The sequence below is a fragment of the Promicromonospora sp. NPDC023987 genome (assembly GCF_040639055.1).
Taxonomy (GTDB): domain Bacteria; phylum Actinomycetota; class Actinomycetes; order Actinomycetales; family Cellulomonadaceae; genus Promicromonospora.
Window position 1 is genome coordinate 1 of record NZ_JBEZZF010000028.1, and the last position, 57,671, is coordinate 57,671.

The following is a 57,671-nucleotide window of genomic DNA, read 5'->3' on the forward strand; positions in this document are numbered from 1 at the left end:
CGGTTGCGCCGTGACCGGGTCGGGTTCGTGTTCCAGCAGTTCAACCTCCTGCCGATGTTCACCGCCGAGCAGAACATCACCCTGCCCGTCGAGCTGGCCGGCGGCACGGTGGACAAGGCCTGGTTCACCACCCTGGTCGACACCCTGGGCCTGGCCGGCCGGCTGACGCACCGCCCCGGGGAGCTGTCCGGTGGGCAGCAGCAACGCGTCGCGATCGCCCGCGCCCTGATCGCGCAGCCCGACGTCGTATTCGCCGACGAGCCGACGGGCAACCTCGACTCCCGCTCCGGCGCCGAGGTCCTGTCCTTCCTGCGCCGCTCGGTGCGCGAGCTGGGTCGCACGATCATCATGGTCACGCATGATCCGTCCGCCGCCGCCTACGCCGACCGTGCGGTCCTGATCGCCGACGGTCGCATCGCGGGCGACATCACCGACCCGACGCCGGAGTCCGCGATGGCCGGCCTCGACGCCCTGCGCACCCTCGAACCTTCCGTCGCCACTGCGCCCGGGACGGGTGCGTGATGGCCAGGTCCTTCCCCACCGCACGCCTCACCCTGGCGCAGATGCGCCGCAGCGTCGGGCGGCTCACCGCCGCTGGCGTCGCCATCCTGATCAGCACCGCGTTCGTCACCGTCACGCTGCTCGCCGGAACCGTCATCCAGGGCACCACCCACGACATGGTCGCGGCCCAGTACGCACAGGCCGATGCCGTCGTTTCCATCCCGCAGGGCTACGACGAGGGCACCTTCACGGACGCCGATGTCAAGGCCGTCGCCGACGTCGATGGTGTCGAGGCGGTACAGCCGCTCACCGGCTGGTACGGCGACCTGCGCAACGGCGGCAAGGGCGGCTACCAGCTGTTCGCTCCGGTCCCCGAGGACCCGCGGCTCTCGCCGCTCGAGCTGACCGACGGCGCCTGGCCCGCGGCCGACGACGAGGTCGCCCTGACGACGAAGGTCGCCGAGCGGCTCGAGGTCGGACTCGGTGACGAGCTGTCGGTCAAGCGCGTCATCTACCCCGAGGGCTGGTCCCAGAGCCAGGCGGAGGACCCGGCGACAGAGCTCGGCGAGCCGGAGGAGATCACCGAGAGCCTGACCGTGACCGGCCTGGCCGCCGACCCCTACGGCGCCTACACGACCTTCGGCGGTGCGGCCGCTGTCTCCGCTGCCACGCTCCAGACCTGGACCTCGGCCGAGAACTCCGAGAACTCGGTCACCGAGCTGCTCGTCGTGCTCGACGAGCCGCTGAACGGCGGAGCTGTCCCGGCCACCCTCGACCAGGCGCTCAAGGCCGCCACCAGCGGGGTCGAGGGCGTGTCCGTCCAGACCACCGAGGAGGTCGCGACCGCGAAGACCGCAGAGAAGACCGGGGGCCAGGATCTCGTCTTCCTCGTGTTCGTCATGACGTTCGCCGCCATCGCGCTGCTCATCGCGGCCATGGTCATCACCAACACGTTCCAGGTGCTCATCGCCCAGCGGACCCGCGCCCTCGCGCTGCTGCGCTGCATCGGCGCGGGGACCGCGCAGCTCTACCGCAGCGTCCTGCTCGAGGCCGCGATCCTCGGCGCCGTCGCCTCCGCGGTCGGCATCCTCACGGGTGCGCTGCTCGCCCAGGCCGCGCTGCTCGTGGCACCGAGCTTCGACCTCGGCGTGCCGCTCCCCGCGATGATCGCGCTGACCTGGCAGTCGATCGTGCTGCCGCTCGTCGTCGGCACGATCGTGACCGTCCTGGCCGCGCTCGCCCCGGCCCGCTCGGCGACCCGCGTCGCACCCCTGGCCGCACTGCGGCCGTCCGACACCCCGACGCTCCGCGCCCGGTCGGGGCGGACCCGCCTGGTCGTCTCGCTCCTCGCCCTCGTCGGCGGGTTCGCACTGCTCGGCCTCGGCGTCTTCCTCGGGATGGAGGGAGCACCACAGTTCGGCCTCATCGCGGCCGTGGGCGGCGGTGCCGTCGCGTTCTTCGGCGTCGTGCTGAGCGCGGTGCTCTGGCTGCCCCGCGTCGCGGCCGGCCTGGGCGCCCTGGTGGCCCGCACCGGTCCCGCCTCCCGCCTGGCCGTCGCCAACACGCTGCGCAACCCCCGCCGCACCGCGGCGACCTCCACCGCGCTGCTCATCGGCGTCACCCTCGTCACCATGATGTCCACCGGCGCGGCCAGCGCCCGCATGTCCGCCGAGAACCTCCTCGACGAGACCTACCCCTACGACGTGAGCGTGTCGTCGTCCTCGCCCGAGTACGTCGAGGACCTCCGCGACGCCGTCGCCGGGACCGACGGTGTCGGGGCCACCGTCCTGGTGACGAACGGCTCGGTCACGCTCGGCGGCGAACCGGACACGAGCGTCGTGGGCGCAGATCCCCAGGACCTCGCCGCCGTGGTGAACGTGTCCGAGGAGGCGAAGCGCCTCACCGAGGGCTCGATCCTCCTGACCCAGGAGACGGCCGACACCATGTCCGTCGGTGCGGGCGACCAGGTCACCCTCTCGGGCGGGAACGGCTCGGCCGACCTGGACGTCGTCATCACGAGTGCGGACCCGCTCAACCGGGTCGTCACCACCACCGACCTCGACCGCGTGGCCGACGAGGAGACATGGACCGATATCTGGGCCAAGATCTCGGGCGGCGACGTCACGACGGTGCTGGGCGACGTCCAGGACGCCGCCGCGCAGGTCGACGGCGAGGCCTTCGTCATGGGTCCGGCCGCGGAGGCCGCGCAGTTCGGCCAGGTGGTGGACGTCATCCTCGGCATCGTGGTGGGCCTGCTCGCCGTCGCCGTCGTGATAGCCCTGATCGGCGTGACCAACACGCTGTCCCTGTCGGTGATCGAGCGCACCCGGGAGTCCGCGACCCTGCGGGCCATCGGCCTGAGCAAGGAACAGCTGCGCGGCATGCTCGCCGTCGAGGGCGCCCTCATCGCCGGCGTCGGCGCGATCCTCGGCATCGTGCTCGGGCTCATCTTCGGCTGGGCCGGCGCAGCGACCGCGCTGTCCCTCATGGGCGACGTCCGCTACGCCGTCCCGTGGACCGACATCGCAGCGGTCGTGGTCATCGCGCTCGTCGCCGGGCTCCTGGCCTCGGTGCTCCCCGCACGGGCCGCCGCCCGCACCTCACCCGTGGCGGCGCTCGGGGTGGAATGACGACCACCCGCCGCTGACCCGGCGCCCGTGCACCGCTGGCCGGTGCACGGGCGCCGTCGTGCGGGCGCCGTCGTGCGGGCGCCGTCGTGCGGGCGCCGGCCCGCGCCGGTCGGCCTAGGTGGCCTAGGTGGCCTAGGTGGCCGGGTCGTTGCTCCGGTCGCCGCGTGCCCGTGGCAGCGCCGTCCGCGACGACATCGCCACGAGCGCCATCGACAGCGCGGCCGCCACCGCCCCGAAGCCGAACATCTCACCGTAGGACCAGGTGCTGTGCAGCCACGCCAGCACCATCGGCGCGAAGAAGCCCAGATAGGTCAGGGAGTAGAAGACGGCGGTCAGACCGGCGAGCTGTCCGGGGCCCGCGATGCGCGCGACCTCGCTGAGCCCGGCCACGAGGCCGAGCCCGTACCCGATCCCCAGCACCACGCCGGCGACCACACCGAGCGGCAGCGACGGCGTGACCGAGGCCCAGGCCGCCAGACCCATCCCGAACGCGACGATGCTCAGCGCCACGACCGACGCGCGGGCCGATGCCGGGGTGTCGATGCGCCGGGCCAGAACCTGGATGCCGATGCCGCACCCGAGCGAGAGCACGGTCAGGATGCCGGCGAAGGCGATCGGGAGGTCACCCGCGTGGTCGGAGAGCAGCGCGGGCAGCACCGCGTAGGCGCTGCCGCCACAGCCGAACACCCAGGGCGCGAGCGGCAGGACCACCCGCAGGAACCGCGGGTGCCGGACGGCGGTGATCCGCAGGTCGTCGCGCAGCCGCGCACGGTCGCCCCGGCGCAGCACCGGGTTTGTCTCCGGCACGCGCAGCAGCCACGCGCCCGCGGCCAGGGCTCCGGCGGCGTGCACGACGTACGACAGGTGCGTGGGCCACGGGCCGAACTGCGCGAGCATCGCCGCGAAACCCGCGCCGACCAGGAACCCGACGGTCAGCGACAGCGAGCCGCGCCGCGGGCCGGCGCCCCGCTCGCCCGCCCGGGCGCTGAGCTCAGTGACCCAGGTGCTGCCGACGGCCATCGCCAGCCCGAGCGCGACCCCGCACAGCACGCGGCCGACGGCGAGCAGCAGCGGGCTCATCGGGTCGACGGCGAGCACCAGCGAACCGAGCGCCCCGATCGGCGCCGCGGGCAGCAGCAGCGGACGGCGGCCGTACCGGTCGGAGAGCGGACCGCCCAGCAGCAGCGCCGGGACGATGCCGAAGACGTAGGCGGCCAGGAGGGCATCGACCGTCACGTCGCTCATGTTGCCCTGCTCGCGGTACATCACGAGCAGAGGTGTGAACTCGTTGCCGCCCCAGGCCACGGCCAGCAGGACAGCGGCGACCGGCCACCAGGCACGCCGTGAGGTCCGGTCGGGGGCAGGGGCGCCCCCCGGCGGCTGGTGTGGCATGACCACATCCTGCGCGGCGGTTGCCCCGGTGAACAAGCCGAGGGACTGTGAGGGTGCGCACACGCACCTCCACAGTCCCTCGCACGACGACCCTGCTGACGAGCCGGGTCTACTTGCTGTCGGCCGAACCGGTCGAGGCTGCGTTCTCGGCTACGGTGCCCGTCTCGGCTTCGGCCGTCGTCCCGGCCGGCTCGCGGTCCTTGGCGTCGGCGGGGTTGGCGTCGGTCGAGTCGGCGTCGGTCGGCTTGGCGTCAGCGGACTCGTCGTCAGCGGACTCGGCGTCGCCAGGCTCGCCGTCGGTCGCCTCGCTCTCCTCGTCCACCGGCTCGCGCCCCGGCTGGTAGACCGACGGCTCGGGCTCCGGGTGCCGCCGACCCTGCACCACGACGATCACGATGCCGAGCACGATCGCGGCCCCCGACGTCCAGATGTTCGCGGGGACACCCAGCGGCGCATCGCTCGTCGGGTCGATGCGGATGGCCTCGAGCCAGCTGCGGCCGAGCCCGTACCAGATCAGGTAGAGACCGAACATGCGGCCCCAGCGCAGCCCGGGTCCTGGCGTACCGCCGTCGGCCAGCAGCGCGGCGTTACGGCGGACCACACGCCGCTCGATGGCGAGCAGCAGGGCGATCCCGATCAGGTTCCAGATCATCTCGTACAGGAACAGCGGGTGGAACAGCGTCCCGGGGTCCGCCCAGTCGGGGAACATCGGCGCGTCCTCGCGGATCTCCAGGCCCCACGGCAGCGTCGTCGGCAGGCCGAACAGCTCCTGGTTCACGTAGTTGCCCAGCCGCCCGATCGCCTGGGCGGCGAGCAGGCCGGGTGCGAGCGCGTCGGCGAACGACCCGAATCGCAGGCCGGTCTGCCGGCAGCCGATCCAGACACCGACCGCCCCACCGAGCAGCGAGCCGAACAGAGCGTTGCCGCCCTCCCAGATGCGTACCCAGGCCCACGGGTCGACGCCCGGGCCGGTGAAGTCACCGAGGTGGGTGAGCACGTGGTAGATCCGGGCGCCGACGATACCGATCGGCACCGCCCACATCGCGATGTCGAGGGCGAGCCCGGGCTCGGCTCCGCGCGCGCGGAGCCGCCGATCCGTGATGTAGGCGGCGGCGGCGATGCCTGCCAGCAGACACAGGGCGTAGGTGTGGATGGTGAGCGGGCCCAGGCTGAACTGGGACCACACCGGGTCAGGGCTGGGGATACTGGCCGGAAGCACGACCCGAAGGTACCGCGACTTACCCACATCGTGGGCATCCGGACCACCGTGGTCGGCAAAAAGTCAGGTGATCGGCAGCCCGGGCTACCGATCACCTGACGTTCTACCGACCACACACACCAGGTCCGCTCAGCGGCGGCGCTTCTCCCGGACTCGGACCGAGATCTCGATGGGGGTGCCTTCGAAGCCGAACGTCTCGCGCAGGCGGCGCTCGATGAACCGGCGGTAGCCGGCCTCAATGAAGCCCGTCGCGAAGATGACGAACCGCGGCGGCCGCGTCGAGGCCTGCGTCGCGAACAGGATCCGCGACTGCTTGCCGCCACGCAGCGGGTGCGGGTGCGCGGCCACGAGCTCACCGAGGAACGCGTTGAGCTTGCCCGTCGGGACCCGCCGGTCCCAGGAGGCGAGCGACCGCTCGATCGCGGGGACCAGGCGCTCGCTGTGCCAGCCGGTGCGCGCCGAGAGGTTGACCCGCGGCGCCCACGCGATCTGCACGAGCTCCTTCTCGATCTCGCGCTCGAGGAAGGGGCGCCGGTCCTCGTCCATGAGGTCCCACTTGTTGTACGCGATGACGAGCGCCCGGCCGGCGTCCACGACCTGCTGGATCACCCGGATGTCCTGCTCGGTCAGCGGGTTCGACGCGTCCACGAGGACCACGCCGATCTCCGCCTTGTCGATTGCGGCCGCGGTGCGCAACGACGCGTAGAAGTCAGCGCCCTTGGTCTGGTGCACCCGGCGGCGGATGCCGGCGGTGTCCACGAACCAGTACGGGATGCCGCGCAGCTCGATGAGCTCGTCGACCGGGTCGCGCGTGGTGCCGGCGACCTCGTCGACGACGACGCGCTCCGCCCCGGCGATCTTGTTCAGCAGCGAGGACTTGCCGACGTTCGGCCGCCCGACGAGTGCCACCCGGCGCGGGCCGGCGGGCCGCAGCACGCCGTGCTCCGACGTGGTGGGCAGGGCCTTCACCGCGGCGTCGAGCAGGTCGCCCGTGCCACGACCGTGCAGGGCGGAGACCGGGTGCGGCTCCCCCAGACCGAGCGCCCACAGGTAGGTGGCGTCCGCCTCGCCCGAGGCGCCGTCCACCTTGTTGGCGCACAGCACGACCGGCTTGCCGGAGCGGCGCAGCAGCTCGACGACCCGCTCGTCGGTGGCGGTGGCGCCCACGGCGGCGTCGACCACGAACACGACCGCGTCGGCGAGGGAGATCGCGACCTCTGCCTGCTCGGCCACCTTCGACTCGATGCCGGCGACGTCGACCTCCCAGCCGCCCGTGTCGACGAGCGTGAACCGGCGGCCGGCCCACTCGGCCGGGTAGGACACCCGGTCCCGCGTCACGCCCGGCTTGTCGGCCACGACGGCCTCACGGCGGCCGAGGATCCGGTTGACCAGGGTCGACTTGCCGACGTTCGGCCGCCCGACGACAGCCAGCACGGGCAGCGCCGCCTCGGCCTCCGCCTGCTCGTCGCTCCACTCGGAGTCGAGCAGCACCTGGTCCGACTCGTCGAGCTCGAACTCCTCGAGGCCGACGCGCAGCGCGCGCTCGCGCGCGATCTCGTCCTCGGTCTGGGCGAGGTCGGGTGCTACCGGGGCGGCAGCGTCCAGGGCAGCATCATCTCGGGCCGCGGCGTCCAGCGCAGCAGCCTCCGATGCAGAGGAGTCGTGGGTCATGCCCCCATTGTCGCAGGCCTGGCGCGCTGAGGTCGCCTCGTGGCCGTATGACCTGTGTCGCTCCGGCCGGCCTCGGACCGTCAGGCCCTGCTGGTCGCCGCCTCTGCCTGCGTGACGACGGCGAGGACGGCGTCGATCGTCTGCTCGAAGTCGAGGTCGCTGGAGTCGACGGTCGCCACGCCGTCGGCAGCGACGTGGAACTGCGTGACCTTCGCGTCGTCCTGGTCGCGGCGCAGCACCTGGTCGCGCGTGGCGTCGACCGCGGTGGCGTCGGCGGCACCGTGCACCTCCAGCGACCGACGGCGCAGGCGCGCCTCCTCGGACGCGGTGAGCAGCACCCGGGCGTCGGCGTCGGGCGCGACGACCGTGGTGATGTCGCGGCCCTCCGCCACGATCCCGCGGCCGCCCGAGTGCACGGCCCGGACCGGGCTGGACTCCTGCTCGATGATCTCGCGCTGGAGCCGCTTGAGCTCGGAGCGGACCTCGAGGTTGGATGCCACCTTCGACACGGCGACCGTGACCTCGGTCGAGCGGATCGCCGCGGCGATGTCCCTGCCGTCCAGCTCCACGCCCGGTGCGGCCGGGTCCAGGCCCATGACCAGCGGCATCGCGCGGACCGCCGTCGCGACCGACGCGGCGTCGTCCAGGTCCGCCGTCTGCATGCTCCACACGGTGGCCGCCCGGTACATGGCACCCGTGTCGAGGTAGGCCAGGCCGAGCCGCGCCGCGACCGCCTTCGACACGCTCGACTTGCCGGACCCGGACGGCCCGTCAATCGCGACAACAACAGGGCTGGTCACAGTCCCGCTCACTTTCCGTTGAGTGCTGGGTATTTGCGGTCAGAGTGCGTCTCAGGGCGCAAATACCCAGCACTCAGCGGTCGAGGTTACAGGTCTACCGCACCCATGAGGGTGCCCAGTTCCGTGCGACCCAGGACTCTGGTGCGGCCCGACTTCAGGTCGCCCAGCGGGACCGGGCCGATCCGGGTCCGCACGAGGCGCGTGACCGGGTGCCCGACCGCTTCGAACATCCGGCGCACGATCCTGTTGCGGCCCTCGTGCAGCACGATCTCCAGCATCGCGAAACCGTCGATCTGCTGGACCACGTGCACCGCGTCCATCTTCGCGATGCCGTCGTCGAGCTCGACGCCCTTCAGCAGCTGCTTGCCGACGCGCGGGAAGATCTCACCCTCGACGGTCACCAGGTACGTCTTGGCGATCTCGTACTTGGGGTGGGACAGGCGGTTGGCGAGCTCACCGTCGTTCGTCAGGAGCAGCAGGCCCTCGCTGTCGGCGTCGAGCCGCCCCACGTGGAAGAGACGCTCCTCACGGTTCTTGATGAGGTCAGCGACGGTCGGGCGCCCCTTGGGGTCGTCCATGGTCGAGACCACGCCCAGCGGCTTGTTCAGCGCGATGGTCACCTTGGCCTGGTCCAGCTGGATCCGCAGCCCGTCCACGTGCACGACGGCGGTGGCCGGGTCGATCCGCACCCCGAGCTCCGTGACGACCTGGCCGTCGACCTCGACGTGCCCCTTCGCGATGAGCTCCTCGCTCGCCCGGCGAGAGCCCAGGCCGGCCTGGGCGAGCACCTTCTGCAGCCGCACGCCGCCCTCGACGTGGACGTCGCGGCCCTGCTCCGCGGGCTGCGCGGGCTTGCGGCGCGGCGCGTTGGCCTGGGCGCGGCTCTTGGCCGAGCTACCGCCCCGGAAGTTCTTGCCGCCCTTGCCGGAATGGTCGGGTCGGCGCGGCTGCTGGCCACCACTGGATTCGCGGCGGCTCCCGCCGCGGCGTTCGTTGCTCATGATTCATCTCTCGGTGAGTCGGGAAGGGCGCTGCGGACCTGCCTGCGGGTCCGTGCTCGGACCCGGTGCTCGGGCCCGGAACCGGACTAGGAGTCCAGCCCGTCGAGGCCGTCGATCATGTCGAGGTCCGGCAGGTGCGGCGCCAGCGGAGGCAGCTCGTCGAGCGACGAGAAGTCCATCCGCTCCAAGAAGTATCCCGTGGTTCCGAACAGAACCGCACCCGAGCTCGGGTCCTGGCCGATCTCGGCGATCAGCCCGCGGGTCAGCAACGTCCGCACGACGCCGTCGACGTTCACCCCGCGCACCGCGCTGACCTGGCCACGCGTCACCGGCTGACGGTAGGCGACCACGGCGAGCGTCTCCAGTGCGGCCTGGCTCAGCTTCGACGACTGCCCGTCCAGCACGAAGCGTCCAACGGGGTCCGCGTGCGCCGCCGACGAGTAGATGCGCCACCCGTCCACGGTCCGGCGCAGCTCGAAGCCGCGCGGCCGGGACCCGAGGTGGCCCGCGTACTCGTCGGCCAGCTCGTGCAGGATGTCGTCCGTCTCGTCCTGGGTGAGGTTCAGGGACGCGGCGATGCGGTCCGCGCCGACCGGGGCGTCGGCCACCATCAGGACCGCCTCGACCGCCGCGTGCGCGCCGCCGGGCAGCGTGTGCACGTCGACGAGAGCCGGCTCGTCCTGCCTCGGGGCCTCGGCCGGGATGGCCACCTGCACGGCCTCGGGGGCCTGTTCTTCGACGGTCATGCTGTCGCCTCCGTTCCGGGCTCCGTGGTCTCTGCCGGTTCCTGCTCGACCGGCTCCTGCTCTGCCGGCACCTGCTCGACCGGCTCCTGCTCGGCTGGCACCTGCAGGACCGGGTCGCCCTCGTCGAACTCGCTCGGCCCGGCCTGGGGGTCGAGGTACTTCACGCCGTCGTCCGGCCCTGCGGTCCACCGCACGGTCAGCTCGCCCAGCGGGCTGACCTGCTCAAAGCTGACGAGAGAGTCGCGGAACAGCTCCAGGAGCGCCAGGAACCGGGCGACCGTCACGAGGCGTTCGGACCCCGCCGTCAGCGACCGGAACGTCACCGACTGCTCAACCCGCAGGCGCCGCACGATGACGCCCGCCTCCTCACGCACGCTCACCGCGGAGCCGTGCAGGTGGGCCAGGCCCACCACGGGCGGCGGCTTGGGGGCCAGCACCCGGGCGGCCAGCTCGGCGAGCTGCTCCCCCGTCGTGTCCCAGACCAGCTCGGGCAGGATCGCGGCGAGGTGCGGTTCGAGCGGCGTCAGGCGCGGCACCCGGCGGCCGGCAGACGCCATCTGGTCGGCGATGACCTTCGAGACCTCCTTGTACGCCCGGTACTGCAGGAGCCGGGCGAACAGCAGGTCGCGCGCCTCCAGCAGCTCCAGGTCCTCGGCGTCCTCGTCGATGACGCCGGGCAGCAGCCGTGCGGCCTTGAGGTCGAGCAAGGTCGCGGCGATCACGAGGAACTCGCTGGCGACGCCGAGGTCCCAGGACGCGTGCTCCTCGCCGCGCGCGGCCGCCTCCCGGGAGGCCCGCTCCGCCTCGCGGATGTGCGCGACGAACTCGTCGGTCACTACCGCGAGCGCCACCTCGGTGACGTCCATCTTGTGCTTCGCGATCAGCGACAGGAGCAGGTCGAACGGGCCCTCGAAGTTGTGCAGGTGGACCTGGAAGGTCCGGGACGCGCGGCGCTCGCCGACGGGAGGCGCGTCGGGACCGGGTACGTCCGGCGCCGCCTCCAGGACGTCAGGCTCTACGGGCACCTCCGCGTCAGGCTCTATCGTCTGCTGCCCGACGCTGCGGTTCTGCTCCGTCCGGGAGCCTCGTTCCTCGACTCCCACACTCCGCGCCACCTCCGCGTCAGGCAGCGTCGCCACGGGCCACGAGCTCCCGGGCGAGCTGACGGTACGCAGCGGCACCCGGGTGTCCCGGCGCGTACGCGGTGATGGGCTCCGCGGCGACCGTGGCGTCGGGGAACTTCACCGTGCGCCCGATGATCGAGTGCAGCAGCGTGTCGCCGAAGGCCTCGTGCACCCGGGCCACGACCTCCCGGGAGTGGAGGGTGCGCGAGTCGTACATGGTCGGGAGGATACCGTCGATCTCCAGGGCCGGGTTGAGGCGGTCCCGGACCTTCTCGATGGTCTCCACCAGCAGCGCGACACCGCGCAGGGCGAAGAACTCGCACTCCAGCGGGATCAGCACACCGTGCGCGGCGGTCAGGGCGTTCACCGTGAGCAGCCCGAGGCTCGGCTGGCAGTCGATGAGGATCACGTCGTAGTCGTCGATCACCGGGCGCAGCGCACGGGCGAGCACGGACTCGCGGGCCACCTCGCCCACGAGCTGCACCTCTGCCGCCGACAGGTCGATGTTCGCGGGCAGCACGTCGAGGTTCTCGATGCCGGACGAGATGAGCACGTCGTGGATGTCGACGTTCCGCTCCATGAGCAGGTTGTAGATGGTGAGGTCGAGCTCGTGCGGGTTGACCCCGATGCCGACAGACGCCGCGCCCTGCGGGTCGAAGTCCACGAGGAGCACCTTGCGGCCGTACTCCGCCAGACAGGCGCCGAGGTTGATCGTGGTGGTGGTCTTGCCGACCCCGCCCTTCTGGTTGCACATCGCGATGATGCGCGCCGGGCCGTGGCTCGTCAGCGGCGCCGGCTCGGGCAGGTCCGGCATGGCGCGCCCGACGACGTCGCGCACGGTCTCCGAGTCCGTGGGTGCGCCGACAACCGTCTTGCCGAGAAGCATGTCGGTCATCGTGTTCGCTCCCTCCTGGCTGGGTGCCTCGCTCACGACCGCCACGCTATACCAGGGTGTGGGCACCACCGGGGTCGCGGCCTCGGCGTGGCGTCCTTCGGCAGTCCGGCTCCCGGACCGTCCCCGCGCGGTCCGCGGACCGTCCCCGGGCCGTCCGCGGCCCGTGGCGCCGGCTACCGCGCCCGCGGGTGGGCCGCGGCGTAGACCTCGCGCAGCGCGTCCGGCGTCACCATCGTGTAGATCTGCGTGGTCGTGACCGACGCGTGCCCCAGCAGCTCCTGGACCACGCGCACGTCCGCCCCGCCGGACAGCAGGTGGGTGGCGAACGAGTGCCGCAGGGTGTGCGGCGAGACGTGCTCCGTGAGGCCCGCACGCGCCGCGGCGGCCTGCAGGGCGGCCCAGGCGGTCTGCCGGGACATGCGGGCACCGCGCGTGTTGAGGAACAAGGCGGGCGTGCCGCGGCCCACGGCGGCCAGCGCAGGCCGCGCCCGGACCACGTAGGCCTCGAGCGCGTCGCGCGCGAACGAGCCGACGGGCACCGCCCGCTCCCGCGAGCCCTTGCCGAAGAGCCGCACGGCGGTGCTGTCGCTCACCCCGTCGACGTCCAGCCCCACGATCTCGGAGATCCGCGCACCGGTGGCGTACAGCAGCTCGAGCAGCGCGCGGTCGCGCAGCGGCAGCGGCCCCTCGCCCGCGCCGGCGGCGTCCAGCAGGGCGCCGACGTCGTCGACGGACAGCGCGTGCGGCAGGCGCCGCAGCTGGGTGGGTGCCCGCACCTCGGCGGACGGGTCGTCCACCGCGAGCCCCTCGGCCTGCGCGAACCGGTGCCAGCCCCGCACGGCGGCCAGGGCACGTGCGGTGGACGACGGCGACAGCGGGCGGCCGCCGTCCGACCCCTGCCGCACTGCCTCGACGAACCCCGTGACGTCGGACTCCGTGACCCCGGACAGGCCGGGCCGGCCGGCCACCGCGAGGTACCCGACGTACCGCGCGAGGTCGCGGCGGTAGGCGGCGACGGTGTTGGCCGAGAGGCCGCGTTCCACGCTCAGGTGCGCGAGGTAGTCCCGCAGGGCGCTCTCGAGCCGGGCGTCCGGGGGCGCGGCGTCCAGGGGCACGGCGTCCGGAGAGGCGGCGCCCTGGGATGCGGCGCCCTGGGATGCGGCGAGCTGGGTCTGACGGTGCGACTGCAGGTGGGCCGGGGCGGTGGACACCGCCCCATCATGCCGAGCGTGACCCGCCCGGACGGGCGGGCCACGCCGGACGACCGCTACGCGCGGTAGTTCACCCCGGTCACGACGGAACCGCAGGCTCAGGACGGATTGATACCGAACAGCTCCGCGCGCGAGCGGATCACCTGCGCGCGGGCGAGACGCGGCTTGTCGCTGCCGTCGCGGATGACGGAGCCCGCCGCCTCGAACTCGGCGAAGAAGTCGACGGCCCAGGCCACGTCGGACGAGGTCGGCGCGAAGGACTCGTTGATGACCGCCGACTGCTCGAAGTCCAGGCAGAGCTTGCCGGTCATGCCAAGGTTGACGGCGTCGGCGGACTGCTCGCGCAGCAGGGCGTGCGACGAGCCCACGGTGGGGCCGTCGACCGGGCCCGGCAGGCCGCCGATGCGGCTGGCGACGACGAGCCGCGTGCGCGGGTACGCCATCGCCATGGGCTCGTTCGCCGCGCCGGTGTCGCGGCGGTAGTCGCCCGAGCCGAACGCGAGGCGGAACGCGCCGCGCGCACGGGCGATGTTGACGGCCTCCTCGATGCCGAGGGCCGACTCCACGAGCGGGATCACGGGCACGTCGCCGCCGAGCCGCTGCGCGGTGTCGATGACGTCGTCGGCGCTCTCCGTCTTGGCCAGCATGACCCCGTTGAGGCCCTTGAGCCCCCGCAGGTGGGCGACGTCGTCGGCCCACGAGGACGCCTGGCGGTCGTTGATCCGGACCCAGGCGCTGCCGCCGTTCTTGATCCACCGGATGACGTTCTCGCGCGCCTCGTCCTTCAACGAGTCGTCGATGGCGTCCTCGCAGTCGAGGATCACCTGGTCCGCGCGGGAGAGCTGCGCCTTGTCGAAGAGCTCGCTCCGCATCGCGGACAGCAGGAGCCAGGCACGTGCGTAGTCGGGGGCCACGCGGGACTTCTCGCGGGCCGCCCGACGCGGAGCCAGGTCACCCTCCGGGACGACGGCGGACGCCGTAGGCAGGCCCGCCGCGTAGCGTCCGGACTGCTCGGCGGGTTCGGTGGTTCGGTCGGCTGGGGTCTCGGTCACGCCCTCAGCCTAGGCCTGTCCTCCGGACCGGCCGAATCATGACCGGGCAGATACCAGCCTCAGAACTACCCGGTTCAGAACAGGATCAGAACGGGAGGAAGACGTCCACGGCCACGGCGACGAAGAGCAGCGACAGGTACGTGATCGACGCGTGGAAAACCTTCATGGCGCCCAGCTTGCCCTTGGCGCTGCCCTGCGCCCGGCGCAGCATGGCGATCGTGGACCAGAGGAACCACGCGCCCAGCGCGGCGGCCGCCGCCGTGTACACCCACGACATGCCGGCGAGGGGCGTGAGGAGCAGCGAGCAGGCGATCATCGCGAGCGTGTAGCCCACCATCTCGGCGGCGACGCGCTTGTCGTCGCTGACCACCGGCAGCATCGGGACCTTCGCGTTGGCGTAGTCCTTCTTGAACTTGATCGAGAGCGGCCAGTAGTGCGGCGGCGTCCAGAAGAAGATGATGCCGAACAGGGCGAGCGCCGCCCAGCTCAGCTCGCCCGTCACGGCGGCCCAGCCGATGAAGACCGGGAAGCAGCCCGCGATGCCGCCCCAGACGATGTTCTGCGGGGTGCGGCGCTTGAGGATCATCGTGTAGCCGACGACGTAGATGGCGATGGCGGCGAGCGCGAGCCACATCGCCGCCCAGTTCACGACCGCCGCGAACCACACGAGCGACAGCAGGCCGAGGATCGAGGCGAACACCAGGCCGGCGGCCGGGGTGATCTCCCCCGTCGCCATCGGACGCTTCTTGGTCCGGTTCATGACCTGGTCGATGTCGCGGTCCCACCACATGTTGAACGCGTTGGCGCTGCCCGCGGCGCCCGCCCCGCCGATCAGGGTGGCGAGGATCAGCCAGAAGTTCGGGAGACCGTCGGCCGCCAGGATCATCGTGGGCACCGTCGTGATGAGCAGCAGCTCGATGACGCGGGGCTTGGTCAGTGCGACGTAGGCGCCGGCCCGGCGGAGGAACCAGCCACCGGGGCGCTGTCCGTCGTCGGCGCCGGCGTCCTGGGGGTTGTGGTTCTGGGGACGCGCGGTCTGGCCGGTCGTCGTGTGGCTCGTTCTCACGCGCGTCGCAGTTCCGTTCGGGAGAGTCCTGAGGTCAGAATCACGCCTGGTAGGTCCTCATACCGGTCAGGCGCGTGCTCATCGTACGTCTCGGCGCGACGCCGCCGCACACCGCATTCCCACGACGACGTGTGAGATTTGTCCTGGCTCGTCGGTCGGACAGAGCGTGGACAGCCCTGCGCGAGGTCTGGTGTGCGCGTATAGGGTTGATTTCGCAATCGAACGAAGGGCGGCCGGCATCCCGCCGCCGCCGCACGCACGCTGCGCGGCTCTCCGGCCCGTCCGGGGGTCGACGGCGGAGAGAAAGAGGACTCGTGAACGCTTTCGACCCCGTGCTGAAGCCCCTGGAGTGGTCGGAGCTCGACGAGCGAGCGGTCAAGGCCATCAAGGCACTGGCTGCGGACGCCGTCGAGAAGGTGGGCAACGGACACCCCGGAACCGCGATCTCGCTCGCGCCGGCCGCGTACCTTCTCTTCCAGAAGGCCATGCGCCACGACCCGTCGGACCCCGAGTGGCTGGGCCGCGACCGGTTCGTGCTGAGCGCCGGCCACTCCTCGCTGACCATCTACCTGCAGCTCTTCCTCGCCGGCTACGGCCTCGAGATGGACGACCTCGCGGGTCTGCGGACCTGGGGCTCCAAGACCCCTGGCCACCCGGAGTACCGCCACACCACCGGCGTCGAGATCACGACCGGCCCGCTGGGCCAGGGTCTCGCCTCCGCCGTCGGCATGGCGATGGCCTCGCGCCGCGAGCGCGGCCTGCTCGACCCGGCCGCCGCCCCGGGCGAGTCGCCGTTCGACCACCACGTGTACGTCATCGCGTCCGACGGCGACCTGCAGGAGGGCGTGACCTCCGAGGCCTCCTCGCTCGCGGGCCACCAGCAGCTCGGCAACCTGATCCTGATCTGGGACGACAACAAGATCTCGATCGAGGACGACACCAACATCGCGTTCACGGAGGACGTGCTGAAGCGCTACGAGGCCTACGGCTGGCACACCCAGCGCGTGGACTGGACCTCGGGCGACGCCGGCTACGCCGAGGACACCGACACGCTGGCCGCGGCGCTCGACGCCGCCAAGGCGGAGACCGGCAAGCCGTCGATCATCGCGCTGCGCACGATCATCGGCTGGCCGGCTCCCACGAAGCAGAACACGGGCGGCATCCACGGCTCGGCCATGGGCACCGAAGAGGTCAAGGGCCTCAAGTCCGCGCTCGGCCTCGACCCCGAGGCGACGTTCGCCATCGCCCCCGAGGTGCTGTCCTACACGCGGTCCGTCGCGAAGCGCCAGGGCGACAAGCGCCAGGCCTGGGAGTCCGCCTTCGCCGCGTGGAAGGACGCCAACCCGCAGCAGGCGGCGCTCCTGGAGCGGCTGCGCGCCCACGAGCTGCCCGAGGGCTGGACCGGCTCCCTGCCGGAGTTCGAGGCGAGCGAGAAGGGCGTGGCGACCCGTGCGGCGTCGGGCAAGGTGCTGAGCGCCCTCGCGGACGTGCTGCCCGAGCTGTGGGGCGGCTCGGCCGACCTGGCCGGCTCCAACAACACGACGATGGACGGCGTGCCGTCCTTCGTGCCGACCGAGCACGCGACCAAGAAGTTCCCGGGCGACCCGTACGGCCGCACGCTGCACTTCGGCATCCGCGAGCACGGCATGGGCTCGATCCTCAACGGGATCGTGCTGCACGGTCTGACCCGTCCCTACGGCGGGACCTTCCTGCAGTTCGCCGACTACATGCGCGCCTCGGTCCGCCTGGCGTCGCTGATGGGCATCCCCACGACGTTCGTCTGGACGCACGACTCGATCGGGCTCGGCGAGGACGGCCCGACCCACCAGCCGGTGGAGCACCTCGCGTCGCTGCGGGCCATCCCGAACCTCGACGTCGTCCGCCCGGCGGACGCGAACGAGACCGCCTGGGCCTGGCGCGGCATCCTCGAGAACCGTGACAACCCGGCCGGCCTCGTGCTGACCCGCCAGAACGTGCCCACCTACCCGCGCGGCACCGACGGCTTCGCCGCCGCCGAGGGCACGCTCAAGGGCGGCTACACCCTGCTGGACACCGAGGGCACGCCCGACGTCGTCCTCGTGGGCACCGGCTCCGAGGTGCAGCTCGCCGTCGAGGCGCGCAAGCTCCTCGCCGCCGACGGCGTGCGGGCCCGCGTGGTCTCCATGCCCTCGCTCGAGTGGTTCAACAAGCAGGACGGCGCCTACCGCGAGTCGGTCATCCCGTCCGGTGTGAAGGCACGCGTCTCGGTCGAGGCGGGCGTGGCGCAGGGCTGGCGCGAGGTGGTCGGCGACGCCGGCCGCATCGTCTCGCTCGAGCACTACGGCGCGTCGGCCGACTACAAGACGCTCTACGCCGAGTACGGCATCACGGCCGAGGCGGTCGCCCAGGCCGCCAAGGAGTCGATCGAGGCGGCGTCCTGAAGCCGCTGAAGAAGCACACGGACACGAGAGGAAGGGCATGATGACCGACAGCACGAACGTCACCACAGGCGAGAACGTCAGTCCCACCCAGCGGCTGTCCGAGGCGGGTGTCGCCATCTGGCTGGACGACCTGTCCCGCGAGCGCCTGCGCACCGGCAACCTCGCCGAGCTCATCAGCACCCGGAACATCGTCGGGGTCACGACCAACCCGACGATCTTCGCCGCCGCGCTCGCCCAGGGCGACGCGTACGACGGCACGCTGGCCGAGCTGGCCGGGCCGCCGAACGGCGGGGACGTCGAGGCCGCGGTGGAGCGCATCACCACGGACGACGTCCGCGACGCCGCAGACCTGCTGCGGCCCGTCTACGACTCCACCGCCGCGGTGGACGGCCGCGTGTCCATCGAGGTGGACCCGCGTCTGGCCCGCGACACGGCCGCCACGAAGGCCACCGCGGTCCGCCTCTGGGAGACGGTCGACCGGCCGAACGTGATGATCAAGATCCCCGCCACCGTCGAGGGTCTGACCGCGATCACGTCCACCCTCGCCAAGGGCATCAGCGTGAACGTGACGCTGATCTTCTCGCTCTCACGCTACCGGGAGGTGATGGACGCCTTCCTGACCGGCCTGGAGCAGGCCAAGGAGGCCGGCCACGACCTGTCCGTGATCGGCTCGGTGGCGTCCTTCTTCGTGTCCCGCGTGGACGCGGAGGTCGACAAGCGCCTCAAGGCGATCGGCACGGACGAGGCGCTCGCGCTGCGTGGCCAGGCCGCCATCGCGAACGCTCGGCTGGCCTACGCGGCCTACGAGGAGGCCTTCGCGTCCGAACGGTGGGCTGCGCTCCAGGCCGCCGGTGCCCAGCCGCAGCGCCCGCTGTGGGCCTCCACCGGCGTGAAGGACCCGAGCTACCGCGACACGATGTACGTGGACGAGCTCGTGGTGGCCGGCGTGGTCAACACGATGCCCGAGAAGACGCTCGAGGCGTTCGCCGACCACGGCATCGTGCTCGCCGACACCGTGACCGGTTCGGGTGAGCAGGCCGCGGCGGTCATCGCGGCCGTCGAGGCGCAGGGCATCTCCATGGACGAGGTGACGGCACAGCTGGAGGACGAGGGCGTGACGAAGTTCGAGGTCAGCTGGGACGAGCTCCTGACGACCACCAAGACCGGGCTCGACGAGGCCGGCGCCCGGTGAGGCCGGCCAAGATCGCGCAGGGGGTCAATCCCCTGCGCGACCCTCTCGACCTGCGCCTGCCGCGCATCGCGGGGCCCAGCGGCCTGGTGATCTTCGGCGTGACGGGTGACCTGTCGCGCAAGAAGCTCATGCCGGCGGTCTACGACCTCGCCAACCGTGGTCTGCTCCCGCCCGGCTTCGCCCTGACGGGCTTCGCCCGGCGCGAGTGGGCGGACCAGGACTTCGCGCAGGTGGTGCACGACGCCGTGAAGGAGTACGCCCGCACTCCCTTCCGGGAGGCGACGTGGCGCCAGCTCGCCGAGGGCATCCGGTTCGTGCAGGGCTCGTTCGACGACGACGCCGCGTTCGATCGTCTCCGCCAGACCGTCGAGACGCTCGACAAGGAGCGCGGCACGGGCGGCAACCACGCGTTCTACCTGTCGGTCCCGCCGTCAGCGTTCCCCGTGGTGTGCCGGCAGCTCGCCGAGCACGGTCTGTCGCGTCCTGACAACGACGCGGACGGCGACGGCGTGGACGCGTGGCGCCGGGTGGTCATCGAGAAGCCGTTCGGCCACGACCTCGCCAGCGCCAAGGAGCTCGACGCCGTGGTGTCGGAGGTCTTCGAGCCGGAGTCGGTCTTCCGGATCGACCACTACCTCGGCAAGGAGACCGTCCAGAACCTGCTGGCGCTGCGCTTCGCGAACACGATGTTCGAGCCCATCTGGAACTCGAACTACGTGGACCACGTGCAGATCACGATGGCCGAGGACATCGGCATCGGCGGCCGTGCCGGGTACTACGACGGGATCGGCGCCGCGCGCGACGTCATCCAGAACCACCTGATCCAGCTCCTGGCGCTGGTCGCCATGGAGGAGCCGGTCAACTTCGACGCCGCCGAGCTGCGGGCGGAGAAGATCAAGGTGCTCTCGTCGGTCCGCCTGCCGGACGACCTCGACAAGCACGCGGCCCGCGGGCAGTACGAGGCCGGCTGGCAGGGTGGCGCCGAGGTGCCCGGCTTCCTCGACGAGGACGGCATCGCGAAGGACTCGGCGACGGAGACGTTCGCTGCGGTCCGGGTCGACGTCGACAACCGCCGCTGGGCGGGCGTGCCGTTCTACCTGCGCCACGGCAAGCGCCTGGGCCGCAGGGTGACGGAGGTGGCCGTGGTGTTCAAGAAGGCACCGCACCTGCCGTTCGAGTCGTCCCTGACGTCAGAGCTCGGCAGCAACGCCCTGGTCATCCGGGTGCAGCCCGACGAGGGCGTCACCATGCGGTTCGGCGCCAAGGTGCCTGGCACAGCCATGCAGGTGCGCGACGTGACCATGGACTTCGGGTACGGGCACTCGTTCACCGAGTCGTCCCCTGAGGCCTACGAGCGGCTCATCCTCGATGTGCTGCTCGGCGACCCGCCACTGTTCCCGACGCGTGAGGAGGTCGAGCTCTCCTGGAAGATCCTCGACCCGATCACGTCCTTCTGGGCGCGCAAGGGCAAGCCCGAGCCGTACGCCTCGGGCACCTGGGGTCCGCCGTCGGCCGACGCCATGATGGAGCGCGACGGCAGGACCTGGAGGCGACCCTAGTGACGCGGTTGCCGACACTGACGCCACATCGAGAAGGTGAGCACGGTCAATGATCATTGACATGCCCGATACCACGACGAACCACGTCAACAAGCGCCTCGTCCGTCTGCGCGACGAGGGTGGTGCGGTGGCCCTCGGCCGCGTGCTCACGCTCGTGGTGCTGGCCGACGAGCGTGACGTCGAGGAGTCGGTCGAGGCCGCCAACGACGCGAGCCGTGAGCACCCGTGCCGGGTCATCGTCGTCGCGCCCGCCGCGCGCGGTGCCGAGGGCCGCCTGGACGCCCAGATCCGGGTGGGCGGTGACGCCGGTGCCTCCGAGGTGGTGGTGCTGCGCGCCTTCGGTCCGCTCCTCGAGCGGACCGACACCCTGGTGATGCCGCTCCTGCTGCCCGACGCACCGATCGTGGCCTGGTGGCCGCGTGAGGCGCCGGCCGTGCCGTCGCAGGACCCGGTGGGCGCCATGGCGGCCCGCCGGATCATCGACAGCACGGTCGCGAAGAACCCGGTCGACATGCTCGGGAACCTCGCCGGGACGTACGCCCCTGGCGATACCGACCTCGCCTGGGCGCGTGTGACCCTGTGGCGGGCGCTGATCGCGGCCGCCATCGAGCAGCCGCCGTTCGAGCCGGTGCTCTCCGTGACGGTCGAGGGGCAGAAGCGGCACACGTCGCTCGACCTGCTCGCGGCCTGGCTCGGCGCGCGGCTCAAGTGCCCGGCGGAGGTGATCCGTACCAACAGCGACGACGCGATCACCCGCGTGACCCTTGACCGCAAGAGCGGCCCGATCGTGCTCGACCGGCCCGACGGCCGCACCGTCACGATCACCCAGCCGGGCAAGCCGGCTCGCCGGATCGCCCTGCCGATCCGGGCGCTCAACGAGGCCCTGATCGAGGAGCTGCGCCGGCTCGACCCGGACGAGATCTTCGAGGAGGCCCTCATCCACGGGCTGGGGCGGGTCACCGCGCGGACGGTCGCCTGATGTCGCAGTCAGCGGCAGGCACGACGCCGGGGGTGCGGCTCGTCGTCGTCCACCCCGACAAGGAGGTGCTCGCGCAGGCGGCAGCCGCACGGCTGCTCACGCGCGTGCTGGACGTGCAGTCCGTCCGCTCCCCCGTCCACGTGGTGCTCACGGGTGGCTCGGTCGGCATCGCGACGCTCGCGGCAGTGGCCGCCAGCCCGCTGGTGCCTGCCGTCGACTGGTCGGGCGTTCACGTGTGGTGGGGCGACGAGCGGTTCCTCCCGGACGGCGACCCGGACCGGAACGAGACCCAGGCGCGGGAGGCTCTGCTCGACGGCCTGGTCGCCGAGCACGGGCTGTCCGAGGCCAACGTCCACCCGATGCCGGGGCCGACGTCGGTGGCGACCGCTGAGGAGGGTGCCAAGGAGTACGCGACACTCCTCCGCGAGCACGCGGGCGAGCGGGACGGGGAGCCGGAGGGCGTCGCGGTTCCCGCGTTCGACGTCCTGCTGCTCGGTATGGGACCTGACGGGCACGTCGCCTCCCTGTTCCCCGGCCACGAAGGCCTGGCCGCGCAGGGCACGACGACGGGGGTCCACGGTTCGCCCAAGCCGCCGCCGGAGCGTGTCTCGCTCACCTTCGACGCGATCCGGTCCGCCCGCGAGGTGTGGATCGTCGCGGCGGGCGCCGAGAAGGCTGACCAGGTGGCGGCCGCGCTGGCCGACGGCCCGGTGGCGGAGGTGCCCGCGGCGGGCGCCGTCGGGCAGGCACGCACGCTGTGGCTGCTGGACGCGGAAGCGGCCGGCGCCACTCGCCTCTGACAGAAACGTTGAGTGCGGGATATCTGGGGGCCAACGAGTGTTGGTCCCACAGATATCCCGCACTCAACGAAAAGAAGTTAGCGTGCTACGCGTCCGCCGCGGCGGGTGCGCAGTGCCTCCAGCGCCTCCTCCAGGAGGGCAGCGCCGTCTTCGTCGGACCGGCGCTCCTTCACGTAGGCGAGGTGCGTCTTGTACGGCTCGTTGCGCACGGGAGACGGCGGATTGACCGGGTCCATCCCCGCAGGGAAGCCGCAACGCGGGCAGTCCCACTGCGTGGGAGCCTCCACGTCCTCCCCCACCGAGAAGGTCGGCGCCGTCTCGTGCCCGTTGGCACACCAGTAAGAAACTCGGATGCGCGGGGCTGTGTCGCCGCGCTCCGTCTCCCCGAGAGGGCCGGCGCCTACCCGGCTCCCCCGAATCGCATGACCACCTGATGCCACGTCTGTCGTCCCCTCTGTGTGTGGCCGTCAGCTGCTAGGCGCTTGGCGACCGGGTCAGCTGACCTTCTGGATGAGCCCGAGCAGGACGATCACCACTGCCCACACGAGGGCGAAGGCGATGGTGATGCGATTGAGGTTCCGCTCGGCCACGCCGGAGGAACCGGCGCCCATCGAGATACCGCCACCGAACATGTCGGACAGTCCGCCACCCTTGCCCTTGTGGAGCAGGATGAGCATGGTGAGAAAGCCGCTGGTCAGGACCAGCAGGACTTCCAGGATGATGCGGAGCGCGTCCACGGGTTCACGTCCTCGGTTGTAGGTGTGCCGGGAGTGTCCCGGCGGCGGATCGGTCAAGAGTAAGCGAGACGTACCTCACAGTGCGAACCTCCTGTTCACGGCCTCGCGGGGCCCTGAACAGGAGTCACACCAGGAACATCACGCCCGTGCGAGAGTACCCCAGAGAGGTTGCGGGACGGTCTCGGAACCGTACGTGTCAGCTGTGCGGCCCGGTTGCGGGTCGAGCCTGCCGAGACCAGCGGGGGTCTCGACAAGCTCGACCAGCGGAGGAAGCCTCAGGCCAGCGGAGGCATCTCAGGCGGTGACGTGGGACTGGTAGCGCGCGATCCTCGCGAACTCCTCCGGGTCCAGGCTCGCACCGCCCACGAGGGCGCCGTCGACGTCGGGCTGCGCCATGATCTGCGCGACGTTGCCGGACTTCACCGAGCCGCCGTACAGGACGCGCACGGCGTCGGCGACGGTCTGGTCGTACAGCTTGCCGAGGACCCCACGGATCGCACCACAGACCTCCTGCGCGTCCTCGGGGGTGGCGACCTCGCCGGTACCGATGGCCCACACGGGCTCGTAGGCGATGACGATGTTCGCCACCTGCTCGGCCGGCACGTCCGCGAGCGCCGCCTGGACCTGCGCGAGCGTGTGCGTGACCTGGTCGCCGGCCTTGCGGACGTCCAGGCCCTCGCCGACGCACAGGATCGGCGTCAGGCCGTGCGCGAAGGCAGCCCGCACCTTCTCGTTGACGAGCGCGTCGGACTCGTCGTGGTGCTCACGCCGCTCGGAGTGCCCGATCACCGCGTAGGTGCAGCCCAGCTTCGCGAGCATCGTCCCGGAGACCTCACCGGTGTACGCGCCGGACTCGTGCTTCGAGATGTCCTGAGCACCGTAGACGAGCTCCAGCTTGTCCCCGTCCACGAGCGTCTGCACCGACCGCAGGTCGGTGAACGGCGGCAGCACCGCCACCTCGACCGCGGTGTAGTCGTGCTTGGCGTCCTTCAGGGACCACGACAGCTTCTGGACCGTGCTGATCGCCTGCTGGTGATCGAGGTTCATCTTCCAGTTGCCCGCCATCAGCGGCGTGCGGGTGGTAGCCACGTGTTTTCTTCCTTCGCTTGAGGTTCTGGGAGGTACGGCAGGTCAGTCGTCAGTCGGCGAGCTCAGTCGGCGAGCACCGTGAGGCCAGGGAGCTCCTTGCCCTCCAGCAGCTCGAGGCTCGCGCCGCCACCGGTCGAGATGTGGCTGAACCCGGCCTCGTCGAAGCCGAGCGCGCGCACGGCCGCGGCCGAGTCGCCGCCGCCCACGATGGAGAACGCACCGTCCGACGTCGCGTCGATGATGCCCTGGGCGACTGCCGTGGTGCCCGCCGCGAACGCCTCGAACTCGAAGACACCCATGGGGCCGTTCCACGCGATGGTCCTGGCGTCGGCGAGCTTCTCGGCGAACAGCTTGCCGGACTCCGGGCCGATGTCGAGGCCGATGGTGCCGTCCGGGATCGAGTCGGCGGCGACGACCTGGTGGGGCGCGTCGGCCGCGAACGAGTCCGCCGCGACGATGTCGACGGGCAGTACGATCTCGACGCCGTTCTCCTCGGCCGACTCGATGTAGCCCTTGACGGTGTCGACCTGGTCGTCCTCCAGCAGCGAGCTGCCCACGGAGTGGCCCTGGGCCTTGAGGAACGTGAAGACCATGCCGCCGCCGATGAGCAGGCGGTCCGCCTTGGTCAGCAGGTTCGCGATGACGCCCAGCTTGTCCGACACCTTGGAGCCGCCGAGCACGACGGCGTAGGGACGCTCGGGGTCGCCGGTCGCCTTCGACAGCGACTCGACCTCGGACCGGACCAGGTCACCGGCAGCGGCGGGCAGCACCTGCGCGATGTCGTACACCGACGCCTGCTTGCGGTGCACGACCCCGAAGCCGTCGGAGACGAACGCGTCGGCGAGCTGTGCCAGCTCGCCCGCGAGCTCGGCCCGCTCCGCGTCGACCTTCGAGGTCTCGCGCGCGTCGAAGCGGACGTTCTCCAGGAGGGCGACCTGGCCGTCGGCCAGCGCGTCGACCGTGGACCTCGCCGACGGACCCACGAGGTCCTCGGCGAGCGGCACGTCCTGGCCCAGGAGCTCACCCAGGCGGGCCGCTACCGGCGCGAGGGAGTACTGGGGGTCCGGCGCGCCCTTGGGGCGGCCCAGGTGCGCCAGCACGACGACGCGCGCGCCGGCGTCGGTCAGCCGCTTCAGCGTGGGCAGTGCCGCACGGATGCGGCCGTCGTCGGTGATGATGCTGGCCCCGTCCTCATCGGACAAGGGCACGTTGAAGTCGGAGCGGACCAGGACGCGCTTGCCGCGCAGGTCGCCGAGGGAGTCGATGGTCTTCATAGGAGCACTCCAGGTCGAGGTACCGGCGGACAGGATCTTCGCCAGTCGGGTTCCGTCACATGACGACGTCCGCGTGCGCCGGCTGGCCGATGCGCACGCGGACGTCGAGGATCACGCTGGGAGAGAAGCCGTCAGAGCTTCTCGCCGACGAACACGGTGAGGTTGACGAGGCTGTTCGAGTAGCCCCACTCGTTGTCGTACCAGGAGACGACCTTGACCTGGTTGCCGATCACCTTGGTGAGCTTCGCGTCGTAGATGCTCTGGTGCGGGTTGGTCACGATGTCCGAGGAGACGATCTCGTCCTCCACGTACTCCAGCACGCCCTTGAGCGGGCCCTCGGCCGCGGCCTTGACCGCTGCGTTGACCTCTTCGAGCGTCACCTCGCGCGACGCCTCGAACGTGAGGTCCGTGGCCGAGCCGGTCAGGACCGGCACGCGCAGGGCGTAGCCGTCCAGCTTGCCCTTGAGCTCGGGCAGCACCAGCGCGACGGCCTTGGCGGCACCCGTCGTGGTGGGGACGATGTTCTGCGCGGCCGCACGGGCACGGCGCAGGTCCTTGTGCGGGCCGTCCTGCAGGTTCTGGTCACCCGTGTAGGCGTGGATCGTGGTCATGAGGCCACGCTCGATGCCGATCGAGTCGTTCAGCGCCTTGGCCAGCGGGGCGAGGCAGTTGGTGGTGCACGACGCGTTCGAGATGATGTGGTGCGCCGCCGGGTCGTACAGCTCGTTGTTGACGCCCATCACGAAGGTGGCGTCCTCGTTCTTGGCCGGGGCCGAGATGATGACCTTCTTGGCGCCGGCGTCGATGTGCGCCTTCGCCTTGGTGGCGTCCGTGAAGAAGCCCGTGGACTCGATGACGATGTCCGCGCCCAGCTCGCCCCAGGGGAGCTTCGAGGGCTCACGCTCGGCGAGCGCGCGGATCTTCTTGCCGTCCACGATGATGTTCTCGTCGTCGAAGTCGACGGTCTTGCCGAGGCGGCCCAGCACCGTGTCGTACTTGAGCAGGTGCGCGAGAGTCTTGTTGTCGGTCAGGTCGTTGACGCCCACGACCTCGATGTCTGCACCCGACTCGACGAGAGCCCGGTAGAAGTTCCTGCCGATACGGCCGAAGCCGTTGATGCCGACGCGGATGGTCACAATGCCCTCCTCAGGGGGCGCCGGCCGTCCCGGCGCACACGTTTCCTTGTATCTGTCGCCACTGGCGTCGATGGTCGACGGCGCAGTGCGTTGCCGGGTAGTCCGCGCGCCGCGACCTCGCGACGACCCGTACGGGAAACGCGACGGTCACGGCGTCGTCACCTGACGATTTCGAGCCTATACCCGAACCCGGCCGAACCGTGACCCGAGCCGAGACAGCGTGGAACTCAGGGTTCTGTTCGTTCTCACAAGACGGATCAGGCGGTCAAGGCTCGGGGGTCGAGGCTCGGGGTCGAGGCTCGGGGTCGAGGCTCGGGGGCCGAGGCTCAGAGGTCGAGCAGGTCGGCCGGCAGCCCGGCCTCGGTGTCGGGAATGCCCAGCTCGAGCGCGCGCTTGTCCGCCGTCGACAGCAGGCGGCGGATCCGGCCCGCCACGGCGTCCTTGGACAGCTGCGGCTCGGCCAGGCGACCCAGCTCCTCGAGCGAGGCCTGCTTGTGCGCGAGACGGAGCTCGCCCGCCTGGCGCAGGTGGTCGGGCAGCTCGTCGCCCAGGATCTCGAAGGCGCGCTGGACCCGGGCCCCCGCCGCCACCGCGGCCCGGGCGGAGCGGCGCAGGTTCGCGTCGTCGAAGTTCGCGAGGCGGTTGGCCGTCCCGCGCACCTCGCGACGCTCCCGGCGCTCCTCCCAGACCTTGAGCGTCTCCGGCGCGCCGATCCGTTCCAGCATGCGCCCGATGGAGTCGCCGTCGCGGATCACCACCCGGTCGATACCGCGCACCTCGCGGGACTTGGCTGCCACGCCCAGGCGGCGTGCGGCGCCGACCAGCGCCAGCGCGGCCTCCGGGCCGGGGCTGGTCACCTCGAGCGCCATGGACCGGCCCGGTTCCGTCAGGGAGCCGTGCGCGAGGAACGCGCCACGCCACACGGCCTCCGCCTCCTGCACGCCCGCCGACACGACCTCGGGAGCCAGCCCGCGCACGGGTCGGCCGCGTGGGTCCAGCAGGCCGGTCTGGCGGGCGAGCGACTCGCCCTCCCGCACCACCCGCACCACGAACCGCGAGCTCTTCCGCAGGCCGCCTGCCTGGACCACGATGAGCTCGCTCGTGTGCCCGTACAGGTCGTGGATGGCATGCCGCAGCCGGGTGGCCCCCGACTCCGTGTCGAGCTCCGCCTCGATCACTACCCGACCGGAGATGATGTGGAGCCCGCCCGAGAACCGCAGCGTCGCGGAGACCTCTGCCTTACGGCAGGACGTCTTCGCCACCCGCACCCGCGCGAGCTCCTCCTTGACCTGTCCCGTGAGCGCCATGGGCGTCATACTGCCATGGTCACGCGCGGACCATCCGGGTGGAATCGCGGAGGGTCGGGCGAATTGTCCCGGCGTGTCGCCAGAAAGACGCCGACGGTTGCGTCACAAGGGCCCGCGGTGCGCGGAAAAGCAGCACGTCGTGCCGCCCTCTTCCTGGCTGACGCGACGGCCGACAGGATCAGACGTCGCCGTAGATGCCCTCGAACACGTCGCGATAGGCGGCGGCCAGCCGCAGCCCGTCATGCTTGGCGGTGTCGTCGCCGCGCCGGACCTGGCGCATGATCACGCGTGCGCCCATGGACGCGGCAGCGGCCTCCAGCGCCGCGACGTCCTCCACGGCTGACGGGTCGGCCAGCACGGCGTCGATCCGCAGGCCGGGTGCGTGCTTGTGCAGGGCCTCCAGATGGTCGACGGCGGTGAGGCCCTCGGTCTCGCCGTTCTCCGCCGACAGGTTCAGCGTCACGCAGCGGCGCGCCCTGGTGGTGTGCAGGGCGTCGGCGAGCGCCGGCACGAGCAGGTGGACGAGCACCGAGGAGTACCAGGACCCCGGGCCAAGGACCACCCAGTCGGCGTCGAGCACCGCCTGCACCGCCTCCGGGGAGGCGGGCGGGTCGGCCGGGAGCAGACGGAGCTGCTCGATCCGGCCCTCGGTGACGGCTACCCGGCTCTGGCCGACCACGGTCTCCAGGGCCGGCTCGGGGTTCCCCGACGTGGCCGGGTGCCGGACGTCCGCCTCGACCACCAGCGGGACCGACGCCATGGGCAGGACGCGCCCGCGGGCGCCGAGCAGGCGGCCGACCCAGTCCAGGCCCTCCACCTCGTCACCGAGCAGCTCCCAGAGCGCCACGATCAGCAGGTTGCCCATGGCGTGGTTGTCCAGCTCGCCCGACGACGAGAAACGGTGCTGGAGCATCGCGCTCCAGGTGCGGCCCCACTCGGAGTCGTCGCAGAGGGCCGCGAGCGCCATCCGGAGGTCGCCCGGTGGCAGCACGTCGAGCTCGTCGCGCAGGCGCCCGGACGAGCCGCCGTCGTCGGCCACCGTCACGACTGCCGTCAGGCGGTCCGACATGAGTCGCAGCGCGGACAGGCTCGCGGACAGGCCGTGGCCTCCGCCCAGCGCGACCACGGACGGGTTCTTGCTCCACTCCGGCGCGGGGACGTCAGGCACTCCCGGGGCGTGCGGGATCATTCGCGGCCCAGGTCCCGTGCCGAGACGGAGACGAGCTGCCCGCGGGCGCGGAGTCGTTCGGCGATGGCTTCCGAGATGGCGACGGACCGGTGCTTTCCACCCGTGCATCCCACGGCGATGGTCACGTAACGCTTCTCCTCGTTGAGGTAGCCGGCGAGTACCGGCGCCAGGGCATCGACGTAGCGGTCGATGAACTCGACGGCTCCCGGGCGCGCGAGCACGTAGTCGCGAACCGGCTGGTCGCGACCCGTCAGGTGCCGGAGCTCGGTGATCCAGTACGGGTTGGCCAGGAACCGTACGTCCACCACGTGGTCCGCGTCCAGGGGTATGCCGTACTTGAACCCGAACGAGATGACGTTGACCCGCAGCACCTCGTTGATGTCGTGGGCTAGCCACGCCCGGATCTCCCGAGCGAGGTCGTGCACGGAGAGGTCGGAGGTGTCGACGCGCAGGTCAGCGCGCGCGGCCAGCGTGGCGACCACCGACCGCTCCTCCGCGATGCCGTCGAGGATCCGGCCGTCGCCCTGCAGGGGGTGCGGGCGGCGCACCTGCTCGAAGCGGCGTACCAGCACCTCGTCGGTCGCGTCGAGGAACAGGATCCGGTAGGCCACGCCGGCTTCCGTCATGTGCACGAGGACCTTGTCCAGCTCCGCGAAGAACTCCCGGCCGCGTACATCCACGACGACCGCGACCCGCTCGATGCTCGACCCCTTGGCCATGAGATCGACCAGGGGCACCAGCATCATCGGGGGCAGGTTGTCGACCACGTACCAGTCGAGGTCCTCCAGCACGGCCGCCGCTCGCGACCGGCCGGCGCCCGACATTCCGGTGATCACCAGGACCTGCGGCTCGCTGTGCTCGGGGCCGTGTGTCGCGGCCTCGACCTCGGCGATGCCGTCGGGTGCGGTGATGGGTGACGGCTCGGTGTTGCTCATGGACCCAAGCATGCCAGCGTCAGCCCTTGAGGGCGGCGACCACCGCCTCCGCCGTCTTGTCCCCCATGCCGCGCACGCTGGCGATCTCCTCGACGCTGGCGGCCTTGAGCCGCTTGACCGAGCCGAAGTGGGTCAGCAGCATCTTGCGGCGCGCCGGCCCGAGCCCCGGGACGTCGTCGAGCACGGAGGCGGTCATGCCCTTGCTGCGCCGCCTGCGGTGCTGCGTGATGGCGAAGCGGTGCGCCTCGTCGCGGACGCGCTGCAGCAGGTACAGGCCCTCGCTGGAGCGCTGCAGGATCACCGGGTAGTCGTCTCCCGGCACCCAGACCTCCTCCAGGCGCTTGGCCAGGCCGCAGAGCGCGACGTCGGTGATGCCGAGCTCGTCCAGCGCCTTCTTCGCTGCGGCGACCTGGGGCGGGCCGCCGTCGACCACCACGAGGCTCGGCGGGTAGGCGAACCGCGGCTTCTCCTCGGGGGCGTCCGCGGGCACCTCGCCGCCGGACAGCTCGGCTGCCATCTCGACGTCGCCGGACTTGAGGCGGTCGGCGAGGTAGCGCTTGAAGCGGCGCGTGATGACCTCGTGCATGGCCTGCGTGTCGTCGCGGGCGCCGTCGCCGTCCGACCCGCGGATGCCGAACGAGCGGTACTCGCTCTTGCGGGGCAGCCCGTCCTCGAAGACCACCATGGAGGCCGACTGGTAGGTGCCCTGCGTGTGCGAGATGTCGTAGCACTCGATCCGCAGGGGCGCCGACTCCAGGTCGAGCGCCTCCTGGATCTCCGCCAGGGCCTGGCTGCGGGTCGTCAGGTCACCGGCGCGGCGGGTGCGGTGCAGCATGAGCGCGTGCTCGGCGTTCTTGCGGACCGTGGCCGCGAGCTCCTTCTTGTCGCCCCGCTGCGGCACGCGCACGTCGACCCGGGCGCCGCGGAGGCCGGTGAGCCACGCGCCGACCTGATCCAGGTCCGGCGGCAGCACCGGCACGAGGACCTCGCGGGGCACGGCGTCCCGTGCCTCCGGACCGTCCACCTCCTCCGCCGACCCGTACACCTGCTGCAGCAGGTGCTCCACGAGCTCGCCGTCGGTGATGTCCTCGACCTTCTCGACGACCCAGCCGCGCTGGCCGCGGATGCGGCCGCCACGCACGTGGAACACCTGGACCGCCGCCTCGAGCTCGTCGCCCACCAGGGCGAACACGTCGGCGTCGGTGGCGTCGCCGAGCACCACCGCGTTCTTCTCCGTGGCCCGCCGCAGCGCCTCGATGTCGTCGCGCAGGCGGGCCGCCTGCTCGTACTCCATCTCGGCGGCCGCCTCCTGCATGCGCTTGGTCAGCCGCCGCTCGAACTTCGCGGTGTCGCCAGCCATGAAGTCGCAGAAGTCCAGGACCAGCGCCCGGTGGTCGTCGACGCTGATGCGGCCGACGCACGGCGCCGAGCACTTGTCGATGTACCCGAGCAGGCACGGACGACCCGACTGGCCCGCGCGCTTGTAGACGCCTGCCGAGCACGTGCGGATCGGGAACACGCGCAGCAGCAGGTCGAGGGTCTCCCGGATCGCCCACGCGTGCCCGTACGGGCCGAAGTAGCGGGTTCCCTTGCGCTTGGCCCCCCGCATCACCTGGGCCCGCGGGACCTCCTCCCCCAGGGTCACGGCGAGGTACGGGTACGACTTGTCGTCCCGGTACTTCACGTTGAACCGTGGGTCGTACTGCTGGATCCAGGTGAACTCGAGGGCGAGCGCCTCGACCTCCGTGCCCACGACCGTCCACTCGACGGACGCCGCCGTCGTCACCATCCGCTGGGTGCGCTCGTGCAGGTGCGCCACGTCCTGGAAGTAGTTCGCCAGACGCTGGCGAAGGTTCTTCGCCTTGCCCACGTAGATGACGCGGCCGTGCTCGTCGCGGAACCGGTAGACACCGGGCGCGGTCGGGATCTCTCCCGCCTTGGGTCGATAGGTAGCTGGATCCGCCATGCCCCCAACCTATGCGCTGCTACTGACACGCGGGACCGGCCCGGCGGCCGGTCCCGGGTCAGCCCGAGATGGTGAGGGGCGTGGGTGAGCAGTGCACCGGGAAGTTCACCGACCGCGCGATGAAGCACATCGCGTGCGCCTTGTGGTGCAGGGCCGCGACATGCTCGTCGGTGGCGAGCTCACCCGCGTCCGCCACGACCCTCGGGTGCAGCGTCACGTCGGTGAACGCGCCCTCGCCGCGGGCCTCGACCCGCATGGTTCCGGTCGCCGAGTCGCGGTACTCCCGCACGACCAGACCCGACTCCGCCGCCAGGTGCAGGAACCACAGCATGTGGCACTGGCTCAGGCTCGCGACGAACAGCTCTTCCGGGCTGTTCCGTGTCGGATCACCCCGGAAGGCCGGGTCTGACGATCCGAGCAGTGGTGGCTTGTGCGGCAGGTCGACCTCGTGGTCCCGTGAGAACGCGGCGTACGACGACGTACCCGTGTCCCCCGCGCCCGTCCACCGCACCGTCACGGCGTAGTCATGCGTGGCTCCGCTCATGGGGTCAGCGTAGCGGCTGGTGATCGGGATCACGTGGTCGGGAGCACTGCGCCGCTCAGGGCGGCGTGGCGGGCAGGAGCCCCCGCCGGTACGCCTCCCCGACGGCGGCCGCGCGGTCGCGCACCGCGAGCTTCCCGTAGACGTGCAGGAGATGCGTCTTGATGCTGGCCTCGCTGATGAACAGGCGGCGGGCCGCCTCGCGGTTGGACGCGCCGTCGGCCACCAGAGCAAGCACCTCGAGCTCGCGCGCGGTCAGGAGCGCGGGCGGCGGACGGCGCACCTGGCCCATGAGATGGCCGGCCGCCGCCGGGGCGAGGATCGACTCGCCCCGCCGCGCCGCCCGGACGGCGGCGGCCAGCTCGTCGGTGCTCGCGTCCTTGAGGAGGTAGCCCGTGGCGCCGGCCGCGACCGCCGGCAGCACGTCCGCCTCACCGTCGAAGGTGGTCAGGACCAGGACCCGGACGTCCGGTGCGCGCTCACGCAGCTCCGCCGTCGCCGCCACCCCGCCCAGCACCGGCATCCGGAGGTCCATGAGCACCACGTCGACGTCGCCGCGCACCGCCCGCGCGACGGCCTGCCGCCCGTCGGGCACCTCGCCGACCACGGTGATGCCCGGGTCGTCGGCGAACGCGCCGCGCAGCCCGTTGCGCACCACCGGATGGTCGTCGGCGATCAGGAGCCGGATCGGGTGCTCGACGGCGGAGCCCTCCTGTGCGTTCATGCGCTCCGCCGTCCGGCCGCGACCGCGGCCGCGGCGCCGGCCGGGTCGGCACCCGTCAGGTCGGCACCGGTCGGGTCGGCACCAGTCGGGGCGCTCTTGCCGATCGGAACGCTCACGCTGATGGCCGCACCCTCACCGGGAGCGCTCTCCACGACGAGGGTCCCGCCGACGCCCGCGAGCCGTTCCCGCATGGCCGTCAGGCCGAAGGTCGGTGTGGCCGCCTCCGGCGAGAAGCCCGAGCCGTCGTCCCGGACGTCGAGCAGGACGGTGTCGTCCAGGTAGCTGAGGGTCACCCCCACGCGGTTCGCGGCCGCGTGCCGGGCGACGTTGGTCAGGGACTCCTGGGCCGCACGGAAGAGCGCGACCTCCGCGGCGGGCGGCAGCGGCACGGCGTCACCGGTGACGTCGCAGGAGCAGGCCACACCGTGGTCCGCCGCCCAGCGCCGGGTCAGGTCGGCCAGCGCCTCCGGGAGCCGGGAGCTCACCAGCTCGCCCGGGTGCATGGACCGCACGGAGCGGCGCGCCTCGGCCAGCGAGTCCCGTGCCAGGTCGAGCGCCCGGTCGACGTGCGGCCGCGCCCGGTCCGGGTCGTGCCACACCCGCTGCGCGGCCTGCACCTGCGTGACGATCCCGGTCAGCCCCTGCGCCAGCGTGTCGTGGATCTCGCCCGCGAGACGACGCCGCTCGTCCGCCACGCCCGCCTCGCGCGCCCGCTCCACGAGACGGGTGTGCAGCCTCTCGTTCTCGGCGAGCGCCAGCTCCAGGCGGGTGACCGCGCGCTGCTGCTCGCGCTGCTGCTCCATGCCCCTGACCGAGAGGACGTAGCCGCCCGAGATCGCGACGGTCTGCACGATGACGATCAGGACGAGCATGCCGATCGATCGGAGCGTCGGTTGCGGGCTGATCGTCACGAGGTTGATGACGAGCGACGTGGCGAGCACCCCTGCGGTGACCGCCGACCACGAGCGTGGGTGGTGAGCCAGGTAGTAGGCGTGGAAGAAGCCCGCGATCACGAAGATCACGAAGTAGTCGTCGAGCGTCGCGAGCACCGCCGAGAGAGCCAGCAGACCGGCCAGGTAGACGACGGTCCCCACCCGGCCGCGGGCGAGCGGGTCGTGCCGGGTGTGGCCGACGAAGATCCACCCGCCGGCGAGCGCGACGAGCGCGAGCTGCACCATCCGGTCTGCCAGGCCGTAGGCCCCCGGGGCCGGGGCCGCGAGGCTGAGGACCAGGGGGACGAGCAGCAGGATCCAGGGCAGGGCCACGAGGAACGCCTCGAACCGCAGCCAGACGTCCGGCCCGTGCAGGTCGGCGCGCCACTGGCGCGCGGACCAGCGTCGGGGTGTCGCGTCGTCGTCCACCGGATCCCTCTCCTTCCCGTCGTGGTACATCGTGACAGGCGGCGGGTTCAGAGCACCCGCCGAGCGCCTGGGATGGCGCGCACCCCCCGTGCGGCGGCCCAGCACACGGGGAGCGCCGTGACCGCCAGCAGGGCGAACTTCGCGACGGCGGGCGCGTCGATCGGGGCGAGGAGCAGCGCGAGCAGCACGAGCACCGGCCCGTGGACGAAGTACACGGCGTAGGCGTTGTCGGCAAGGAAGCGCAGCGGTGGGCCCTGCGCGGCGAACCAGGTGCGGAACAGGACGAGCGCAGCGGCGGTGAGCCCGAGCGCGGCCGCGACGGTCGCTGCAGAGGTCAACAGCGACTGCCACGACCCTCGGCCGGCGAAGGCGACGGGGGCCGCGAACGCCACCGCCACATACACCGCCGAACCGGCCACGGCCGCGGCGGCGCCCGTCCAGGCGGCCCGCACGGTGAGCGCGTCCAGCCAGCTCCGGCGCAGCGCCAGCGTGCCGAGCCAGAAGAACGTCACGTACAGGGGCAGGTGGTCGGGGGTGGGAAGGCCCACCACGGGCCAAATCGTCTCGGACGGCACGATGATGCGCCACAGCCATACCACAGCGGTCAGGCCGGCCGCGAAGGCAACGGTCGTCCTCGGCCGGGGCAGACCCTGCGCGACGACCGGAGTCGCGGGCCGGCCGCGCCGCAGGTACCGCCATCCGGCGTAGACCAAGGACATGACCAGGAGCGTCTCGACGAACCACATGTACTGGGGCTTCGCGATGCCCAGCCACCAGCCCAGCGGAGACGTCCCGGTATCGGCCGCCGGGTAGTCGTGCAGGTTCATCAGCGGGTTCAGGACGACCACGAACGCCAGCAGCGGGATCCCCAGCCTGCGAAACCGGTCCAGGGAGAACGCCCTGGCTCCCTTCCGATCGACCGACCCGGGTGCGAACAGGCCCGAGATCGCGAAGAACGCGCTCATGAACCACATCTGGTTCACGACCAGGAACAGGAGGAGCAGGATCGAGGTCGGACCGCGGTCCGGTTCGCTATAGGGCCATACGGCTAGGGGGCTGTAGACGACCGCCGCGTGGTGCAGCACCACGAGAACGGTCAGCCAGAGACGGAGGTTGTCCACGTACGCCAGGCGGGGCGCGGCCGGTGTGCTCATGCACCCAGCGTCGCCCGGTGCGGGGCGGCGCGGATCAGCCGCCGGGCCCACCGATCGGCGGATGTCCGGTCAGCCGATCGGTGGATGCCCGCTCAGGCCGTCGCGCCCGCCTTGGCCTTCGCGGGCCGCTTGGTTGCCGGCTTGCGCTTGGCCGACCCGTTCGCCGGCGCGAGCACCGGGGTCTCCCCCGCTCGCGCGTGCCCGTCGAGGATCTCCGCGAGGTACGTGCCGGTGTGGCTCTCCGGAACGGACGCCACCGCCTCCGGCGTACCCTGCGCCACGACGTTGCCGCCGCCGCTGCCGCCCTCCGGACCCATGTCGATGACCCAGTCGGCGTTCTTGATCACGTCGAGGTTGTGCTCGATCACTATGACGGTGTTGCCCTTGTCCGCCAGCGACTGCAGCACGCCCAGCAGGCGCCGGACGTCCTCGAAGTGCAGGCCGGTGGTCGGCTCGTCGAGCACGTAGGCCGAGCGCCCCGAGGAACGCTTCTGCAGCTCCGCCGCCAGCTTGACGCGCTGCGCCTCGCCTCCGGAGAGCGTGGGCGCCGGCTGCCCGAGCCGCACGTAGCCGAGGCCGACGTCGACCAGCGTGGACAGGTGCCGCGAGATCGCGGGGAAGGCCTTGAAGAACTCCGCGGCCTCCTCGATCGGCATGTCGAGGACGTCGGCGACCGTCTTGCCCTTGAAGTGCACCTCGAGCGTCTCGCGGTTGTACCGCGCCCCGTGGCAGACCTCGCACGGCACATAGACGTCCGGCAGGAAGTTCATCTCGATCTTGATCGTGCCGTCACCCGCGCACGCCTCGCAACGCCCGCCCTTGACGTTGAACGAGAACCGGCCGGGCCCGTAACCCCGGACCTTGGCCTCCTCGGTCTCCGCGAAGATCTTGCGGATGCGGTCCCAGACTCCCGTGTACGTGGCGGGGTTCGAGCGCGGCGTACGACCGATCGGCCCCTGGTCCACGTGGACCACCTTGTCGAGCTCGTCGAGACCCGTCACGCGACGGTGCCGCCCCGCCACCCGGCGTGCGCCGTTGAGCTGGTTCGCCATGACCGTGTAGAGGATCGAGTTCACGAGCGTGGACTTGCCGGAGCCGGAGACACCCGACACGACGGTCAGCACACCGAGCGGGAACGACACGTCGACGTCGCGCAGGTTGTTCTCGCGCGCGCCCACCACCGTGACCTGCCGGTCGGGGTCGACGGCCCGCCGCTCGGCCGGCACCGGGATCGAGCGCCGCCCGGCCAGGTACGCGCCCGTGAGCGAGTCCTTCTGCTCCAGCAGGCCCGCGTAGTCACCGGAGTGGATGACGTCGCCGCCGTGCTCGCCCGCACCCGGGCCGATGTCCACGATCCAGTCCGCCGCACGGATCGTGTCCTCGTCGTGCTCGACGACGATCAGCGTGTTGCCGAGGTCGCGCAGGCGCGTGAGCGTGTCGATGAGGCGACGGTTGTCCCGCTGGTGGAGCCCGATGGACGGCTCGTCCAGCACGTACAGCACGCCGACCAGGCCGGAGCCGATCTGGGTGGCGAGCCGGATACGCTGCGCCTCCCCGCCGGACAGGGTGCCCGCCGGGCGCTCGAGCGTCAGGTAGTGCAGCCCGACGTCGAGCAGGAAGCCCAGTCGCGCGTGGATCTCCTTGAGCACCTCGGTGGCGATCTGCGCCTCGCGGACCCCGAGCTCGATGCCCTTGAGGAACTCCGCGGCCTCCCCCACCGGCAGGCGGCTCACGTCGGCGATGGACAGCCCGCCCACCTTGACCGCGAGCACCTCGGGCTTGAGCCGCGCGCCGCCGCACGTGGGGCACGGAACCTCACGCATGTAGGCCTCGTACTTCTCCTTGGACCAGTCGGAGTCGGTCTCGCGGTGCCGACGCTCCAGGAAGGTCACGGCGCCCTCGAACCCCGTCGAGTACTGCCGCTCGCGGCCCCAGCGGTTCTTGTACTTGACGTGCACCTTGTGGTCGCGCCCCCGCAGGATCGCTTCCTTGGCGCGCTCCGGCAGGGCTCGCCACGGCACGTCCATGGAGAACTTCATCTCGTCGGCGAGCGCGGTCAGCACGCGCTCGAAGTACTCGGACGACGTCTGCGCCCACGGGGCGACCGCGCCACCGCGCAGCGTCTGCTCGTCGTCCGGCACCAGGAGGTCGGGGTCGACCTCCAGCCGGAAGCCGATGCCCGTGCACTCCGGGCACGCGCCGTAGGGCGCGTTGAACGAGAAGGTCCGCGGCTCGATCTCGTCGAGCGTCAGGGGGTGCTCGTTGGGGCAGGCCCGCTTCTCGGAGAACTTGCGGGTGCGCCCAAGGTCGTCGATGTCGGCGTCGACCAGCTCGATCATCACGAGGCCGTTCGCCAGGGTGAGCGCTGTCTCGACCGAGTCCGTGAGCCGGCGCTGCACACCCTCGCGGGACACGAGCCGGTCCACGACCACCTCGATGTCGTGCTTCAGCTTCTTCTCCAGCGCGGGCGGGTCGGTCAGCTGCACGACCTCGCCGTCGACACGGGCGCGTGAGAAGCCTTTGGCCTGGAGCTCCTTGAACAGGTCCGCGTACTCGCCCTTGCGGCCGCGCACCACGGGCGCCAGCACCTGGTAGCGCGTGCTCTCGGGCAGCTCGAGGATCTGGTCCACGATCTGCTGCGGCGTCTGCGACTGCACCTTCTCGCCGCACACCGGGCAGTACTGGGTGCCCGCGCGCGCGAAGAGCAGGCGCAGGTAGTCGTAGACCTCGGTGATGGTGCCGACGGTGGAACGCGGGTTGCGGTTGGTCGACTTCTGGTCGATCGACACGGCCGGCGACAGGCCCTCGATGAAGTCGACGTCCGGCTTGTCCATCTGGCCCAGGAACTGGCGCGCGTACGCGGACAGGGACTCGACGTACCGGCGCTGACCTTCGGCGAAGATCGTGTCGAACGCGAGCGACGACTTACCGGAGCCCGAAAGCCCCGTGAAAACGATGAGCCGATCCCTGGGCAGGTCCAGAGAGACGTTCTTGAGGTTGTGCTCTCGGGCTCCCGAGACGACGAGACGATTGCTCACACAGGCATCCTAGGGCGCCCCACTGACATTCGCACGCCTGTTCTATGAACGAACCTGACGGACTCGTCACACCCCGCAAAGGTTCGGCCCGGGGTCAGCGCACGGCCCGGCCACCGGGCACGCCGGCCCGCCGCACCCGAGCCTGCAGGTCCAGGGCGCGCAGGAGGTCCTGCTCGTGCGCGTACGACCCGTCGACGAGGCGCCGCCGTACGTCCACGACCTCCTGCGCGTACTCCGCCGCCGTGTCGAACGTCTCCAGGTCGAGGTGGACGGAGACCATGTTCGACAGCGCGGCCGCCAGCCCCGGCAGGTGGAGATCAGGACTCCGGCGCGCCAGGTCCCTGCGCACGCGCACGGCCTCCGCCGTCGGCTCGATGCCCTCCTCCGAACGCCCCGCGTCGATGAGGGCGGCCCCGAGGTTCAGCAGCGCGTCGGCAAGGTCGGGCTCGAAGCGGTCCGGGTCTCTCGTAGCCAGCAGCCGCAGCTGGGCGACGGCCTCCTCGGTGGGCGCGACGGCGTCGGCGGCCCGGCCCAGCTCCGAGAAGAGCACGCCCAGGTTGGACAGCGAGCGCGCCAGGTACTCCTCGCCGGGCTGCCCCTCCTCCGCCAGGCCACGCCGGATCGCCACCGCCTCCTGCTCCAGCGGCAGCGCCTCCTCCGGCTCGCCGGACCGGGAGTGCGTCACCGCGAGGTTGGAGAGGGAGGCCGCCAGCATCCGGCGGTACCTGGTCGGGTTCTCGCGGACGAGCCGGCGGCGCAGCAGCACCGCCTCCCGCTCGATGGCTATCGCCTCGTCCAGGTCACCGAGCCGGGAGCGCACGGCACCGAGCGACGCGAGGGTGTAGGCCAGGGTCCACGTGTGTGCGACAGGATTCTCGCGGGCGAGCTCACGCCGGAGGGCGACGGCCTCGTCGAGCGGCCCGATCGCGTCCCGGTCCCGGCCCAGCGCGGCATACGCGTTACCGAGGTTCGTCAGCGCGAACCCGAGCTGCGGCCGGTGCCGCTGGGCGGCCTGCAGCACGAGCCGGCGGCTGATGTCCACCGCCTCCTGCGCGCAGGGAAGGGCCTCCTGGGGGCGGCTCTCGGTCAGGGTCACCGCCCGGTTGGACAGTGTCTGCGCCAGCGGAACACCCCACTGCCGGGGGTCGCGGGCCACGAGGGTCCGCAGGATCGGGATGACCTCGGCGTTCCGCGCCTCGTGCTCCTGGGGATGCCCGGTCTCGACCAGGCTGACGGTCAGGCTGATCAGGGTGCGGGCCAGCTCGGGCTGCACCCAGGTCACGTCCTGCTCCGGTGCCGCACGACACAGCTCGAGCGCCTCGAGCTCCAGCCGCAGCGCCTCCTGGGTCAGTCCGGCGCCCCAGTGCGCGGTGCCCAGCGTGTTGATCGCGTCGATCAGTCCCGTGCGGTACCGGTCGAGGTCCCCTGCCGCGAGGCGCCGCCAGGCGGCGACGGCGCCGTCCAGGGTGTCGAGCGCCTCCGCCAGCCGGCCCGACTCCTTCAGCGCGGTGCCGAGGTCGAGCAGCGCCTCCGCCCGGCCCACCGCGTCCCGCGCCACCACGACGGCCTGCTGGCCACGGTGGACGTCGTCAGCGGTACCACCGAGCAGGCTGCGCTGCTTGAGCAGGAACATCGTCCGCAGCGCGCGCGGGTCGTCGCCGCAGGAGTCGGCGGCACGCCGGAGGAGCTCGCTCGCCAGCGCGGCAGCCCCTGGCTGCTCCCCCAGCTCGACCTCCACGCGACGGGCGACGCGCACCACCCGCAGCGCCGTCTTCCGGGACAGGCCCCACGTGCACGACCCGACGAGGGCGACCGAGCGGCCGAGCCGGTCGACGACGAGCAGGTCGCCGATGCGGTCGTGCCCGGCCGCGCTCGTACCGAGTCCCACGACGGAACCCTGCAGCCCGAGCAGCCAGCGTGCCCCTGCGCGGCCAGGGAGCCCCGGGACCACCCGGCGCAGCACGTCGCGCGCGCTCGCCGCATCGTCCGCGCCGAGCAGGCACGCCGCCGCCACGACGTCCTGGACCTCGTCGATGGTCAGCTCCAGCCCGGCCTCCCGCGCCGACCAGGCCCAGGAGCTCGCCGCGACCTCGAGGAGCGCGCGCACCGGGTTGGGCTCGTTCGCCGGGACGGGCGTCCCCGCCGCGTCGAGCGCGGCCAGGGCGGCGGCAGCGTGCAGGTCGACCACGCGGGTGGCACCGGCCGACTCGGGCGCGCGCACCGCGGCCACGCCGGGGCTCTCGACGCCGAGGTGCTCGGCGAACGCGGCGACCGCGGCATCCAGCACGACCTCGTCCGGCAGTCCGGACGCCAGCGGCAGGTCCAGGGCGGTCTGCGTCGCGTCGCTACGGTCGATCTGCGCCCACAGCGTCGAACCCCAGCGCAGGCGGCGCAGCCACTCCCCGGCGACGCGGGCGAGCAGCAGGACGCGGGTGCGGCCGTGGGCAGGACGGCCCAGTGCGTCGAGCATCGCGCCGAGGCCGAGCCTGGTCGCCGCGTTGTCCACGACGAAGAGCACGTCGCCCTCCGGTCGCGCGCGGACCGTCGGGACCTCCTTGCCGCGCGGCACGGGGACGACGGTCCAGCCGGACGTGCTCATCCGGTCGCCGAACTCGTACGCCAGGCGGGTCTTGCCGAAGCCGGCGGGGGCGATGACGAGGCGCAGCCGGATCGCGGCGTCGTCCTCGGCCCAGGCACGGAGCTCGCCGAGCTCCTGCTCGCGACCCAGGAACGGCACGACGGCCTGCGCGGGGTCGAGCAGCGCGGTCGGCCACCGGACGCCGTCCGGCAGCGGACCGTCCGGAGCATCGGCGAGCGGGCCGCGGCGTACCGCTGTGCGGGCGGCCCGGACCGCGGCAGCCAGCCGGGTCGACATCTCCGAGACCACCACGATGGCAAGTCAACCGGACGAACGTCCGGGACTGCAAGAGGAACGGGTGAACTGACTCACGCCGTTAACAATGCAGAACGCGCACGACCAGCGCCACCCCGGCTCCCCAGGCCCTGGTGAACGCAGGTATCTCGGCCACTGCTCCATCCCGGTTCGAGCGCAGTCCTCAGATCTCGAACCGCTCGACGTCGCGCATCTTGTTGGTCGCGTCCAGCGCCGCGACCTTGTACGCCTCGGAGAGCGTCGGGTAGTTGAACACCGTGTCCACCAGGTGGTCCACGGTGCCGCCGGTCGTCATGATCGCCTGGCCGATGTGGATGATCTCGGTGGCGCCCGTCCCGAACACGTGCACGCCCAGCACCTTGCGGTCCTCGGTCGAGACGAGCAGCTTGAGCATGCCGTAGGAGTCACCGACGATCTGCCCGCGCGCCAGCTCGCGGTAGCGCGCGATCCCCACCTCGTACGGGACGCCCGCCGTGGTGAGCTGCCCCTCGGTGTCCCCGCAGTACGAGATCTCGGGGATCGTGTAGATCCCGATCGGCTGCAGCTCCAGCAACGACGAGACCGGCTCGCCGAACGCGTGGTACGCCGCGAGCCGCCCCTGCTCCTGCGAGGTCGCCGCGAGCGCCGGGAACCCGATCACGTCGCCGACGGCGTAGATGTGCTCGACGGCGGTGCGGAACTGCTTGTCGACCTGGAGCCGCCCGCGCTTGTCCGCCTCCAGCCCTGCGGCGGCCAGCTCGAGCCCGTCGGTGGAGCCCTGCCGCCCGGCGGAGTAGAGCACGCAGTCGGCCGGGACCCGTTTTCCGGAGGCCAGTGCGGTGACCGTCCCGTCGGCGCCTGCAGTCACGGACTCGACGGTCTCGCCCAGCCGGAACGTGACCGACAGGTCGCGGAGCTGGAACTTGAGCGCCTCGACCACCTCGGAGTCGCAGAAGTCGAGGATCTTCTCGCGCGACTCGACGACGGTGACCCGCGTTCCGAGCGCGGCGAAGACCGACGCGTACTCGATGCCGATGACGCCGGCACCGACCACGACCATGGTCCGGGGCACCTCGGTCATGTCGAGGATGCCGTCGGAGTCGACCACGCGGGCGCCGTCGAACGCGATGTTCGCGGGCCGTGCGGGCCGGGTGCCGACCCCGATGACCACCTTGTCGGCGGTGAGGCGCCGGACGACGTCGCCCTCGGCGTCCGTCACGTCGATGTCGTGCGGCCCGGCGAACCGGGCGCTGCCGACCACGGTCTCGACCTGGTTGCGGGCGAGCTGGCTGCGCACCACCTCGATCTCGCGTCCGATGACGTGCTGCAGGCGGGCGAGCAGGTCCTGGACGGTGATGCGCTCCTTGAGCCGGTAGCTGGAGCCGTACACGTCCCGCATCTGCAGCCCGGTCAGGTAGAGGGCGGCTTCGCGCAGGGTCTTGGACGGGATGGTGCCGGTGTGGAGGCTCACCCCGCCGACGTTGTCGCGCCGCTCGACCACCGCCACCCGCTTGCCGAGCTTGGCGGCGCCGATCGCGGCCTTCTGACCACCGGGGCCAGAGCCGATGACGACGAGGTCGTAGTGGTTCTCACGTGCATCCATGGTCCGAGTGTGCCGGTGCGAGCGGCGTGTGACGAACTACTTCATCAAGAATTAACCGGTCATGGCAGGCTGACGCCCATGAGCACCTATGCCGTGAGCTACACCTATACCGACGACGTGGCGACCCGTGACGAGGTCCGCCCCAGCCACCGCGAGTTCCTGCTCGGGCTCAACGCCGAGGGCGTGGTCCGTGCCTCGGGCCCGGTCGACGGAGGAACCGGGGCCCTGGTGATCGTCGAGGCCGAGTCGGCGGACGCCGCGCTGGCGATCCTGGACGCCGACCCGTTCACCGTCCGCGGTGTCATCGCCGACCGCGGCGTGCGTCAGTGGGACGTGGTCATCGGGGGCCTGGCCGAGTAGGCGGGACGGCCGCAGCCGGCCGCTGGCCAGGACCGTTTTCGCCCACTACTCCACCATTTGAAGATTTTTACGTCAACATCACGTTGAAGGCATGGCGTGTGGCTCTTCGTGGTGCCCATGATGCCGGTTCCGACACTGCCGACTACGTTCGGGGAGGCACGGCATGACCTCTGTCGACTGCACATCGGTGGCCTACGAGGAGATCGGCCCGCACATCTGCGTGAAGCCCCCGTACTACGCGCTCGATGACCTGGCCAGCCCCGCTCCGGGGCTGGCCGGCGCCATGGTTCCGGTCCAGACGCCCACCGGGCGTCAGGCAACCCTGATCAACGTGGCGGAGGCGGGGCGGCACCTCGCCATCCTCGGCCTCTGCGCCGCCGCGACGACCAATCCGAGCACCAGGCAGCACTACTACCTCGCCCACCGCGGCGTCGGGCGCATGTACCCGCCCGTCGGGTCCGTGGGCGCGCTGCGCGGGACCGCGAGTGCCCGCATGACCGGCCGCAACCGTGCGGTCGCCGAGACCGAGCTGCACGACGCCGACGGTAACCTGGTGGCGCGGCTCGACCTCGAGTACCTCGTCCTGTCGGTACCCGTGTTCCGCCGTCTGCTGGGTACCGCAGCGGAGCCCGACGCGACCGAGCCGGCCAACCCGTACAGCGCGGCGGCCCCGCTGGTCGACGTGGCCGCCGACGCCCGCAGCGGTACGGCCAAGCTGGCCGTGGAGTCGTCGATGTGCCGGGGGCACTTCGATGGTTTCCCGGCGCTTCCCGTGTCCGTCGCCGGCTACGCCACGTTCGCGCTCTTCGACCACGTCCTGAGTGCCGCCGCAGGACCCGACGCCCGGTGGCAGCCCGGCGTCTACCGGCTCCAGGCCGATCATCTCGCCGAGGCGGGTCAGACCTGCACCGTCGACGTCGAGCCGTCGGCACCCGCCGAGCCGGAGCTGCACGACCACGCGTTCACCGGGACGCTCCGGTCCGGAGACCGGAACATCTTCTCGATCCAGCTGGACTACAGCTTGGTCTGACACGTACGGCTGACGGACAGCGGGCCGACGGCCGCGTCACCGGGGTGGCGCGGCCGTCGGCCTGCTGTACGTCTGCCGGCGCCCCGGTCAGGTCCTTACTTGGCGGCCTCCACCCGGTCGTCGTGCGCCGACTTGATGAGGCTGGCGACCGTGCCGACCACCAACGACACGATGATCACCGTGAGCGACAGCCAGATCGGGATCTCGGGCGCCCAGTGGAAGCCCTCGCCACCGTTGATCCAGGAGATCGAGTTGGTGTGCAGCGCCTCGAGGATCAGTTTGATGCCGATGAAGCCGAGGATCGCCGACAGTGCGAGCGGCAGGTACACCAGACGGTCGAGCAGGCCGCCCAGCAGGAAGTACAGCTGGCGCAGGCCCATCAGCGCGAACAGGTTGGTGCTGAACACGATGAACGGGTCCTTCGTGATGCCGAAGATCGCGGGGATCGAGTCCACCGCGAACAGGACGTCCGTTGAACCGATCGCCAGGAACACGATGATCATCGGCGTGAAGAGCTTGCGGCCGTCGACGGTCGTCCGCAGCTTCGCGCCGTCGTACTGGTGATGCAGGGGCAGGACCCGCCGCATCATCCGGATGAGGGCGTTCTCCTTGTAGTCGTCGTGCTCCTCGGGCTTCTCGGGGATCGCCTGCTGGATCGCCGTGTAGATCAGGAACGCACCGAAGATGTAGAAGAGCCAGGTGAACTGCTCGATGAGGGCGGCGCCCGCGAGGATGAACGCCGCGCGGAAGATCAGCGCCATGATGATGCCGACCATGAGCACCCGCTGCTGCTGCTCACGCGGTACCGCGAACCGGGCCATGATGATCACGAACACGAACAGGTTGTCGACGCTCAGGGAGTACTCCATGAGCCAGCCGGCATAGAACTCCGCGGCTGGAGTGGCGCCTCCGACGCCCCAGACGATCCCGCCGAAGATCACAGCGAGCCCCACGTAGAAGCTCACCCAGAGGGCGCTCTCCTTCATGGACGGGATGTGCGGGCGACGCCCGACGATGAGGAGATCGGCCACCAGCAGGACGAGCATCGCCCCGAGTGCGACTGCCTCAAAGGTCACGGGTAGTTCGTGGACCATTGTTTCCTTCCAGAACAGGGAGGAACGCGCGACCGCATCGAGCCTCCGGTGTGTACAGCAGGGCACCGGAGGTCTTCCTCGCCCGCCCATGCACCAGCCTGGCCGAAACCAGACGCTGACGCACGACGAGCCGGCCAGGCCGAGCTGACGTCATCGGCAGCTGTGATGACGACCAAGCCGTTTCGAGGTACTCCCCTCCAACGGAGGGAAGCATACGGGACGCCAGGTTTGTTCCCGAACATGACGTAGGACACCGCACCCGGCCGGCCCGGCCGCACGGGTGGGGGCTACGCCGTCGCCGCCTGCATCTGCCGCAGCTCCTTCTTGAGCCCCGAGATCTCGTCCCGCAGCCTGGCCGCCACCTCGAACTGCAGCTCGGCGGCCGCCGCGTGCATCTGGTCGGTGAGCTCCTGGATGAGCTCCGCCAGCTCGCTCGCCGCGGCACCGGCCAGCCGGTTACCCGACGTCGCGCCTTCCTTCGGCGAGCCGGGAACGCGGGCACCCGCCCGGCCCTCGCCCTTCGCCTTGCGGGCGTTCCGGTACCCGCCGGCCAGGAGCTCCTGGGTGTCCAGGTCCTCACGGGCGAGCATGTCGGTGACGTCCGCGATCTTCTTGCGCAGCGGCTGCGGGTCCAGGCCGCGCTCGGTGTTGTAGGCGACCTGCTTCTCACGACGCCGGGTGGTCTCGTCGATCGCCATGCGCATGGCCGGGGTGATCTTGTCCGCGTACATGTGGACCTGGCCGGAGACGTTACGGGCCGCGCGGCCGATGGTCTGGATGAGGGACCGCCCGGAGCGCAGGAAGCCCTCCTTGTCGGCGTCGAGGATCGCCACCAGGGACACCTCGGGCAGGTCCAGGCCCTCGCGCAGCAGGTTGATGCCCACCAGCACGTCGTACTCGCCGAGCCGCAGCTCGCGCAGGAGCTCGACGCGGCGCAGCGTGTCCACGTCGGAGTGCAGGTAGCGCACCCGCACGTTGCGCTCCAGGAAGTAGTCGGTGAGGTCCTCGGCCATCTTCTTGGTCAGTGTGGTCACGAGCACGCGCTCGTTCCGGTCCACCCGGTCGCGGATCTCGCCGAGCAGGTCGTCGATCTGCCCGGTCGTCGGCTTGACGACGATCTCGGGGTCGATCAGCCCGGTGGGACGGATCACCTGCTCCACGACGCCGTCGGACAGCGAGCGCTCGTAGTCGCCGGGAGTGGCCGACAGGTAGACCGTCTGCCCGATGCGCTCGGTGAACTCCTCCCACTTCAGCGGGCGGTTGTCCATGGCGCTCGGCAGCCGGAAGCCGTGGTCGACGAGCGCACGCTTGCGGGACGCGTCGCCCTCGTACATGGCACCGATCTGGGGCACCGTCTGGTGGGACTCGTCGATGACGAGCACGAAGTCCTCGGGGAAGTAGTCGAGCAGCGTGTTGGGCGCGGTGCCGGGTTCGCGGCCGTCGATGTGCATCGAGTAGTTCTCGATGCCGCTGCACGTGCCGATCGAGCGCATCATCTCGATGTCGTACGTGGTGCGCATGCGCAGGCGCTGCGCCTCCAGGAGCTTGCCCTGCTTCTCCAGCTCGGCCAGGCGCTCCTCCAGCTCCTTCTCGATGCCGCCGATGGCGCGCTCCATGCGCTCCGGACCCGCCACGTAGTGCGTGGCCGGGAACACGTAGATCGACTGCTCGGTGCGCACCACGTCGCCGGTGAGCGGGTGCAGCGTCTGGATCGACTCGATCTCGTCGCCGAACATCTCGATCCGGATCGCGAGCTCCTCGTACACCGGGATGATCTCGACGGTGTCGCCGCGCACCCGGAACGTGCCTCGCGTGAACGACATGTCGTTGCGCGTGTACTGCATGGTCACGAACTGGCGCAGCAGCTGGTCGCGCTCCACGACGTCGCCCACGTCGAGCCGGACCATCCGGTCCACGTACTCCTGCGGCGTGCCCAGGCCGTAGATGCACGAGACCGAGGCCACCACGATGACGTCACGCCGGGTGAGCAGCGACGACGTTGCGGAGTGCCGGAGCCGCTCCACCTCGTCGTTGATCGAGGAGTCCTTCTCGATGTAGGTGTCCGACTGCGCGATGTACGCCTCGGGCTGGTAGTAGTCGTAGTACGACACGAAGTACTCGACCGCGTTGTTCGGCAGCAGCTCCCGGAACTCCGTGGCGAGCTGCGCGGCCAGGGTCTTGTTGGGGGCCATGACGAGGGTCGGTCGCTGCAGCTTCTCGACGAGCCAGGCCGTCGTCGCCGACTTGCCGGTACCCGTGGCGCCGAGCAGCACCACGTCCTTCTCGCCCGCCTGGACGCGTTCGGTCAGGTCGGCGATCGCGGTCGGCTGGTCGCCTGCCGGCTCGTATTCGGAGATGACCTCGAAAGGGGCCACCGTGCGCTGCAGATCGGTCACGGGTCGCATGTGACTACGGTACGACCGACCACTGACAGTCCCGCGCGGTCACCTCACAGCCAGAGCGGTGCCGCGGCGTCGGGCGACGCCCCCTTCTCGAAGAGCACCGACCGGACCACGACCGGACGGAACAGCGCGGTCGGCGGCGCCAGGAGCGCCAGCACCCGCCGGAACGTGGCCTGGACCTCCGGGTTCACCCCGCACCGCTCCTGCACCCTGCCGAAGTACCAGCCCGTGAACCGGTCCCGGACGGAACGGTGCGCCGCGTTGCCCGTGACTCCCGGGCGTACCTTGTCAGCTCCCGTGGCGATGGCCCAGGCCTGGGCCGAGGCCTCCTGCAGCGCGGACTGCGTCGGGCGGTTCGCGCGCCCGGCGGCGAGGCTCTCGTCGAGGGCGACGGCGTCGAGGGCCGCCGTCGACATGCCCTGCCCGAACACCGGGTTCAGCGCGCACAGCGCGTCGCCCGTCACCAGCAGGCCGTCGGGGACCACCCGGTCGTACGCCCGGCGCACGTTCTCCGTGCGGAGGTACCCGAACACCGGGGAGACCGGCTCTGCCTTGTCCAGCCACTGCCGCACCAGGGGGTGCGGCTGGCGGTCGGCCAGCGCCTCGAACGCCGCGGGCTCGGTCGGCAGCGCCTCGCCCCGAGGAGTGGCGAAGGTGATCATGTGGGTGCCCTCCGGCTCCACCGGGACGATCACCGCGCCCATCGTCTCGCCCACCAGGTACACGAGCCGGGCGTCGGTCAGCGCGCCGTCCGAGCCGTCGCGGTAGACCCGGGTGACGTAGCCCATGCCGGACTCGACCCGGTCCTCGGTCGGCCCAGCGGCGCCGAGCCGTCGCAGCCACTCGGGCGTGCGCGAGGAGCGCCCGGCGGCGTCGACCACCAGGTCGGCGGCGAGCGCCGTGGGCTCGCCGTCGGCCCGCCGGCCGCCGCGCTCGCGCAGCAGGACGCCGGTGACGCGCTCGGCGGACCCGGTCAGCCCGACGACGTCGGTCCCCTGCACGGCGGTGATCCTCGGGTGCGCCAGGACGCGGGCACGTACCCCGTGCTCCAGCAGGGGCCGGGTGAGGCACAGCGTCGTGGACGTCGCGAGCCCCCGGCTGAACCAGCGGCCGCGCATGTGCTGCAGGTAGTCGGTGGGCGACCTGACCTGCCGCGCGCCGGAGGCGACCAGCTCCGCCCCGAGACCTGGCAGGAACCGTTCCATCGCCACCAGCCCGCTCTCCAGCAGGAGGTGCGTGTGCTTGCTCTGCGGCACGCCCTTGCGCGGCTCGGGCCGGTCGGGGTACCGGTCGCGCTCGACGAGCGTCACCCGCCCGGCGTGCCCCGCGAGCACCACCGCCGCGAGCAGCCCCGCGATGCTCCCCCCGACGACCACCGCGTGCCCGCTACCGTCGCCGATGCCCTGCTGCCCGTTACCCACGTGCCACCACCCCTCCCCGACCGGCGAGCGCCGACCCGGTCTGCGTCGACCGTCACGTCCGGCCGTAATGTCCGTTCGGCCCGATTCTCGACCAGCACCCGCCCGGCGGCAAGACCCTCGACGTCAGTGCAGCGTGCCGGCGGTCTCTGCCTGCTCCACCAGCTCGCCACGGGCAGCGGCGAGCGCGGTGCGCACCACGATCTCCAGTGCGTCGGCGAGCGCCTCGAGCGGAAGGTGCGGCTCGCCGCCGTCGGACAGCGCGGAGGTCGCTGCCTCGCCCCCGACCTCCTCCGTGGTGCGCGGCACGTGGACGAAGCCCGACAGCACGCCCGGCCGCTCCGCCAGCGCGTGCTGCAGGGCGTAGAAGCTGGCGTTGCAGACGTACGTCCCGGCGCTGTAGGTGACGCCCGCGGGGATCCCGGCCGCGCGCACCGCGGCGGCGGCGGCCTTGACCGGGAGGGTCGCGAACCGGGCGGCGGGGCCGCCGTCGGCCACGGGGGCGTCGATCGGCTGGGCTCCCCCGTTGTCGGGGATCCCGGCGTCCATGAGGTTGACCGCCACCCGCTCGACCCGCACCTGGGTGATGCCGGCGGCGAGGCCCACGGCGACGGCGACGTCGGGCGCGTGGTCGTCCAGCAGCCGCAGCAGGAGTCCGTCCGCCGAGCGGACCTGGTCGAACACGACCGGGAGCACCGCTGTGACGAGCTCCTCCGGCCCAGCCCAGCGTGCGGCGAGTGCCTCGACCGCCTCCGCGGACGCGTTGACGGCGTCGCCGCCGAACGGCTCGAACCCTGTGACCAAGACCTTCATCTCGTACGCTCCTCACCCGGACCGTACGGATCACGCCGGCCGGATCACGCGGAGTCTGCCTCCGCCTCTTGCGCGACCTCCGCGGCCACGCGCTGCCACAGGGTATCCACCTGGGCGCGCAGGTCGTCCTCGCTCCCCGAACCGTCCAGGGTGAAGTCGGCGGCGGCGAGCCGCTCGTCGTCGCCTGCCTGGGACGCGAGCCGGGAGCGTGCGGCGTCCTCGCTCAGCCCACGGCCCTCCACGAGGCGGCGTACGCGCTGCTCAGCGGGGGTGTGCACCACCACGACCAGATGGAAGTGGCCGGCCTGCCCGGTCTCGACGAGCAGCGGGATGTCGTGCACGACGACGGCGGCCGGGTCCGCGGCAGCGGCCCTGGCCTCCTGTTCCGCCGACAGCCGGCGGACCTCGGGGTGCACTATGTCGTTCAGGCGGCTCCGGGCGGCGGCGTCGGCGAAGACCAGGGCGCCGAGACCGGGCCGGTCGAGACTGCCGTCCGGCGTCAGGACGACGTCGCCGAACGCCTCGACGATCTCGGCCAGGCCCACCGACCCGGGTGCCACTGCCTGCCGGGCCAGCAGGTCGTGGTCGACGACGACGGCGCCGAGCTCGGCCAGGTGCGCTGTCGCGACCGACTTGCCCGCCGCGATCCCTCCGGTCAGTCCGATGCGGAACATGTGGTCCTCAGAGGTCGGGGTCGTTCGGCACGTCCAGGCTACTCTCGACCCGGGCGGGCAGCGGTGCCCGCCCGGCCACAGGGCTTGCACCTCAAGCCTTGCACCTCAAGCGACGTGAGACTCCAGGGTGAACGCATGACCACCACACATGACCCCGCGCACCCCGTCGACGACCTGTACCCGATCGGCGACGTCGCGCGCCGGACCGGCCTGAGCGTGAGTGCGATCCGGTTCTACTCCGACGAGGACATCGTCGCCGCCACCCACCTCACGCCCGCGGGCCACCGGCTCTACGGGATCGAGGCGATCGCGAGGCTCGACTTCATCCGCACGATGCGCGAGCTGGGCACCGGGCTCGAGCAGATCCGCCGGGTGCTGGCGGGCGAGGCCACCCTGCACTACGTCCTTGCCGAGCACCTGGACGTCGTCGAGCGCCAGGAGAGCGACCTGCGGGCCAGGCGGGCCGTGCTGCGGGCGCTCGTGCGCGAGCAGGACCCGGGGCGCCGCATCGGCCTGCTGGGCAAGCTCGTCGCCATGCCGGACGCTGAGCGCGAACGACTGGTCGAGGGCTTCTGGCAGGAGGTGAGCGCCGACCTGACGGCTGACGACGCGGCCCGCCTCGGTTCGCTCCGCCCGCGGCTCCCGGCCGACCCGACCGCCGCGCAGCTGGAGGCCTGGACCACGCTGGCGGACCTCGTGCAGGATCCCGCGTTCCGCGCGGCCACCCGGTCCTACCTGCAGGAGACCTACGCGACCTGGCCCGGCGCCGCGATCGGCGCGGCACCGGTCCAGGACCTCATCAGCTCGGCCGGCCAGGACGTGGTGCCGAAGCTCATGGCGGCGCACGCCGCCGGGCTCTCCGCCGACGACCCGCACGCGCGCGGGCTCGCCGCGCAGCTCGTGCACCAGACCGCTGCCGCCCTCGGCGCGTCCCTGGACGACGAGCTCTGGGAGCGGCTCGCCGCCGGCTTCCCGCAGGTCGACCGCATAGCTCACGAGTCGCTCCACGACCCGGGCTACACGGCGACCCACGGGAGATACCTCGCCCTGGTCGCCACGATCAACGGCGCGGCCCCGCCGGACGCCGAGCTCGAGGCTGCGTCCGCGCCCGGCGCGGCGGGAGCGCCGGGGCACCTGTCGACGCTCGGCCCCTGGCTGTCCGAGGCCATCCTCGCCGCGCACCGGTCCGACACCCGCGCCTGAGATCGTGCCGCCGCAGGCCGACCGTCAGACGCGGGTCGGCGTGCGGGCGGCCTGCCGCTCGGACGTGAACACCACGGGCAGGACGGCCGGGTACCGCGACCAGGGCGATGGCGCCCAGGTCACGTCGGGATCGGTGAGGCGCAGGTCGAGGCGCTCCATGAGGCTCTCCACGGCGATCTTCACCACGAGCCGTCCCGGCCGCCGCGCGGGGCAGGCGTGCGGCCCGACGCCGAACGACAGGTGCGACCGGTTGCCCGCCTCGAACAGGTCGTCGGCGGTGCGCACGCGCGGGTCGTTGTTCGCGGCGGCGACGCCCATCACGATCGCGTCCCCGGCCCGGATCCGCACCTTGCCGAGCGTGCAGTCCGTCACGGCGTACCGGGCGGGCAGGTTCGCGACCGGCGGCTCGCTCCACAGGGTCTCGTCCATCGCGTCGTCCAGGCCGCGGCGCACGCCCGTGACGCGCCCGGTGTACCGGGGGTCGATGAGCATGCGGCGCAGCGTGGCCGCTATCCAGGTCACGAGCATCTCGTTGGCCGCGCAGATCGCGACCACCATGGAGTGCACGATCTCCGTGTCGTCCTCGAAGCTCGGGTGCTCCACGAGGCGCGCGGTCAGGTTCGGCCCGGGGTTCTCCCGGGTCGCGAGCACGTGGTCCAGGACTATCTGGTCCATGGTGGCCAGCGCCGACACCGAGTCGCCACCGTGCCCGAACACGCCGCTCGCGCAGCGCAGCAGGGCGATGCCCTGCCGCTCGTCGAACCCGAACATGCCCGACACCGCAAGGAACGACACCGCCGCCGCGTACCCGCCGATCAGCTCGGCGCGGCCCTGGGCGGCGAACGAGTCGATGAGCCGGCTGCAGACCCCGCGCACGAGGGCGGCCGTCTGCGCCTCGTCGATGCCGGAGAACGCCTCGTCCACCGGGAGCCGCAGCCGCCGGTGGTCCGCGCCGTCCGCGTAGTACAACGCTCGCCGGCCGGCCGGGGAGAGGATGGCGTGCAGGGTCGACTCCAGCGGCAGCCGCTCCTTCCAGTGCCGCGGGTCCCTGGCGAAGACGCTCTCCGTGCGCATCACCTCCATGACCTCGGCATGCCCCAGCACGAGCCAGCCCGGCACGCCCGGCTCCAGGTCCACGGGGGCGACCGGGCCCCATTGGTCCTGCAGCTTCCGCAGTGCCGCGGTCATGTCCTCGGCGCCGGTCAGATCGACCAGCGCCACACGACCTCCGCTCCGCTGCGGTTCCAGGTCAGACATGGCCCTCCACCCGTCGATATTCATCGAATCATCCACCGAAGTATGGGGCGACCTGCATAGACGCCCGATCGTGGGTTTCTATCACGGCCTGTGGAGAACACGTAACACCCGTGTGGTCCAGGTCACCCCCGGTCGACCCGCTACGTTCAGGCTGTCTTTGCGCGCCCGACGGCGGCGAGTGCCCCGGCAGCTGCCCGGGCCGGCCGGTGCCGGCCGGTGCCGGCCGGTGCCGCGGCCCGTGGGACCATGCAACCGTGAGCATGCACGGTGGCGGCGGGAGCATGGGCGGAGGCCGCGCGATGCGGTCGTTCACGCAGGACGGCGCGGTCGCCCACCAGCGCCTGGGGTGGGCCACGCTACGGCGCATCGCGAGCTTCGCCCGTCCCTACCGGGGCCGGCTCGTCGTGTTCGTGCTGATCCTGGCCCTGGAGGCCGCTGCGGGCGCCGCCACGCCGCTGTTGTTCCAGCGGATCATCGACCACGGCATCGTCGACGGCGACACCCGCCTGGTCGTGCTGCTGGCCGGCGCCGCCGCGCTGCTCGCGATCCTGGCCGCCGGCCTGTCCGTCGCGGACCGGCTCGTCTCGTCCCAGGTCGGTGAGGGGCTCATCCTGGACCTGCGGGTCGCGGTGTTCGACCACGTGCAGCGCATGCCCCTCGCCTTCTTCTCCCGCGCGCGTACCGGCGCCCTGGTGCAGCGCCTCAACGGGGACGTGCTCGGCGCTCAGCGCGCCTTCACGTCGACCCTGCAGACGGTGGTCTCCAACACCCTGACCATCGCGTTCACGCTCGCTGCCATGTTCACCATGTCGTGGGAGCTCACGCTCGGCGCTCTCGCGCTGGTCCCCCTGTTCGTGTTCCCGGCCCGCTGGTTCGGCCGCCGCCTGGCCGTACTGACCCGCCGTGGCATGGAGGTCGACGCCGACCTCGGCCAGGTCATGAACGAGAGGTTCAACGTGTCCGGCGCGCACCTCGTGAAGGTCTTCGGCGACCCGGCCACCGAGTCCGAGCGGTTCGCCGGCCCCGCCCGCGAGCGCCGTGACCTGGGCGTCCGGACCGCGCTGCTCGGGACGTGGTTCCGGGTGGGGCTGTCGGCCATCGCGTCGCTGGCCGTGGCGGGCGTGTACGGGCTGGGCGGCCTGCAGGCGATCGCGGGCGAGCTCACGGTCGGCACGGTCGTGGCGCTCGCGACCTACCTCACGCGGCTGTACGGGCCGCTGACGGCCATGGCGAACGTCCAGGTCGACGTGATGACGGCACTCGTGTCGTTCGAGCGGGTGCTGGAGGTCCTGGACCTGGAGCCGTCGGTGGCCGAGAAGCCGGACGCCGTCGACCTGCGGGCCGTCGTCGCCGCGCGGGGTGCGTCCGTCTCGCTGGCGGGGGTGACGTTCCGGTACCCGCGGGCCGAGGAGGTGTCGCTCGCCTCGCTGGAGTCGGTGGCGGGTCAGCGCAAGGACCCGACGGCCGACACGCTGCACGACGTCTCGTTCGAGGTCCCCGCCGGCTCGATGGTGGCCCTCGTCGGCCCGTCCGGCGCGGGCAAGACCACGGTGTCGCAGCTCGTCAGCCGCATGTACGACCCGACGTCGGGCGCGGTACGCATCGCCGGGACCGACCTGCGCTCCGTGACCTTCGCGTCGTTGCGGGCCACGATCGGCGTCGTCGCCCAGGACGCGCACCTGTTCCACGACACGATGGCGGCGAACCTGCGGTTCGTGCGTCCGGAGGCGACCGACGCCGACCTCGAGCGGGTGCTGCGCCAGGCGCGCATCTGGGACCTGGTCGACCGGCTGCCCGAGGGTCTGGAGACCGTGGTGGGCGACCGCGGCTACCGGCTCTCCGGGGGCGAGCGCCAGCGGCTCGCGATAGCCCGCCTCCTGCTGAAGGCGCCCGACGTCGTGGTGCTCGACGAGGCGACCGCGCACCTCGACTCGGAGTCCGAGGCCGCGGTGCAGGCCGCGCTCGACCAGGCGCTGGCCGGGCGGACGTCCCTGGTCATCGCGCACCGGCTGTCCACGGTCCGCGCGGCGGACCGCATAGTGGTGCTCGACGACGGGCGGGTGGCCCAGTCGGGCACGCATGCCGAGCTGATCGCCGCCGGGGGCCTGTACGCCGACCTGTACCGCACCCAGTTCGCGGAGTCCTCCTGAGCCGAGCGGGTGCTCGGCTACCGCGCCGCGGCGGGGTCTTCGATCGCCGCCTCGATCCGGGCCAGGACGGCGCGCGACCGCTCCAGCTCGGAACCGTACCGCTCGGGCAGGTCGGCGGCGAGCCGGCGCCGTATGTCCACCGCTTCGTGCGCGAGGCCCAGCGCCGCGAAGTTCTCCCCGACGGCGCTGAGCGCGCTGGCCAGGTTGGAGACGACGAGCGCCAGTTCCGGCCGGTGCTTGTCCGGGTTCTCGAGCACGAGCTGGCGACGCATCGCGACGGCCTCGCGCATGGGCCGCAGCGCCTCGTTCGGCCTGTCCAGGTCGAGCATGGTGGCCCCGAGGTTGGCGAGCGCCTCAGCGAGCCCGCTGCGGTACTTCTCCGGCTGGTCGCGCACGAGGCCCCGCAGCATGTCGACAGCTTCCTGCGTAGGGCACAGCGCCTCCTCGAACCGGCCGAGGTCGGCGTATCGCACGCCCAGGTTGGACAGCGACTGGGCGAGGAACTTCAGCGACCGCACGTTCTGCGACGCGAGCCCACGGCGGATCGCGAGGGCCTCCTCCTCGAGAAGGACCGCGTCGTCGTATCGGCCCCGCCGCGCATAGGTGACACCGAGGTTCGACAGGGAGTGCGCGAGGTAGTGCATGTACCGGTCGGGGTGCTCGCCGGCCAGCACTCGCCGGATCTTGAGCGCCTCCCGCTCCAGCCGGAGCGACTCGTCCGCACGACCAGTGGTCGAGTACAGGGCGCCGAGCGCCGACAGCGCGCTGGCCAGCTCCGGGCGCGTGCCCTGCTCGTTCACCTTCGCGAGCCGCCGCTGGAGGCCCAGCGACTCGACGAGCACCGACTCCGCCTCCTCGGAGCGCCCCAGGGCCTCCAGAGTGGTACCGAGCTGGCCGAGCGACCACGCCAGCTCACCGAGGTGCTCGGGGCGGGCCTCGACCAGCCGGCGCCGGATCGCGACGGCCTCCGCGTTGGCGGGCAGCGCCTCCTCCGGACGGCCGCTCTCGGTCAGGGCCTCGAAGTTGCCCAGCACCGCCGCGACGTGCGGCTCGTACTGGACGGGGTCGCCCTCTGCCAGGCGCCGGTAGATGTCGAGCGAGGCCCGCTGCGCCGCCTCGGACTCGCCCGTGCGACCGAGCTCCGTCAGGGACACCCCTGCGTTCTGCAGGGCGCGTGCGTGCTCGGCGTCGGCCCATGGAGCGTCGCCTTGCGGGAACCCGCCGCACAGCGCGACGACCTCCTCCTGGACGGCGAGCGCGTCGTCGTGCCTACCGACCGCCCAGTAGCCCGTCCCGAGATTGTTCAGGGCGCTGCACAGCGGCGGCCGGTACCGGTCCTCGTCGGTGAGTGCGAGGCGACGCCACAGGCCTACCGCCTCCCGCAGGAGCACCACTGCGGCGTCGGCGTCGCCCTCGGCGACCAGCACGAGGCCGAGATCAGCCAGCGCCTCCGCGCGCACCGCGTCGTCGTCCCCGGCCCGGGCGAGGTCCGCGATGCGGTGCGTGAGCCGGTCCAGCACCGGTGCGGCGAGCGGACCCGCCGAACGCGGTAGGCGGCGCGCCACCCGCATCAGGCACGCCAGGTCCTTCGGCTGCTGGTCCGGCAGCGCGGACACGGCGACCGCGATCAGCTCCCCGGTGACGTCCCGCTTCGCGGCGGGCCGGTCCAGGCTCATCCGCGTCGCCGCCTCCAGCACCTTGCACGCCTGCCCCTGCTCCAGGTCGCTCGTGCACGCGTCGATCAGCTCGTCCGACTCCGCCAGGACCCGCGCCACGAACAGCTCGGCCAGGCGTGGCACCCGGAACAGGTGGGCGCGGAGCCAGCCGACGGCCTCTGGCGTCTGCCTGCCGGGGTCGACGCCCGCGCAGCGTAGCGCGGCACGCAGGCCGTCGTCCGAGCTGTCCCCCAGCAGCGTCGCCGCCGCCAGCGCGGCCTCGGCCGTACCGCCGGCCCCCGCCACGAGCCCCGCCGCGGTGGCCGAACGCACCCAACCGCCGCGCTCGTGATCGAGCACGACGCCCAGAGCGGTTGCCGGATCCACCGCTTCGCGCCCACCGTCGAGCACCGCGGCCAGCGCGGTGGCGT

At 71.7% G+C, this 57,671-nt stretch carries 45 protein-coding genes (1 of these 45 running past the window's edge); 11 read left to right on the top strand and 34 right to left on the bottom strand.

What is annotated here, in order from left to right:
• Both AB0F40_RS14150 and AB0F40_RS14155 read left to right on the top strand, forming a co-directional pair.
• Nucleotides 1–522: ATP-binding cassette domain-containing protein (locus tag AB0F40_RS14150; protein WP_357468246.1), on the top strand; the 522-nt coding region annotated here is incomplete at its 5' end.
• Entirely contained in the window at nucleotides 522–3,131 is a 2,610-nt protein-coding gene (locus AB0F40_RS14155) for an FtsX-like permease family protein (RefSeq protein WP_357468248.1), read from the top strand. The genes AB0F40_RS14150 and AB0F40_RS14155, both read left to right, overlap by 1 nt.
• 132 nt (nucleotides 3,132–3,263) lie before the next feature.
• On the opposite strand, the gene AB0F40_RS14160 is transcribed toward AB0F40_RS14155, so the two are convergent.
• The 11 genes from AB0F40_RS14160 to AB0F40_RS14210 all read right to left on the bottom strand — a co-directional run bounded on the left by AB0F40_RS14160 (nucleotide 3,264) and on the right by AB0F40_RS14210 (nucleotide 15,308).
• Complete coding sequence (locus AB0F40_RS14160) at nucleotides 3,264–4,523, bottom strand: MFS transporter (protein ID WP_357468251.1); 1,260 nt, start codon at nucleotides 4,521–4,523, stop codon at nucleotides 3,264–3,266.
• A gap of 109 nt (nucleotides 4,524–4,632) precedes the next feature.
• On the bottom strand, nucleotides 4,633–5,742 hold the full coding sequence (gene lgt, locus AB0F40_RS14165) for a prolipoprotein diacylglyceryl transferase (RefSeq protein WP_357468253.1): 1,110 nt from the start codon (nucleotides 5,740–5,742) through the stop codon (nucleotides 4,633–4,635).
• Between the two features lie 129 nt (nucleotides 5,743–5,871).
• On the bottom strand, nucleotides 5,872–7,413 hold the full coding sequence (gene der / locus AB0F40_RS14170) for a ribosome biogenesis GTPase Der (RefSeq protein ID WP_357468256.1): 1,542 nt from the start codon (nucleotides 7,411–7,413) through the stop codon (nucleotides 5,872–5,874).
• Nucleotides 7,414–7,493: 80 nt separating this feature from the next.
• Entirely contained in the window at nucleotides 7,494–8,225 is a 732-nt protein-coding gene (gene cmk, locus AB0F40_RS14175; protein WP_357468259.1) for a (d)CMP kinase, read from the bottom strand.
• Nucleotides 8,226–8,299: 74 nt separating this feature from the next.
• Nucleotides 8,300–9,214, bottom strand: coding sequence for a pseudouridine synthase (locus AB0F40_RS14180; protein WP_357468262.1), 915 nt, complete (start codon nucleotides 9,212–9,214; stop codon nucleotides 8,300–8,302).
• 86 nt (nucleotides 9,215–9,300) lie between these two features.
• Nucleotides 9,301–9,960, bottom strand: a complete 660-nt coding sequence (locus AB0F40_RS14185) for an SMC-Scp complex subunit ScpB (protein WP_357468264.1) — start codon at nucleotides 9,958–9,960, stop codon at nucleotides 9,301–9,303.
• On the bottom strand, nucleotides 9,957–10,883 hold the full coding sequence (locus AB0F40_RS14190) for a ScpA family protein (RefSeq protein ID WP_357468363.1): 927 nt from the start codon (nucleotides 10,881–10,883) through the stop codon (nucleotides 9,957–9,959). The genes AB0F40_RS14185 and AB0F40_RS14190 overlap by 4 nt, the downstream gene beginning before the upstream one ends.
• Before the next feature lie 199 nt (nucleotides 10,884–11,082).
• A complete protein-coding gene (locus tag AB0F40_RS14195; RefSeq protein WP_357468366.1) occupies nucleotides 11,083–11,970 on the bottom strand; it encodes an AAA family ATPase in 888 nt (295 codons plus the stop codon).
• Between the two features lie 182 nt (nucleotides 11,971–12,152).
• A complete protein-coding gene (gene xerD / locus AB0F40_RS14200; RefSeq protein ID WP_357468368.1) occupies nucleotides 12,153–13,094 on the bottom strand; it encodes a site-specific tyrosine recombinase XerD in 942 nt (313 codons plus the stop codon).
• 194 nt (nucleotides 13,095–13,288) lie between these two features.
• The gene (locus AB0F40_RS14205) at nucleotides 13,289–14,140 is read right to left on the bottom strand and encodes a CoA ester lyase (RefSeq protein WP_357468371.1); all 852 of its coding nucleotides are present in this window, start codon (nucleotides 14,138–14,140) and stop codon (nucleotides 13,289–13,291) included.
• A 187-nt stretch (nucleotides 14,141–14,327) separates the two neighbouring features.
• Nucleotides 14,328–15,308 (bottom strand): heme o synthase, encoded by a 981-nt coding sequence (locus tag AB0F40_RS14210; RefSeq protein WP_357468267.1) that lies wholly within the window; start codon nucleotides 15,306–15,308, stop codon nucleotides 14,328–14,330.
• Between the two features lie 314 nt (nucleotides 15,309–15,622).
• On the opposite strand from AB0F40_RS14210, the gene tkt reads away from it, so the two are divergent.
• From tkt to pgl, 5 genes are read left to right on the top strand one after another with little or no spacing between them, the layout of a single operon-like run.
• Nucleotides 15,623–17,728 carry a transketolase gene (gene tkt / locus AB0F40_RS14215; RefSeq protein WP_357468270.1) on the top strand — a complete coding sequence of 702 codons (2,106 nt, stop codon included), beginning with the start codon at nucleotides 15,623–15,625 and terminating at the stop codon, nucleotides 17,726–17,728.
• A 40-nt stretch (nucleotides 17,729–17,768) separates the two neighbouring features.
• Entirely contained in the window at nucleotides 17,769–18,920 is a 1,152-nt protein-coding gene (tal, locus tag AB0F40_RS14220) for a transaldolase (RefSeq protein ID WP_357468273.1), read from the top strand.
• On the top strand, nucleotides 18,917–20,479 hold the full coding sequence (gene zwf / locus AB0F40_RS14225) for a glucose-6-phosphate dehydrogenase (protein WP_357468275.1): 1,563 nt from the start codon (nucleotides 18,917–18,919) through the stop codon (nucleotides 20,477–20,479). The genes tal and zwf overlap by 4 nt, the downstream gene beginning before the upstream one ends.
• Before the next feature lie 49 nt (nucleotides 20,480–20,528).
• Entirely contained in the window at nucleotides 20,529–21,458 is a 930-nt protein-coding gene (gene opcA / locus AB0F40_RS14230) for a glucose-6-phosphate dehydrogenase assembly protein OpcA (protein ID WP_357468278.1), read from the top strand.
• Nucleotides 21,458–22,258 carry a 6-phosphogluconolactonase gene (gene pgl / locus AB0F40_RS14235; RefSeq protein ID WP_357468281.1) on the top strand — a complete coding sequence of 267 codons (801 nt, stop codon included), beginning with the start codon at nucleotides 21,458–21,460 and terminating at the stop codon, nucleotides 22,256–22,258. Before opcA ends, pgl begins: the two co-directional genes overlap by 1 nt.
• 77 nt (nucleotides 22,259–22,335) lie before the next feature.
• On the opposite strand, the gene AB0F40_RS14240 is transcribed toward pgl, so the two are convergent.
• From AB0F40_RS14240 to sthA, 16 genes are all read right to left on the bottom strand, one after another.
• Nucleotides 22,336–22,698 (bottom strand): RNA polymerase-binding protein RbpA, encoded by a 363-nt coding sequence (locus AB0F40_RS14240; protein WP_357468284.1) that lies wholly within the window; start codon nucleotides 22,696–22,698, stop codon nucleotides 22,336–22,338.
• 54 nt (nucleotides 22,699–22,752) lie between these two features.
• A complete protein-coding gene (gene secG / locus AB0F40_RS14245) occupies nucleotides 22,753–22,995 on the bottom strand; it encodes a preprotein translocase subunit SecG (RefSeq protein ID WP_020014806.1) in 243 nt (80 codons plus the stop codon).
• 294 nt (nucleotides 22,996–23,289) lie between these two features.
• Nucleotides 23,290–24,060: a triose-phosphate isomerase gene (gene tpiA, locus AB0F40_RS14250; RefSeq protein ID WP_357468374.1), complete on the bottom strand. Its 771-nt coding sequence runs from the start codon at nucleotides 24,058–24,060 to the stop codon at nucleotides 23,290–23,292.
• A gap of 86 nt (nucleotides 24,061–24,146) precedes the next feature.
• Complete coding sequence (locus AB0F40_RS14255; RefSeq protein ID WP_357468287.1) at nucleotides 24,147–25,358, bottom strand: phosphoglycerate kinase; 1,212 nt, start codon at nucleotides 25,356–25,358, stop codon at nucleotides 24,147–24,149.
• Nucleotides 25,359–25,489: 131 nt separating this feature from the next.
• Nucleotides 25,490–26,494, bottom strand: a complete 1,005-nt coding sequence (gene gap / locus AB0F40_RS14260) for a type I glyceraldehyde-3-phosphate dehydrogenase (RefSeq protein WP_357468290.1) — start codon at nucleotides 26,492–26,494, stop codon at nucleotides 25,490–25,492.
• Nucleotides 26,495–26,820: 326 nt separating this feature from the next.
• Nucleotides 26,821–27,801, bottom strand: a complete 981-nt coding sequence (whiA, locus tag AB0F40_RS14265) for a DNA-binding protein WhiA (RefSeq protein WP_357468292.1) — start codon at nucleotides 27,799–27,801, stop codon at nucleotides 26,821–26,823.
• Between the two features lie 178 nt (nucleotides 27,802–27,979).
• On the bottom strand, nucleotides 27,980–28,990 hold the full coding sequence (gene yvcK, locus AB0F40_RS14270; protein ID WP_357468295.1) for a uridine diphosphate-N-acetylglucosamine-binding protein YvcK: 1,011 nt from the start codon (nucleotides 28,988–28,990) through the stop codon (nucleotides 27,980–27,982).
• Nucleotides 28,987–29,925: an RNase adapter RapZ gene (gene rapZ, locus AB0F40_RS14275; RefSeq protein WP_357468298.1), complete on the bottom strand. Its 939-nt coding sequence runs from the start codon at nucleotides 29,923–29,925 to the stop codon at nucleotides 28,987–28,989. Before rapZ ends, yvcK begins: the two co-directional genes overlap by 4 nt.
• Before the next feature lie 19 nt (nucleotides 29,926–29,944).
• Nucleotides 29,945–31,891, bottom strand: coding sequence for an excinuclease ABC subunit UvrC (gene uvrC / locus AB0F40_RS14280; RefSeq protein ID WP_357468301.1), 1,947 nt, complete (start codon nucleotides 31,889–31,891; stop codon nucleotides 29,945–29,947).
• Nucleotides 31,892–31,949: 58 nt separating this feature from the next.
• Complete coding sequence (locus AB0F40_RS14285) at nucleotides 31,950–32,435, bottom strand: OsmC family protein (RefSeq protein ID WP_357468304.1); 486 nt, start codon at nucleotides 32,433–32,435, stop codon at nucleotides 31,950–31,952.
• Between the two features lie 55 nt (nucleotides 32,436–32,490).
• Nucleotides 32,491–33,156 carry a response regulator transcription factor gene (locus AB0F40_RS14290; protein WP_357468308.1) on the bottom strand — a complete coding sequence of 222 codons (666 nt, stop codon included), beginning with the start codon at nucleotides 33,154–33,156 and terminating at the stop codon, nucleotides 32,491–32,493.
• The gene (locus tag AB0F40_RS14295; protein WP_357468310.1) at nucleotides 33,153–34,517 is read right to left on the bottom strand and encodes a sensor histidine kinase; all 1,365 of its coding nucleotides are present in this window, start codon (nucleotides 34,515–34,517) and stop codon (nucleotides 33,153–33,155) included. The genes AB0F40_RS14290 and AB0F40_RS14295 overlap by 4 nt, the downstream gene beginning before the upstream one ends.
• A 47-nt stretch (nucleotides 34,518–34,564) precedes the next feature.
• The gene (locus AB0F40_RS14300; protein ID WP_357468313.1) at nucleotides 34,565–35,671 is read right to left on the bottom strand and encodes an acyltransferase; all 1,107 of its coding nucleotides are present in this window, start codon (nucleotides 35,669–35,671) and stop codon (nucleotides 34,565–34,567) included.
• Between the two features lie 92 nt (nucleotides 35,672–35,763).
• The gene (uvrA, locus tag AB0F40_RS14305) at nucleotides 35,764–38,709 is read right to left on the bottom strand and encodes an excinuclease ABC subunit UvrA (RefSeq protein ID WP_357468316.1); all 2,946 of its coding nucleotides are present in this window, start codon (nucleotides 38,707–38,709) and stop codon (nucleotides 35,764–35,766) included.
• Nucleotides 38,710–38,803: 94 nt separating this feature from the next.
• Nucleotides 38,804–41,599, bottom strand: a complete 2,796-nt coding sequence (locus tag AB0F40_RS14310; RefSeq protein ID WP_357468319.1) for a tetratricopeptide repeat protein — start codon at nucleotides 41,597–41,599, stop codon at nucleotides 38,804–38,806.
• A gap of 166 nt (nucleotides 41,600–41,765) precedes the next feature.
• A complete protein-coding gene (gene sthA / locus AB0F40_RS14315) occupies nucleotides 41,766–43,184 on the bottom strand; it encodes a Si-specific NAD(P)(+) transhydrogenase (protein WP_357468322.1) in 1,419 nt (472 codons plus the stop codon).
• A 78-nt stretch (nucleotides 43,185–43,262) separates the two neighbouring features.
• Here sthA and AB0F40_RS14320 point away from each other — a divergent pair, with 78 nt between their 5' ends.
• Nucleotides 43,263–43,544, top strand: a complete 282-nt coding sequence (locus tag AB0F40_RS14320; RefSeq protein ID WP_357468325.1) for a YciI family protein — start codon at nucleotides 43,263–43,265, stop codon at nucleotides 43,542–43,544.
• A 163-nt stretch (nucleotides 43,545–43,707) separates the two neighbouring features.
• Nucleotides 43,708–44,574: a hypothetical protein gene (locus AB0F40_RS14325; protein WP_357468328.1), complete on the top strand. Its 867-nt coding sequence runs from the start codon at nucleotides 43,708–43,710 to the stop codon at nucleotides 44,572–44,574.
• Between the two features lie 95 nt (nucleotides 44,575–44,669).
• Here AB0F40_RS14325 and AB0F40_RS14330 read toward each other — a convergent pair whose 3' ends face one another.
• From AB0F40_RS14330 to coaE, 5 genes are all read right to left on the bottom strand, one after another.
• Nucleotides 44,670–45,668 (bottom strand): TerC family protein, encoded by a 999-nt coding sequence (locus AB0F40_RS14330; RefSeq protein ID WP_357468331.1) that lies wholly within the window; start codon nucleotides 45,666–45,668, stop codon nucleotides 44,670–44,672.
• A 287-nt stretch (nucleotides 45,669–45,955) separates the two neighbouring features.
• Nucleotides 45,956–48,073: an excinuclease ABC subunit UvrB gene (uvrB, locus tag AB0F40_RS14335; protein WP_357468334.1), complete on the bottom strand. Its 2,118-nt coding sequence runs from the start codon at nucleotides 48,071–48,073 to the stop codon at nucleotides 45,956–45,958.
• A gap of 44 nt (nucleotides 48,074–48,117) precedes the next feature.
• Nucleotides 48,118–49,491, bottom strand: a complete 1,374-nt coding sequence (locus AB0F40_RS14340) for an FAD-dependent monooxygenase (protein WP_357468337.1) — start codon at nucleotides 49,489–49,491, stop codon at nucleotides 48,118–48,120.
• 123 nt (nucleotides 49,492–49,614) lie between these two features.
• Nucleotides 49,615–50,301: a pyroglutamyl-peptidase I gene (locus AB0F40_RS14345; RefSeq protein ID WP_357468340.1), complete on the bottom strand. Its 687-nt coding sequence runs from the start codon at nucleotides 50,299–50,301 to the stop codon at nucleotides 49,615–49,617.
• Nucleotides 50,302–50,345: 44 nt separating this feature from the next.
• Nucleotides 50,346–50,975: a dephospho-CoA kinase gene (coaE, locus tag AB0F40_RS14350; protein ID WP_357468343.1), complete on the bottom strand. Its 630-nt coding sequence runs from the start codon at nucleotides 50,973–50,975 to the stop codon at nucleotides 50,346–50,348.
• Nucleotides 50,976–51,110: 135 nt separating this feature from the next.
• On the opposite strand from coaE, the gene AB0F40_RS14355 reads away from it, so the two are divergent.
• Nucleotides 51,111–52,178 (top strand): MerR family transcriptional regulator, encoded by a 1,068-nt coding sequence (locus AB0F40_RS14355; RefSeq protein ID WP_357468346.1) that lies wholly within the window; start codon nucleotides 51,111–51,113, stop codon nucleotides 52,176–52,178.
• 24 nt (nucleotides 52,179–52,202) lie between these two features.
• Here the strand turns inward: AB0F40_RS14355 and AB0F40_RS14360 are convergent, their stop codons facing one another.
• Nucleotides 52,203–53,435: a cytochrome P450 gene (locus AB0F40_RS14360; RefSeq protein ID WP_357468349.1), complete on the bottom strand. Its 1,233-nt coding sequence runs from the start codon at nucleotides 53,433–53,435 to the stop codon at nucleotides 52,203–52,205.
• A 260-nt stretch (nucleotides 53,436–53,695) separates the two neighbouring features.
• Here AB0F40_RS14360 and AB0F40_RS14365 point away from each other — a divergent pair, with 260 nt between their 5' ends.
• Nucleotides 53,696–55,585: an ABC transporter ATP-binding protein gene (locus AB0F40_RS14365; protein WP_357468378.1), complete on the top strand. Its 1,890-nt coding sequence runs from the start codon at nucleotides 53,696–53,698 to the stop codon at nucleotides 55,583–55,585.
• Between the two features lie 17 nt (nucleotides 55,586–55,602).
• Here the strand turns inward: AB0F40_RS14365 and AB0F40_RS14370 are convergent, their stop codons facing one another.
• A protein-coding gene (locus AB0F40_RS14370; protein ID WP_357468351.1) for a tetratricopeptide repeat protein crosses the window boundary here: on the bottom strand, nucleotides 55,603–57,671 show its 3' portion. Its footprint extends 679 nt past the window's final position; 2,069 of the gene's 2,748 nt are visible here — the last part of the coding sequence; its start codon lies beyond the right edge, outside the window — the gene reads right to left on this strand; its stop codon occupies nucleotides 55,603–55,605.

Coding starts and splice junctions, on each gene's coding strand:
- AB0F40_RS14300 (WP_357468313.1), bottom strand. CDS start 35,671: ATGAGCACACCGGCCGCGCCCCGCCTGGCGTACGTGGACAACCTCCGT.
- AB0F40_RS14290 (WP_357468308.1), bottom strand. CDS start 33,156: ATGAACGCACAGGAGGGCTCCGCCGTCGAGCACCCGATCCGGCTCCTG.
- AB0F40_RS14325 (WP_357468328.1), top strand. CDS start 43,708: ATGACCTCTGTCGACTGCACATCGGTGGCCTACGAGGAGATCGGCCCG.
- AB0F40_RS14330 (WP_357468331.1), bottom strand. CDS start 45,668: ATGGTCCACGAACTACCCGTGACCTTTGAGGCAGTCGCACTCGGGGCG.
- AB0F40_RS14355 (WP_357468346.1), top strand. CDS start 51,111: ATGACCACCACACATGACCCCGCGCACCCCGTCGACGACCTGTACCCG.
- AB0F40_RS14255 (WP_357468287.1), bottom strand. CDS start 25,358: ATGAAGACCATCGACTCCCTCGGCGACCTGCGCGGCAAGCGCGTCCTG.
- AB0F40_RS14360 (WP_357468349.1), bottom strand. CDS start 53,435: ATGTCTGACCTGGAACCGCAGCGGAGCGGAGGTCGTGTGGCGCTGGTC.
- sthA (WP_357468322.1), bottom strand. CDS start 43,184: ATGGATGCACGTGAGAACCACTACGACCTCGTCGTCATCGGCTCTGGC.
- AB0F40_RS14285 (WP_357468304.1), bottom strand. CDS start 32,435: ATGAGCGGAGCCACGCATGACTACGCCGTGACGGTGCGGTGGACGGGC.
- AB0F40_RS14365 (WP_357468378.1), top strand. CDS start 53,696: ATGCACGGTGGCGGCGGGAGCATGGGCGGAGGCCGCGCGATGCGGTCG.
- coaE (WP_357468343.1), bottom strand. CDS start 50,975: ATGTTCCGCATCGGACTGACCGGAGGGATCGCGGCGGGCAAGTCGGTC.
- AB0F40_RS14155 (WP_357468248.1), top strand. CDS start 522: ATGGCCAGGTCCTTCCCCACCGCACGCCTCACCCTGGCGCAGATGCGC.
- pgl (WP_357468281.1), top strand. CDS start 21,458: ATGTCGCAGTCAGCGGCAGGCACGACGCCGGGGGTGCGGCTCGTCGTC.
- uvrB (WP_357468334.1), bottom strand. CDS start 48,073: ATGCGACCCGTGACCGATCTGCAGCGCACGGTGGCCCCTTTCGAGGTC.
- AB0F40_RS14160 (WP_357468251.1), bottom strand. CDS start 4,523: ATGCCACACCAGCCGCCGGGGGGCGCCCCTGCCCCCGACCGGACCTCA.
- AB0F40_RS14180 (WP_357468262.1), bottom strand. CDS start 9,214: ATGAGCAACGAACGCCGCGGCGGGAGCCGCCGCGAATCCAGTGGTGGC.
- AB0F40_RS14320 (WP_357468325.1), top strand. CDS start 43,263: ATGAGCACCTATGCCGTGAGCTACACCTATACCGACGACGTGGCGACC.
- uvrC (WP_357468301.1), bottom strand. CDS start 31,891: ATGGCGGATCCAGCTACCTATCGACCCAAGGCGGGAGAGATCCCGACC.
- rapZ (WP_357468298.1), bottom strand. CDS start 29,925: ATGAGCAACACCGAGCCGTCACCCATCACCGCACCCGACGGCATCGCC.
- whiA (WP_357468292.1), bottom strand. CDS start 27,801: ATGGCGCTCACGGGACAGGTCAAGGAGGAGCTCGCGCGGGTGCGGGTG.
- tpiA (WP_357468374.1), bottom strand. CDS start 24,060: ATGGCGGGCAACTGGAAGATGAACCTCGATCACCAGCAGGCGATCAGC.
- tal (WP_357468273.1), top strand. CDS start 17,769: ATGACCGACAGCACGAACGTCACCACAGGCGAGAACGTCAGTCCCACC.
- yvcK (WP_357468295.1), bottom strand. CDS start 28,990: ATGATCCCGCACGCCCCGGGAGTGCCTGACGTCCCCGCGCCGGAGTGG.
- der (WP_357468256.1), bottom strand. CDS start 7,413: ATGACCCACGACTCCTCTGCATCGGAGGCTGCTGCGCTGGACGCCGCG.
- AB0F40_RS14195 (WP_357468366.1), bottom strand. CDS start 11,970: ATGCTTCTCGGCAAGACGGTTGTCGGCGCACCCACGGACTCGGAGACC.
- AB0F40_RS14185 (WP_357468264.1), bottom strand. CDS start 9,960: ATGACCGTCGAAGAACAGGCCCCCGAGGCCGTGCAGGTGGCCATCCCG.
- AB0F40_RS14345 (WP_357468340.1), bottom strand. CDS start 50,301: ATGAAGGTCTTGGTCACAGGGTTCGAGCCGTTCGGCGGCGACGCCGTC.
- opcA (WP_357468278.1), top strand. CDS start 20,529: ATGATCATTGACATGCCCGATACCACGACGAACCACGTCAACAAGCGC.